We start from the raw sequence: 57,671 nt of genomic DNA, 5'->3' as shown, positions 1-57,671 counted from the left end.
CGTGAACTGGTCGACGCTCTACACGCGCCACGGCTCGACCGACTACTTCTACGGCCGCGCGGTGTACGACCTGCGGCCGTCGGGCGATAGCTGGAAGATCACGCGCAAGCACGTGCTGCTGCTGAACGACCACATCAACGCGGTGCTGGACTTCTACCATCTGTAAGCGGGAGCACGACGATGAAACATAAAGTCGCATTGAGCTTTGCCGATGGCAAAACCGCGTTCTTCGACGTGAGCCCGAACGAGCTGCTGCTCGATGCGGCACTGCGCCACGGCGTGAACATTCCGCTCGATTGCCGCGAAGGCGTGTGCGGCACCTGCCAGGGCCGCTGCGAATCGGGCGACTACACGCTCGATTACGTCGACGAGGAAACGCTCAGCGAGGCCGACCTCGACGAGCGCAAGATCCTCTCGTGCCAGACGCGCGTAAAGTCGGACGCGTCGTTCTATTTCGACTTCGATTCGACGCTGTGCAAAGGCGCGAGCACGAGCACCGTGTCGGCGCGCGTAGTCGGCGTCGAACTCGTGTCGGCGACGACCGCGGTTCTGCGTCTCGATGCGGGCGCGCATGCCCGTCAGCTCGATTTTCTGCCGGGGCAATACGCGCGCGTGAAGGTGCCCGGCACCGAGGACTGGCGTTCGTACTCGTTCGCGAATCATCCGAATACGCGCAACGATTTGCAGTTCCTGATTCGCCTGCTGCCCGACGGCGTGATGAGCAACTACCTGCGCGAGCGCTGCAAGGTCGGCGACACGGTCGAATTCGAGGCACCGCTCGGCGCGTTCTATCTGCGTCAGATCGAGCGTCCGCTCGTGATGGTCGCGGGCGGCACGGGACTCTCCGCGTTCCTCGGCATGCTCGACGAGATTGCGGCGAAGCGCAATTGCGTGCATCCGGTGCATCTGTACTACGGCGTCACCAATGCGGCCGACCTGTGCGAAACCGGGCGCATCGACGGCTACAAGGCGAGCATCGAGGGCTTCGCGGTCGAAACGGTCGTGATGAATGCCGTGCCGGAATGGTCGGGCAAGACGGGGCTGATCCCCGAACATTTCGACCGTTCGTTCCTCGAAGCAAATGGCTTCGACATGTACGTGTGCGGCCCGCCGCCGATGGTCGAAGCGATCAAGACCTGGCTCGCCGAGCAAGGCATTCAGGACTACCGGCTGTACTACGAGAAGTTTGGCGAGAGCAACGCGCGGTAAAGTGCGTGATGTGACGCGGGTTCTTCCGTCGCGCTCCCGCTGCGGCTCTGTTTGCAGTTGTGTTTGAGTGTGTGTTTCTTTTGCGTCCCGTTCCGTCGTCGTGAGGCGATCGGACGGGACGATTCCATTTGGCAAAACGCTGACGGCGAATGCGCGAGTGTCAGGCGAACTCGCGGCCGGCGAATCAGCCCCGCTTCACTGGCACGCGCGCCGCGCGCTTGAGCGTATCGGACGGCGACTCGCCGAACATCACCTTGTACTCGGTCGAAAAGCGGCCGAGATGCGACATCCCCCAACTCAGCGCAACCGATGAAATATTGCGCACCGAACGGTCTTCGAGAATATCGCGCCGCACCGATTCGAGCCGGTAGCGCTTCAGATAGGCAATCGGCGCACAGCCGAAATACTGCCGGAATCCGTCGAACAGCTTGAAGCGCGACACCCCCGAGGCGCGCTCGATCTCTTCGAGCGTGATCGGCTCGCGCGCGTTGTCGTGAATGAACTGGCGCGCCTTGATCAGGTAATGCGGCGGCGTCACGGCCGACGCATTGGCGAGTTGCGCCGAGTAGTTGTGCGGCTGCGACAGCAGCAGCCCCTTGAGCAGCGTCAGTTCGAATTCGCTCGACATATAGAGCTGCCCGAGCGCCCCCGCGCGTTCCATCTCGCCGGCGAGAAACTTGACCATGCGCCACCACGTGCCCTGCTCGCCGGCCGCCGCGTCCATGTCGGGCTGGAACACGAGCGGCGCGTCGAGCGGACGTTGCAGCATCGTCTGCAGCACCTGCTGAAGCGCGGCGCGCGGAATCGCGACATGCAGCTTGCGGCAATTGCCGGTGATGGCCAGGTCCTGCGACTCCTGCGGACTGACGATCAACCCGCAGTCCTGATCCGACAGCCATGTCTTGCCGTGCGCGGCCAGTTCCTGCTGCCCGACCATCGGCAGGCTCACGCTATAGCAGTTCAGCGGACTGTTCTCGCGCACCGCGACCGTGACGTCGGTGCCGTACTCGACAAAGCCGAGCGTCGTCGCCATCGACCGCAACACGGTGCCCGACTGGTGAAACCGCAGCCGCTCCGGCCGGCTGACCTGCAGACCGTGCGGACCGCAGATCGAAGCCATCCATTCGCGCGCGCCGTCCAGGTCGCTTAGCGCGGCGCGAATATCTCGACTGACGGAATCCGGTATTGATCGCATGGGTGGAAACGAACTAGCCGGCATTCGCGCAGCGACGGGTTCGTTCGTCGGGAGGCAACCACAAGCGCGCGAAACCGGGGAACGAAGGGTTTCAGCAAGACTACCTCAACCTCGGCCGATCGGCGTAAACGAACACAAACATTGTTCCTGGGCAAAAGAACACAAACAAACGCTGCACGGCGATGGAACCGGACGAAGCCCCCGCGCTCCTCGACTTCAACGCCCGCCCCGCTGCAATCAGATCGAAAGGTCGGGTTTTCATCATGCGCCTAAATAGAAGCAAGGCCGCACAATTTTCCACCTCCTTCAGCCATCGCGGGCAAGCGTGTGCAAAAAATTCCGATCTCTATCAAGTCCGGCGGCATCCGATCCGATAACCGGTAAATGGGATGCCCTCGCCGGTCAGCGCTCACGCGCAATGCCTGCCGGGGTATGACGTCAAGCCGTCGGGAAGTACGGCGTCCTCGTAGAAACGTTCCCATGTCCGGACCTGAGAGTCCATACGAATCGCTCGATGTTTCGTTATTGGAGAGAATAAAAGTGATCCTCAATCGCCTCACCATCAGAAGCAAGCTCATTGCCGGCTTCGGCATGCTTTCCTTGATCGTCGTCGCCGTCTCCGGGCTTTCGCTGAAAGCGCTAAGCGACTCGACCGATGGTTTCACCAACTACGTGCACGGCATCAATGCGCGCGCGGACATGGTCGTGCAGGTGCGAACGGCGATCGACCGGCGCGCGATCGCCGCGCGCAATCTCGTGCTCGTGACCAAACCCCAGGACGTCGAAATAGAAAAGGCCGACGTGATGCGCGCGCACGAAGACGTGCAGGCGCACCTGAAACAGTTGAACGAGATGATTGCGAACGCGACCGATACGTCGGAGAAGGCGCGCAGTCTCGTCGCCGAGATCAATCGCATCGAGGCGGCGTATGGTCCGGTCGCCACGCGCATCGTCAATCTCGCGCTCGCCGGCAAGCGCGACGACGCGGTCACCGACATCGACGACAACTGCCGCCCGCTGCTCGCCCAGTTGATCCGTGCGACCGATACCTATGCCGACTACACGCGGACCCGCCAGGAGCAGTTGATCAACGACTACGCCGAGCACTATCAGAATCAGCGCAATCTGCTGATCGCGATCTGCCTCGCCGCCATCGCGCTCGCGATCGTTTCGTGCTGGCTGATCTCGCGCGCGGTGACCGGACCGCTCGGCTTTGCGATCGACGTCGCACGCACGGTGTCGCAAGGCGATCTGCGCACGCGCATCAGCGCCGACGGCCACGACGAAACCAGCAAACTGCTCGGCGCGCTACGCGAGATGAACGAGCGGCTCACCATCATCGTCACGCGCGTGCGCGACAGCAGCACGAGCATTGCCGGCGCGGCACGCCAGATCGCGGCGGGCAACATGGACCTGAGCCAGCGCACCGAACAGCAGGCCGCCTCGCTGCAGGAAACGGCGTCGAGCATGGAGGAACTGACGTCGACGGTCAGACAGAACGCCGATAACGCGCAGCAGGGCAGCACGCTGGCGGCGAACGCGTCGTCGGTCGCGCAGAAAGGCAGCGTGGTGGTCGGCCAGGTCGTCGACACGATGCAGCAGATCAGCGATAGCTCGACGAAGATTGCGGACATCACCGGCATGATCGAAGGCATCGCGTTCCAGACCAATATCCTCGCGCTGAACGCGGCCGTCGAAGCGGCTCGCGCGGGCGAACAGGGACGCGGCTTCGCGGTGGTCGCGAGCGAAGTGCGCAGCCTCGCGCAACGCTCGTCGAGCGCGGCCAAGGAGATCAAGGATCTGATCGCGAACTCGGTGGACCGCATCCGCGACGGCTCGGCGCTCGCCAGCGAAGCGGGCAAGACGATGAGCGAAGTCACGCAGGCCGTCGCGCGCGTAACCGACATCATGGCGGAGATCGCGGCAGCATCGAGCGAACAGAGCCGCGGCATCGAGCAGGTGAATCTCGCGATCACGCAGATGGACAACGTCACGCAGCAGAACGCCGCGCTCGTGGAAGAAGCCGCGGCCGCATCGCGCTCGATGGAAGATCAGGGGCAGCAGTTGAGCGAAGCGGTGGCGTTTTTTCAGGTGGTGAATAGCGGCGGGATGGGGGCGGGTGCTGCGGCTCCGGTTTATGGGTCTGCGCATGCGTCCGGTCATGTGTCGGCTCATGCTCCGGCGTTGGCTCAGCGTAGCGCGATGCCGAGGCGGGAAGCGTTGGCGACAACGCAACGGGCCACGCGAGCGACGGGCGTGGCGCCGGTCGCGGCATTGGTGGGGGCGAATGGTGTGGGGAGTTCGGTTGGGGTGTCGGCGGTGTCTGTTGCGAGCGCTGATGACGGGTGGGATAGGTTCTGAGTGAGGTTTGCCGCGCGGTCTGCCTGAGGAGTTAGGGATCGGTGCGGCTCCGCGGCAACGCGTTGATAGGCGGTTGCCGATTTCCGTGTGTAGAAGTGCAAAAACCGGCGCGAGGCCGGTTTTTGCACTTAAGGAGGCGATGGAGAAAATGCCCCCGGCAGTCGACGGAACTCATGATTCCGGAATGGAAACAAAAACCCCGCGAGCCTTACGCTACGCGGGGTTTCGGGATTTCTACGGACCTGCCTGGAATATCGAGTGGTGGAGAGGAGGAGGATCGAACTCCCGACCTTCGCATTGCGAACGCGACGCTCTCCCAGCTGAGCTACCCCCCCAACATTCAAACAATTCTAGCACAGCCATTTTCCCTTTTGCCAAGCCTCACCGCTCGGGAAAACCTCATCTGGACGGCGCGCCCGCCAGCACCCAGTCGACCACCGCGCGGATGTCCGCATCGCTCATCGATTGATGCGCCGGCATCGGAATCATGCCCCACACGCCGGAACCGCCGTCCTTCACCTTGCGCGCGAGTTTGGCCGGCGCTTGCTCATCGCCCTTGTATTTCGCGGCGATCTGCTGGAACGACGGGCCGACGAGCTTGCGATCCACCGCGTGGCAACCCATGCACGCATTCGCATTGGCGACCAGCTGGCCGCTCGGCGCGTCAGCCGCATACACGGCCGGGGCCGACACGCTCGCCAGCGTTGCCGCCGCGCCCAGCATCAGCGCGATGCGGGCGCGAGCCATCGCGCGCATCACGGCGTCGCCTTCGGATTACCCGGATGCACCGACGTCGAGTTGCTCACCGGCGCCGGCGCCTGCTGGTCGAGCGGCCGTGCGCTCACCGACGAATCGGGAATCGCGCCGACCGTCGGTTCGCTCGCGTCGGGCTGCGACGCGACCGCCGGCGTCGCCGCGGCGGTGGCCGCCGCCGCGGCTTCCTGCGGCTGGATGTACTGGAACACCTTCACGACCTGCACGACGCCCGGCACGCGGCTCGCGACGTCCGCACCGCGATTGCCCTCGTCCATCGTGACGAGGCCCATCAGATACACGTTGCCGCGCTCGGCCACCACCTTGAAATTGTTCGCCGAAATGTTCTTCTCGGCGATCAACGCGGTCTTCACGCGCGTCTCGAGGTAGGTGTCGTTGGTGCGCGACGAGAACGAACTCGCCGGCATGATCGCCAGTTCGTTGACGATCGTATTGACGTTGTTCAGACCACGCACGATGTCCTCGGCGCGCTGCTTCGACGCATCGCCCGCGACCTCGCCGGTCAGCAGCACGCGGCGGTTGAACACCGCGACGTTCACATGCGCGCTGTCCGGCAGATTCTGGCTGATCTGCGCCAGCGCCTTCACCTGCAACTCGCGATCCTCGGTCTGCGCGCCGAGCGTGCGGCGATCGGTCGCCATCAGCGCGCCGCCGCCCGCGGCAGCCCCGACGGCGAGAAAACAGCCTTGCAGCGTCGCGGACAAACCCGCCGCGAACCCAACCACCAGCACGGTTCTCACCAGTGTCTTCTTGACGCGGAATGCGCTCATCAACTAGCTCTCCTTCGGAATCGGTCTCAGTCTTCGCCGAGCAACATGGCATCGATGCCGTCGCACAGGCAATGGATGGTCAACAGGTGTACTTCCTGGATACGCGCGGTGCGCTCTGACGGCACGCACACGTGGATGTCGGTGTCGCTCAACACGTCCTGCACGCGTCCGCCGCCCTTGCCGGTCAGCGTGACGACGATCATCTCGCGCTCATGCGCGGCTTCGATCGCGGCGAGCACGTTCGCCGAATTGCCGGACGTGCTGATCGCGAGCAGCACGTCGCCGGGCTGGCCGAGCGCCCGGACCTGCTTCGAATAAATCTGCTCGAACGAGTAGTCGTTGGCGATGGCGGTGAGCACCGAGGTATCGGTGCTGAGCGCGACAGCCGGCAGACCCGGCCGTTCGCGCTCGAAGCGGCCGATCAGCTCGGCCGCGAAATGCTGCGCGTCGGCGGCCGAACCGCCGTTGCCGCACGCGAGGATGCGATTGCCGTTGGCCAGCGCGGCGAACATCGTGTCGATCGCCGCGGCGATCGGCATCGACAGGGTTTCGAGGGCTTCGAGTTTGACTGCCGCGCTGTCGCGGAAGTGTTGTTGAATGCGTTCGACTGACATCGAGTCTCTATCTTCTACCGCGAATGGACCGCACGATGCGGCCGTGTTGTGAAGTCGTATTGCCGGGCTGCGCGCCGCTCGCGTGCCGACGCGATGCCGGCAGTGCGCCACGGGTGTGCGTCCGGCGACATACCGCGCGGGCGCGGAAAACATCATGAAACACGCTGCTTCCCACATCGCACCCTAGGTTGCTCCGGCTGCCCGTCTCGCGGACGGCGCCTCGTGCGCGCAACCGCGAGCGCAAGTTTATCGCACTCACGCGCGTTGCCCGCGCGAGCCGTCAGACGTCGTCGGCGCGAAACGCATCGCGCAACCAGACGAGCCGGCCGCCGTCGAACGCGATCACATCGAAACGGCACGCGGGCTGCTCGCGCGAACCGTGGCTTCTCGCGGCCTTCGCGGCGCTCGTCGCGAGATAATGCCGCGCCGCGCGCACGATGCGCTGCCTCTTGTGCCAGCCGATGCTGGCTGCCGCGCCGCCGTAATGACGCTGCGCTCTCGCGCGAACTTCGACGAACACGAGCGTGCCGTCGCGATCGCTCATCACGAGATCGATCTCGCCGCCCCGGCACGCGACGTTGCGCGCGACGAACCGCAGGCGCTGACGCTGCAGAAACTCTTGCGCACGCGCTTCGAAAGCCGCGCCGACCGTTTTGGACCCGCGAGGTGCGGAAAAGTTGTGCGGGGTGGCGGCCGCGCTTTTTGGCGCCGAGGGCTCCGCAGCGATTCGTGGGGCGTTTGTGGTCGTGCTGATTGCGGCGGTTGCCGTGGTTGCCGTGGTTGCCGTGGTTGCCGTGGTCGCCGTGGTCGCCGTGGTCGCCGTGGTCGCCGTGGTCGCCGTGGTCGCCGTGGTCGCCGTGGTCGCCGTGGTCGCCGTGGTCGCCGTGGTCGCAGTGGTCGCAGTGGTCGCAGCGATTCGCGGCGCAACTGTCCACAGCCGGTCTCGCGCCTCGCCGTGCACCGCATCCTGCGTCTTCGCCGCCGCGCACACCCGCCCCGCTCCACCGGGCCCACGCGCCCCCACATGGCACAATGGCGGCCTCGTTCCGTCTGTTTGCGTCTTCTGTCTCATGACTCCTCTCTCCGAACTTGCGCAAGGGCAGCAATACCCTGCCGCCGCGCTGTATGTGGTGGCCACGCCGATCGGCAACGTCGCCGACATCACGCTGCGCGCGCTGCACGTGCTCGGACTCGCGGACCGCATCGCCGCCGAGGACACGCGCAACACCGGTCAACTGCTCGCGCGCTACGGCATCTCGAAGCCGCTCGTCGCCGTGCATCAGCACAACGAGCGCGCGGCGGCGCAGCGCGTGATCGAGCATCTGCAAGCGGGCGAGCGTGTGGCCTACGTGTCCGACGCAGGCACGCCCGGCATCTCGGACCCGGGCGCGAAACTCGTCGACGCCGTGCGCGAAGCCGGCTTCGCGGTCGTCCCGCTGCCCGGCGCCAGCGCGCTCGCGACTGCGCTAAGCGCGGCCGGCGACTGGGTCGCGACGTTCTCGTTCCTCGGCTTCCTGCCGCCGAAGCCGAAAGCGCGCGCCGCAGCGCTGCAATCCCTCGCGAAGCATTCTCATGCGATGGTGTTCTACGAAGCGCCGCACCGGATCGTCGAAACCGTGCAGGCACTCGCCGATGCGTTCGGCGGCGCGCGCGGGCTGCTGATCGCACGCGAATTGACGAAGTTACATGAAGCGCTGCACCGTGGCACCCTGGCCGAAGGGCCAACGTGGCTCGCCGCCGATCCGAACCGGCAGCGCGGCGAATTCGTGCTGGTGGTCGAAGGCGCGGCGCCGGAAGCGGCGGGCGAGCACGATCACGACGCCCTGCTCGGCATCCTGCTGGAAGAGTTGACGGTGAGCAGCGCGGCCAAGGTCGCGGCCGCGCTCACGGGCGCGTCGCGCAACGCGCTGTACACGCGGGCGCTGGCGCTGAAGGAAGAGAAACCCGAGGCCTGATGCCCAGAGAAGTTCGAGGGGCCTGATAAAAGAACAAGGCCGCACCCTGAGCTATACCCCGCAAAGTTGGACATCGTCGATCCAAGCGTTTGCGAGAGCGCGGTTCATGGTGCGGCCCTGCGTTTTTCTACAGCCCTTCTTGAGGCGGGTGTGCCGGCTCCTTAAAGCAACCTCGAGCAACCTCGAGCAACCTCGACAACCGCCCCATCGCGCGGCGGCACGCGCCGCGCTCACCTGCATTCACCCGCGTATTACTTGCTCGCGTCCGAATCCGAGTCCGACGCCAGCGTCTCGTTCATCTCGGCGCGCGCTTCCTGCTGCGTGAGCCCGACGATCTGCACACGGGCCGTACCGCTGTGGCGCATGTCGAGCGCGGAAGCGGCCGCCATCGACAGATCGATCACCCGACCACGCGCATACGGACCGCGGTCGTTGATCCGCACGACGACGGAGCGCGAATTGGCCGGATTGGTCACGCGCACGTAGGAGCCGAGCGGCAGCGTGCGATGCGCGGCCGTCAGCGCATGCATGTCGTAACGTTCGCCGTTGGCGGTGCGGCGGCCGTGGAAGAAGCGGCCATACCACGACGCGCGTCCGGTCTGACGAAAGCTGGAAGCGTCGACGCCATCGTCGCCCAGCGGCTTGGCGTCGGCGAGCGGCGTGCTGGCCGCGCTTGGGCTCGAAGCCGGCGCGCTGCCGAACGATTGTGGTCCGAGCGTGGTCAAGCGTGCGGTTTGGGTACTGATCGGCGTGTCGCTTGCGGACGTGTCGCCCGCGCCCGGAGGCGTGGCACAGCCGGCCAGTACAAAAAAGGCAAAAAGAGTCCCCAGACCACGGGATAACCGAGTTTTCATAAGACGTGCAAACACAATGTCGAGTCGCATCACGCGATAAGCGAGGCGTGTGTTGCCTGCGACTCCGGCGGTAGGGACGACGACGCGCCGCGCGAATCGGCGCAGTACGTCAAAGCCCGGATGCGGCTCACTGAGCCGCTACCGCACGGTTAATTTTCACGTCTGGCGCAACCTGTCCCCGGCAGCCTGACCAGACCCCACATGCCGCCAACTGAACGTGGCAAACACGTTCTTGCGCGCGCAACTCAGCGCGCAGGAACGGCGGCGTAGGCCCCACCCAGCGTCACGGAAGTTAGGTCCGTAGCAGGCGCGCGGCGCCTGGCTGGGCAAGACGTGTGCATCGAACGCATCGATACTGGATGGCCGTCGACAAACCGACAGCCCTTACTTGAACGGCGAGCGGCGTACCCTTTTTCGCCAGGAACGCATCGCCTTGTGGCAGCACAAACTTCTGTGCATGGGCGGCATTATACCGAAAACCCGGCGAGCGGGCCAAAAGTCACGCAAATCATTGATTAATCGTCACATTTAATGCAGGAATGGGTAGACGAAAGCACGCCCCGAGCCCTTGCTGGCGGCGCTTTCCGGCGGCACCGGCGAGAGCCGGGAGACCGGTACAATCAACGTTTTCCCGCGCGCCGCCGAGCCCGTCCAGCCATGAAAGTCACCCTGATCCCCGTCACGCCGTTCCAGCAGAACTGCTCGCTGCTCGTTTGCGAAGCCACCGGGAGGGCGGCCGTCGTCGATCCGGGCGGCGATCTGGAAATCATCCGGGGGGAGATCGCGCGTCAGAACGCGACGGTCGAAAAAGTTTTCCTGACGCACGGACACATCGATCACTGCGCGGGCGCGAAGACGCTCGCCACGCATTACCGCGTGCCGATCGAGGGCCCGCATCCCGACGAGCGCTTCTGGCTCGACCAGTTGCCCGCCCAGAGCACGCGTTTCGGTTTTCCGGCCGCCGGCGCGTTCGAGCCCGACCGCTGGCTGCACAACGGCGAGACCGTGGCGTTCGGCGACGAAACCCTCGAGGTCTACCACTGCCCGGGGCACACGCCGGGTCATGTGGTGTTCTTCAGCCGGGCGCACCGGCTCGCGCTCGTCGGCGACGTGCTGTTCGCCGGCTCGATCGGCCGGACGGATTTTCCGCGCGGCAACCATGCGGACCTGATCCGCTCGATCCGCGAACGGCTCTGGCCGCTCGGCGACGACGTCACGTTCGTGCCGGGCCACGGTCCGACCTCGACGTTCGGCGCCGAACGCCGCACCAATCCCTATGTTGCCGATGGGGTCAGCGCCGAGGTGAACCCATGAGCCGGGAAATCTACGTCAGCACCGATGTCGAGGCGGACGGCCCGATCCCCGGTCCGCATTCGATGCTGAGCTTCGCGTCCGCCGCGTACACCGAAGACAAGCAACTGATCGGCACCTTCTCGGCGAATCTCGAATTGCTGGAAGGCGCGGCGCCGCATCCGGTGCAGGAAGCATGGTGGAAAACGCAGCCGGACGCGTGGGCCGCCTGTCGCCGGGACCTGCAAACGCCCGCCGCAGCGCTCGCCGCCTACGTCGACTGGGTCGAGGCGCTGCCGGGCAAGCCGGTGTTCGTCGCGATGCCGGCCGGCTTCGACTTCACCTACATGTTCTGGTACATGATGCGCTTCGTCGGCCGCTGCCCGTTTTCGTGGTCCGCGCTCGACATCAAGACGCTCGCGTTCGCGATGACCGGCCTGCCGTACCGCAAGAACATCAAACCGCGCTTTCCGAAACACTGGTTCGACGATCATCCGCATACGCACGTCGCGCTCGACGACGCGATCGAACAGGGCGCGCTGTTCTGCAATATGCTCAGGGAATTGCGCGCGAGCCAGCTGGCACTGGCGGCGGGCATGAGGAATGACGGGGACGACTCAGGGCAAAATGCCGCCGTGCAACCGGCAAATTAGGTAATCTGCCTCGCGGGAACCGTTTTACATTGCGTTTCGTTTTCGCGCCCTCTACCATGCGTTGATACGGCGACGCTAACGGAGGCGCAGTTGACACTCGATACGTTCTCACAAAAGATCCTGCGCCTGCTCCAGCTCGACGCACGCCGTTCCGTGCAGGAAATCTCCGACCAGGTCGGCCTGTCGAGCACGCCCTGCTGGCGGCGGATCAAGGACATGGAGCAGTCGGGCGTGATCCAGCGCTATACGGCGCTGCTCGATCGCGAGAAGCTCGGCCTGCACGTCTGCGCGCTCGCGCATATTCATCTGACCCGTCACACCGAGGGCGGCGTCGAGCAGTTCGAGCGCGAAATCGCGACTTGCCCCGAAGTGACCGAGTGCTACAGCACGACCGGCGAATCCGACTACATCCTCAAGATCGTCGCGCCCGACATCAAGGCGTACGACAGCTTTCTGCACGAGCGCATTTTCAAGATTCCCGCCGTCGCGCAGGTGCGCACGAGCGTTGTGCTGCGCGAGATCAAATTCGATACGCAGTTGCCGTTGTGAGAGGCTAATGCGGCGGAAACGCCGCGAAGGGCTCGGGGCTCGGGGCTCGGCAGGAACCGAAATCAGTCGGCGTGGTGAGGTTCCGAGGCTTTGGCCTGATCGACTGCTGCACTGACCGGCTTCTGCGCCCGCACATCATCCGGCGCCGCCGCCACATCCCGCTGCAGCAGCACATCCAGCTTGCGCGCGCCCAGACGGCGCTTGAGCGCGTCGAGATCGACCCGATCGAGCGCGTGCGCATCGCGATCCAGCGCACCGGACGCAACCGCCGCACTAGCACCACCCACACTGCCGGACGCCGCCGGCAAGATCATCTCGACATCGAGCCCCGTGCTCAGGTAGTGAAGGTTGATCGTCGCGGCCTGTAAGCCGCCGGCCGCGAGCGCCGCGTTGACCTCGGCGGCCACGCGCTCGCGCGGCGGCAAACCGACAGGCGGATGCGCAACGGCATCGTTTTCCGGATCGACGTGGATCAGCGCGTCGAGCACGCGGTTGTCGCTGAGCACGCGCAAGCGCGCCGACTCCGCGATGTAATGCCCTTCCGATACCGAAATCAGCGGATCGACCAGAATGTGCGCGTCGACGAGCGCAAAGTCGCCCATCTTGCGCGTGCGCATTTCGTGGACGTCGCGCACGCCGGGCGTCGAGAGCAGCAACGCGCGCATGTCGGCGGTGGCGGTTTCGTCGAGCGCGCGATCGGACAGGTCTTGCAGCGCGTCCCAACCGAAGGTCCAGCCCATGCGCGCCACCATGAAGCCGACGATCGCCGCCGCGATCGGATCGAGCAGCCGCACGCCGGCGAGACTGCCGACCACGCCGATCCCCACCACCAGCGACGACGCCGCATCCGAGCGCGCATGCCACGCGTTCGCGATCAGCATCGCCGAGCGCACGCGATTCGCCTCGCGCAGCATGTAGCGAAACAGCGCCTCTTTCGAAACGAGCACGAGCACCGCGACCGCGAGTGCGCTCACCTGCACGGCGGGAATGTTTTCAAGATTGGCCAGGCGCGTACCGGCACGCCATAACATGCCGACGCCGACCGAGATAAGCAGCGCGCCTAAAAATAATGAAGCCACCGTTTCATAACGGCTATGTCCGTAATTGTGATCCGCATCGGGCTTTGCGCCGCTATGCCGATTGGCAATCAGCACGACAAAATCGGAAATCAGATCAGCAAGGGAATGGACGCCGTCGGCAACGAGCGCCTGCGAGTGCGCCAGCGTTCCGATCGCGACTTGCAGCGCCATCAATACCGTATTGACGGCAATACTCGCAAAAGTACTTTTACGCGCAACGCGCTGTTTCTCAGTCGATTGGGCGATGTCAGCGGACGGCATCTTGAAAAAGGAGAGGTTCAATCTCTTTATTGTACCCGCCAACCATCGAAGCACGTCGGGAATAGCGAAAAAAGTCCTTTTGAATCAGCCGCTTATCTAAACGAAAAGCATTCGTGTTCCAGTTATCTGCGACACCTGCGACAAAAAGCAGCAGGTCTGAATAGCAGAAAGCCGCGCCCTGAATTGGTGCGCGGCTTTCCGAGATTATGGCAACGCGCAATAAGCGCTGCTCATTACCGATATTCCTATTACTTATGGACCGGAAGGATTTACTTTCCGGCCTATCGCATTATTTCTCGATGAGGAATTTTTCTCGATCGAGACCTGCGATCCAACGCGGCGGCTTGCCGCGGCCCGACCACGTGTTGCCGCTTTCCGGGTCGCGGTATTTCGGCGCAACGCCCGCGCGGGGACGGGCGGCCTTGACGCTTTTCGCCGCACGGCCACCGCCGAGTTCGCTCAGCGAAATACCGTAATCGACCATTTTCTGCTTGATCTCATTCAAGACTTCAGCGTATTCGCGTGACTTCGCTTCTTCGATCTGCTTTTCGAGCTTCTCGCGCTGTGCGAGGAGTTCCTTGTAGGAAGACATAGGTTCCCTTGTCGTATGGATAAATGACCGCCGATCTTATGTCGGCTCGTTCTTTGAGGTTTCAGACCTCGGAATTTTGGCGAGATTAACACAAAATAGAAAAACTGCAAAAGCACTCGCCGCAAATATTTTAAATTCGTTTCAAAAAGTTTCGGCACCGTAGCGGTATCCACACGATTAGCTTTCAATTAGCTGATTTCGCATGTTGCTGAAAAACTCTCGGCGAAGCGCATATTTATGCGATTAACTAGCAGCAAATGCTATTTTGAGATCGCGAATTCGCATCAACATTTCACGCTATGAGAACTTTCATCGCAATAAGCGCTTCTATTGAGATAGAGCCGAAGACAAAAGCAGTGGCCGATGTCCGGGGTTTTCCCAAAAACAATAATGCTTAATGCGCATATCGCTCGATGCAAACTTCGAGCGCCGCATGCAATGTTTCAGCGTCCAATCGCGCGCCGTCGAATGTGCAGCGGCGACGCATACCCGCCTGTTTCAGATCGACGCCATAGCGGTCGATGCCTAGAAATTCCACGCCTTCCGTGCCGCTCAACCGGCGGCCGAATTCGTCGAGCAGCGCGTTCTCCTCATCGGCGCCGAGCGGCGGCAGCGCATCGAGTTCCGCCCCGTCGAGCCAGCCCATCGCGCCAAATCCGCCGATATACCGCAGGCGTTCGATCTGCATCGTCCAGAACGAGAAATCGCCGAGCATCAGATAGCGCTCCGCTTCCGGGTGATATCGCAGGTAGCGCCGCACGAACTCCGGGGCCGGCTCGAAGGTGCCGAGCAGCGTGGCGCGCTGGCCGCCGAGGACGTCGCCGTCGGGTGCGTCCACCGCCAGAAAGCCGGCGCGCGGGTCCGCGAGCAGGTTATGCGTGTGCTCGGCGAGCCGGCTAATGAGAATAGTCGGACGATGCCGCGCGTCCGGCGCGAACGGCAACACCGACGGATACGGAAAGCCCCCGGGCCCGCGCGCATGCGTGGCGAGCGTGCCGACGGCGGCCGTGTGCAACAGGTGCAGCGGAGCATGAGCGGGAATGTTCAAGTCGACGTACCTCGATGAATGGGCGACAGGCGGAGCGGCGCACGAAGACGGCAGCAAGCTCGCGGAACGCCGTGGCAACCCGCATGGACGGCACGCCTGCCACGACATTGCGGCAAACGGCATGACACGGGCAAACGGCCGGCACATCGCCCATAAAAAACCTGGCGACGCACTCCGCCGCCCTGCCACACGGAGCTCGCGCCATCGTACGTGCCCGGCTCCGGCCTTCCAAGCATAGGACAGCATGCTTCGATAAAATCTCAAGTCCGCTTTCAATGCGCCTTCATACGCGCCCCCCGTTTCGAGACCTTCGTGCCCGACCAACCCGCCTCCGAATTCGCCGTCCTGCCCGTTGCCCATCGCGACCTGCCCGTCACCGCGCGGCAACGGGCCCGCGTCGCCACGATGGCGCTGTTTTTTATCGCCGGCATGATGTACGCGTCGTGGGGCGTGCACGTGCCGACCGTGCGCGACCGCTTCCATCTGAATGCGGCCATGCTGTCGTTCGCGCTGCTGGCCGTCGCAGGCGGCTCGATCGGCGCGATGGTGACCAACGGATCGTGGATCGCGCGCGTCGGCACGCGCCGCGCCTGCCTTGCGGGCGGCCTCGCGATGGCCGCCTGCGCGGCGCTGATTCTGGTCGTGCCGTCGTACGGGCTCCTGCTGGCCGTGCTGGCGATCTTCGGCGCCGGCATGGCCACGCTCGACGTCGCGATGAACGCCGAGGCGAGCGCCGTCGAAAAAGCGCTCGGCAAGCCGATCATGTCGTCGCTGCACGGCATGTTCAGTCTCGGCGGGATGTTCGGCGCGGCCGTCGGCGGGGCGCTGCTCGCGCGCGGCATGGCGCCCGCCCTGCACCTGCTGCTCGCGGCGGCGGTGAGCGCGCTCGTGCTTCTGCTGGCGTGTCCGTCGGTCCTGCCGCACGTGCCGCACGCCGAGCATCCCGACTCGGCGACGCCGCGCACGAGCCGCTGGCGCTCGCCAGCGCTGTGGGCACTCGGCGCGATGGCGCTCGTCGCGCTGATCGCCGAAGGTGCGATGTACGACTGGGCCACGGTCTATATGCGCGACGTCGTGCTCGCGACACCCGCACTCGCGAGCGCCGCCTACGCAGCGTTTTCGGGCGGCATGGCGGCGGCGCGTTTTGCCGGCGATGCGGTGCGCGCCCGCTTCGGCGCGCCGCAGCTCGTGATGATGAGCGCCGCGCTCGCCTGCGCGGGCATGGTCGACGCGCTGCTGCTGCCGAATCCGGTTGCCGCGCTGGTCGGCTTCGCGCTGCTCGGCCTTGGCCTCGCGAACATGATGCCGGTGCTGTTCGCGGCGGCCGCGAGCGTGAAGGGCATCCACGCGGCCGAAGGGCTCGCGCACGTCGCGGGGCTCGCGTATTTCGGCTTGCTGCTCGGGCCGGTCATCATCGGCGCGGTCACGCAGATGACCAATCTGACGATCGGTCTGTCGGTCGTCGCCGTGTGCGCCGCGTCGATCGCGCTCGTCGGCCCGAAGGTGCTGCGGCGTTTGAAGATCTGAGCCCAGGGCACGCCTGCCGTGTGTCGACGTTCTTCATGTCATATGAAACCCGCCGGCTTACGTTACGTTACGCGCGGCCCCGCGCGCCGCTGTGTTCCCCGACACATCGCTGCCCGGAACTGTCTCGCCCGCCCGCGCAAAAACCATCAACCTGTTGATTTATATATATTTTCATCTCTCACCAGGTCGCTTAAAAAAATGGCATAGTCTTTGCAGTTAGCTCCCTCAGCAATTTCCATATTACGAGGGGAGCGGAACATGCAATGCAAACTCAAACTAACGGCCGTCGCGCTATGCGTGACGTCAATGATCGTCCTCACCGGATGCGGTAGCACGCTGACAACCGGCACAGGTAGCCTCGGCGGCGGAGGCGCGGGTGGTTCGAGCAGCGGTTCGTCCAGTGGTTCCAGTAGCGGTTCGAGCAGTGGCTCATCCAGCGGCTCCAGCAGTGGCTCGAGCAGTGGCTCGTCCAGCGGTTCGAGCAGCGGTTCGTCCAGTGGTTCCAGTAGCGGCTCGAGCAGTGGCTCATCCAGCGGCTCCAGCAGTGGCTCGTCCAGCGGCTCCAGTAGCGGTTCGAGCAGTGGCTCGTCCAGCGGTTCGAGCAGCGGTTCGAGCAGCGGCACAGCCAGCGCCAACCCCGTTGGCGTCGTCGTGCAGAACACCGGCAACGTCGTCACCGCAGCCGGCCAAACCGTCTCCGCGGTCGGCAGCCAGATCGGCTCGACGTCGCTTCCCGGCACCAATGCAGCGACCACCACCGCGCTCGGCAACGTCGTGTCGAATCTCGGCAGCGGCGTGACCGCGCTCGGCACCGGCGTCGCGAACGGCCTCGGCCAGCTCGGCAATTCGACCGATCCGCTCGGCACCACGCTCGCCAGCAGCGGCAACCTCGTCTACAACGCGGGCCAGGCCGTCAACAGCGCCGGCCAGCTCGTCACGAGCCTCGGCAGCGGCCCGACCACGGCGCTGAGCCCGCTGACGACGCCGCTCGGCACGGTCGTATCGACGGTCGGCAATACGGTCAGCAGCGTCGGCACGCAGCTCGGCACGACGCTATCGAACGGCCCGATCCAGCAGGTCACGCAGACGCTCAGCACCGCGATCACGCCGATCACCTCGACGCTCGCGCAGACGACCCAAACCGTCGGCGACACGACCGGCCTCGGCGCGCCGCTGAACGGCCTGCTGTCGACGCTCGGCCACGGACTCGATAGCGCCGGCAGCAAGATCGGCAGTGCAACCGGCAACCCCATCGGCCAGAACCTCGGCAACGTCGTGACGAAGCTCGGCGACACGGTCACCTCGGCGGGCGGCCTGCTCACCGCGGGCAGCGCGAGCAGCGGCAATCCGCTTGGCGGCCTCACGGGTCTGCTCGGTCTGGGTGGCAGCAGCGGTACCTCGGGCAACCCGCTCGGCGGTCTCACGGGCCTGCTGAGTCTCGGCGGCAGCAGCGGGACTTCGGGCAATCCGCTCGGCGGTCTCACAGGCCTGCTGAGTCTCGGCGGCAGCAGCGGGACCTCGGGCAATCCGCTCGCACCAGTCACCGGTCTGCTGACGACGGTCACCGGCACGCTGACGGGCGGCCTGAGCGGCGGCAGCGGCGGCAACAGCCCGCTCGCACCGCTGACCAGCGTCGTCTCGACGCTGACGGGTGGTCTCGGCGGCCTTGGCGGCACCGGCGGCTCGGGTAGCCCGCTTGCGCCGCTGACCAATGTCGTGAGTTCGGTAACGGGCACGGTCACCGGCGTTCTGGGCGGCGCGACGTCGAGCGGCGGCAGCAACCCGCTCGCGCCGGTGACGACGCTGGTGTCGTCGCTGACGGGCACGCTCAGCGGCGCGACGACGGGCGGCACGTCATCGGGTAGCGGCAGCGGCAATCTGCTCGCGCCGGTCACCGGCCTGCTGACGACGGTCACCGGTACGCTGACGACCACGGTAGGCGGCGTCACGGGTGCCGCGGGCGGCAGCTCGGGTGGCGGCCTGCTCGGCGGCCTCGGCAACCTCGCGGCGAAGAAGTGATAACCAAGAACAACGACAGCAGATAAAGGCGCGATAACCAGAAGCGCCGCAGGGAGGGTGGCGAGCCGGGCAACCGGCTCGCCATTTTTTTATCTGCGTACGCTTGATGAAGGTTCGATGAACACCCTGCGCTCCCGCGGTCGACAGGCACTCGAACCGCGGCGAACGCATGCCGGCTTGCAAGTCCAGCAGCGTGCGCAAGCCGGTTCGGTGTCCGTAGCATGGCGATGCGCGAAAGAAGCCATCGCGTGGAAATACGGAAAGCGAGCATAAAAGAAAAGGCACGCGAGCCTCACAGCGCGCGTGCCTTTTTAACAGCGAACCGAAGACGGCGCAATGCCGTCCCCGCTCACATGGAATTTACATCTTCACGACGTCGAGCAGCGTCTTCTTGCCCTGCTTGTAGTTGTACAGCGAGATCACGCCGTGCTGCAGGTCGCCCTTCGAATCGAAGGTCGTTTCGCCGATCACGCCCTTGTAGTCGGTCGTCGGCATCGCGGCCAGGATCTTCGCCGGATCGGTCGAGTTCGCGCGCTTCATCGCGTCGACGATGATGTACACCGCGTCATACGTGAACGGCGCGTAGATCTGGATCGGCTGGCCGAAGCGCTTCTCGTACTTCGTTTCGAACGCCTTGCCGCCCGCCATCTTCTCGAGCGCCATGCCGGCTTCCGAGCAGACGATGTTGTCGGTTGCGTCGCCGGCCAGGTCGGACAGCTTGTCGGTACACACGCCGTCGCCTGCCAGCACCTTCGCGCGCAGGCCGAGCTGCTTGGCCTGCTTCGCGAACGGGCCGCCGGTGGCATCCATGCCGCCGTACATGATCGCGTCCGGGTTTTCGCCCTTGATCTTCGTCAGAATCGCGCGGAAGTCGACGGCCTTGTCGTTGGTCGCGTCATGCGACACCACGTTCAGGCCGAGCGCCTTGGCGGTCTTTTCGAATTCGTTCGCGAGACCCTGGCCGTACGCGGTCGAGTCGTCGACGATCGCGACGGACTTGATCTTCATGTCCTTCGCGGCGTAGTTGGCGAGTGCCGGACCCTGCTGCGCATCAGTCGCCACGACGCGGTACGTCGTCTTGAAGCCCTGTTGCGTGTAGGCCGGGTTCGTTGCCGACGGCGAAATCTGCACGATGCCCGCATCGCTGTAGATTTTCGAAGCAGGGATCGAGGTGCCCGAGTTCAGGTGGCCGACCACGGCGACGACCTTGTCGTCGACGAGCTTCTGGGCGACCTGCGTGGCGGTGCGGGGGTCGGCCGCGTCGTCCTGGGCATCGAGTTGCAGCGTGATCTTCTGGCCGCCGATCGTGAGGCCCTTCGCGTTGATTTCCTCGACGGCGAGACGCGCGCCGTTTTCGTTGTCCTTACCCAGGTGAGCGATACCGCCAGTCAACGGCGCAACGTGACCGATCTTGACGACCGTGTCGGCCGCGGCCGATGTTGCCAACGTCGCGAACAGCATCGCCGCAGCGCTGATCGGCAACAACTTTTGAATTGTGATGTTCATGTATGTCTCCATTTTCGGTCAAAACAACGTAATCGCCCTGTGCCCCGCTTCCCCAACTCGTGTCGCTCAGTCCCGTGGACGATCACGCCGGTTGCATCGTTCATGCACTTGGCCAGTACGCTTGCCTGACTGTTTGTGACAGTTGGCAAACCGTACTTGCGCGCAAGTGTAGGTCATCAAATTAATTTGGGGGAATTTTTTGAGAAAGTGGGAAGAACACTAATAGCGCGTGTCCCGCAAGCGTCGCTCGCGGCCTCGGCGAATGGGCCGGAAAGCGCCAGCCCATGCGGGTTTCCGCCAATTGAGGGGGTTCGCCGCGCGGGAGGTTTTAGCGTTTTTTCTGGTTCGAATCGGGAATAATTCGAAGGATTTTTCAACTCGATAATGAGGCGCGCCGCACATGCTTATTAACGGATTCAGTTCGCATTGCAGGCGCGCCAGCGCATCTCTGAATCAGTCGCCGGAGCGACTGCGGAAGTGGGCGCGGAATCGGTCACGGATGTGGTCACCAAGCGGTCATGAATGCGGTCAAAACCGCAGCCACGCATGCAGTCACTGAATGCGGTCGCCGGCGCGGTCACAAACCCGTCAACAAAACCGGCCACGAAGCCAATCGCAAAGCCGGTCGCACAATCAGCGCTTCACGAGCGGCGCTCGAACGCGGCGATACGCGCGGTCGCCGCGCGCCATTCCTGCTCGAGTTGCGCCATCAGTTCGGCGGCGCCGAGACCTTCAGGACGCGCGCGGCCGAGCGGCGCGCCCTGCCCCGCCCACAGCGACAGGTAATCGCCGTTCTGCGCGCGGCCCGCGTTTTGCCGCAGCTCCTGCGTCAAGGCGTTTTGCACGGGATACGGCGCGATCCGCTGCGCCTCTTCGCTCAAACGTTGCATCAACGGATTGCGGATGCCGCGCGCATGACGGCCGGTGATCGCGCGCGTCACCGTAGTCGAGGTGTCGGACATGCCGCGCACGCGGGTTTTCCATACGGCGGGAATCGCGCTTTCGCGGCTCGTGAGAAACGCGGTGCCCAGCACCGCCGCCTGCGCGCCGAGCGCAAGCGCCGCGACGATGCCGCGGCCGTCCATGATGCCGCCGGCGGCCAGCACCGGCAGCCCGCTCGCGTCGACGAGTTGCGGCACGAGCGCCATCGTGCCGATGAGCGCATCCTCGGCCGCACCGATGAAGGTGCCGCGATGCGCGCCCGCCTCGGCGCCTTGCGCGGCGATCGCATCGGCGCCCGCGTCGCGCCACGCGACACCCTCGGCGACATGCGTCGCAGTCCCGATCACATACTGGCCGTTTGCATGCAAACGATCGACATCGGTGGCGGCCAACAGTCCGAACGTCAAGCCCACCACCGGCACGCGCAATTCGATCAGCGTTTCGAACTGCGCGCGGAAGTCCGGCGCATAGCGTTCGAGCGCCCGGCCGGGCGGCAGGCCGAGATCGGCGCGCAGCGGATCGATCGCGTCGAGCGCGCGGCGCACGGTGGCTTCGTCCGGCGAGGCGGGATCGAGCACGAACAGGTTCACACCAAAGGGCCGCGTGGTCAGTTCGCGAATCGCCGCGACTTCGCTCGCGATCTTCTCCGGCTCGAGCGCCGCACCCGCGAGAAAACCGAGCCCGCCCGCATTCGACACCGCCGCGACCATCGCCGGCGTGGTCGCGCCGCCCGCCATCGGCGCCTGCACGACCGGCACGCGCATCTGAAAACGCGCCGCAAACGGCGTCACAAAATTGCCCTCATTCATGATCGGTTTCCTTTCCGGCGCGAGGCCGGCCATATCTGTGCAACAGGCTCACAACACGTTCGCGTGATGCGCCTGCCGGCGCGAGCCGATACGGCCGACTCTACCCATATGCGCGCCGCCGGAGAAATGAATTATCGAGAATGTTTCAATCGCCTGACGAGAATCGTGGCGTGCGAAGCAAGCCGCAAGGCCCCGCCCAGCCCTGCTGCAAGGCGGTTCTTTTGATGGCACACTAAGCGCCCGCCCGAGGCCGGCCGGCCTTTGGCGTTCCGACTACCCCGACGTCGCGCGGCGCCCGCGCGAGTCAATGGAGAACAGCATGAGCACGACTTCCCGATGGATCGACATCCCCGCCGGCAACGACAGTTTCGGCGGCTACCTGGCGCTGCCGAAAGGCGGCAAGGGACCGGCCGTCATCATCATTCAGGAAATCTTCGGCGTGAACAGCCATATCCGCTCGGTCGCGGATCAGTACGCGCAGGACGGCTATGTCGCGCTCGCCCCGGACGTGTTCTGGCGCGTGCAGCCGCGCGCCGAATTGACGTATGAAGGCAAGGACCGCGAAAAGGGCATCGAGCTGATGCAGAAGACCAGGCTCGACGACGCGGTCGCCGACATCGGCTCGGCCGCCGCCGCTTTGCGCGCGCTGCCGGAAGTGACCGGCAAGGTCGCGGCGATCGGCTATTGCTTCGGCGGCCGCCTCGCGTACCTGGCCGCCGCGGCCGGTTCGCTCGACGCCGCGATAGCCTACTATGGCGGCGGCATTCACACCCATCTGGACAAAGCCGCCAGCGTCAAGGTGCCGATGCAATTCCACTACGGCGAGCTCGACGCGCACATTCCGCTGTCCGATATCGGCCAGATTCAGGAGCGCTTCGCGGGCCGCGCCGACGTGCAGTTCAACATCTACCCGAACGCCGATCACGGCTTCAACTGCTCGGACCGCGCCTCGTACAACCAGCACGCCTCGGCCTTGGCGCACGGCCGCACGCTGACGTTCCTCGGCGAGCGCATGTAGGGAGTGCGGCGGGTCACGCCGGGCGCGTCACTCGGGTACGCTCGGCAAGACGGCGGGTCGGCGACACGCCGTCTTTTTCATGGGCAACCCTCAGCGAGACAACGCGCAACCCGGCGCAGCGCTTCATCGCCCGCGCGGACAGCCGGCCCGACTCGACGCGGCCGCCGCCTGCAGTCGACACCCGCAGTCGACGCGCAACCCAAACCGACAACGAGGCTTCCTACGCCGTGCACTCAGACTATCTCGCTCATGACGCCATCGGCCTCGCCGAACTCGTACGCACACGTCAGATCAGCGCGCGCGAACTGGTCGACGTCGCGATCTCGCGCACCGAAGCCGTCAATCCCGCGATCAACGCGGTCGTCCTGAAGGACTACGACGCGGCACGCCAGCGCGCCTCGCGCGACGACGCCCGCCGCGACGACAATGCGCATGGCGCCGGGCGCCTCGACGGCGCGGACAACGCACACGCGGCGCTCGCCGGCGTGCCGTTTCTGATCAAGGACCTCGGCGCGCCGATCGCCGGGTTGCGCATGGCGATGGGCAGCCGTCACTATCGCCACTTCGTTCCCACCCAGGATGCGCCCGTCGTCACGCTCGCGAAAGCGGCGGGCCTGAACATCTTCGGCAAGACCAGCACGTCCGAACTCGGACAGATGCCTTATACGGAACCCGAACTATTCGGCGCGTGCCGCAATCCGTGGAATCTCGATCACACGCCGGGCGGTTCGAGCGGCGGCGCGGCGGCCGCGGTCGCCGCGGGCATCGTGCCGCTCGCGCATGCCTCGGACGGCGGCGGCTCGATCCGCATTCCGGCTTCGTGCTGCGGACTGTTCGGCCTCAAGCCGTCGCGCGGACGCGTGCCGCGCGCGAGCCCGCCGACCGCGGGCGAACTCGGCATCGATCACGCGATATCGCGCAGCGTGCGCGACAGCGCGCTGCTGCTCGATCTGCTGTCGGGCCACGCGGAGCGGCCGAGCGGCGCGCCCGGCACGTTTCTCGGCGCGACGCTCGACGCAACGCGCGAGCCCTTCAAACCGCTCAACATTGCTTACGTGACAGAGCCGATGCTCGCGCCGTCGCTGTCCGCCGATGCGCGCGCCGCGCTCGACGACGCCGCGCAACTTGCCAGCTCGCTCGGCCATCGTCTCGAACCGGTGTCGCTCGGCATCGATTTCGCGGCGGTCCGTCAGGCGTTTCTCACGCTGTGGTCGGTCGTCGCCGACGACATCGTGCTGAACGCGGAGCGCATCAGCGGCCATAAGCCCGTGCGCGGCGAGTTCGAAATTTCGACGTGGGCGATGGCGCACATCGGCCGCAAGCTTGGCGAACAAGGCTTGCCGGCAGCGCTCGAAGAACAGCGCCGCATCACCGAACGCCTTACCGATCTGCTGAACCGTTACGACGTGCTGCTGTGCGCGACGCTCGCGGCCGCGCCGATCAAGATCGGCGAGATGCAGCCCACGCAGTTCGAGCGCGTGCAGATGCGCGCGGTCACCGCGGTGCCGTTCGAAGGGCTGATGAAGAAGCTGCTGCTCGAAGCGTCGAACAAGGCGTTCGCGTGGGCGGGCTGCACGGAGCTATTCAACCTGAGCGGGCAACCGGCGATGTCGGTGCCGCTCTACTGGAATGCGCGCGGGCTACCGATCGGCGTGCAGTTCGCCGCGCGCAACGGCGCCGAAGCGACGCTGCTGCGGCTCGCCGCGCAACTCGAAGCGGCGCGGCCGTGGTTCGACCGGCGGCCGCCGCTGCTGAACGCGCGGCGATAGGCCGCCATCGAGAGTGCGCCGCGATGCTGCGGCGCACTCTCGCGCAAACCGGCCAATAACGTTGGCCCCGGCTTGCGTCAGGCCTTCTTGTTATACGCGCTGCACCACCCCTTCGCCGACACCTGCTTGCCCGCGAACATCGGACAGGCGCCGTAGGCATCGCCCGCCTTGCCCTGGAAGAAACTGCAGTTGCCGCAGTCCTGGCCTGCCGCGTATTTCGCGAACTTCGCCTTGTCGACTTTGCTTGCATCTTCCTTGTAGCCGAGCGCCTGCGCGGTCGGATCGGCTTCGGTGACCTTCGGCGCATCGGCAAACGCCTGGCGCGACAGCGCGAGCGTCGATGCCACACCAATACTGGTAATCAGAAACGTACGACGGGACGATCTCATGGGGACTCACTCCATTTATATTGAACTAACGCCGTTCTGATGACGACGGTCCCCAAGCATAGCAACGAAGCCCGCGCGCGTGATGACTCAAATGGTGGAGATAAGCGGTTCGGTACGGGGAAGCGGTGCGAGCGGACCGGTGGAATGGGCCGCGACGCGAGGCAAGGCGCGACACTACGCCGCGCGCATTCGAGGTGCATCCGGAGCACACCCGCGCGCCGCGCGAAACATCAGCCGCGCCCGGCCAGCTCGCAAACGCGCTGCGCAATCGCGAGCGATGCCGTCAAACCCGGCGACTCGATGCCGAACAGATTGACGAGCCCGCGCACGCCATGCGCGGCCGGCCCCTGGATCACGAAATCGGCGGCGGGCTCGCCGGGACCGGACAGCTTCGGACGAATGCCCGCATACGCGGGCTGCAATGCGTCGTCGGGCAGCGCCGGCCAGTACGTGCGAATCGCCGAGTAGAAGGAGTCCGCGCGCCGCGGGTCGACGTTGTAATCGATCGTGTCGACCCATTCGACGTCGGGACCGAAGCGCGCCTGGCCGCCGAGATCGAGCGTCAGATGCACGCCGAGGCCGGCCTCGTTCGGCATCGGATAGATCAGGCGGCTGAACGGCGCGCGCCCCGAGATGCTGAAGTAGCTGCCGCGCGCGAAATAGAGCGGCGGCACATGCCGCGCATCGAGTCCGCGAATCCTGCGCGCGAGCGCGTTCGCGTGAAGGCCCGCGCTATTGATGACGCACGCGGCGCTGACCGTGGTCGACGCATTGCCGCCGACCGTGACGACGAAGCGCCCGTTGCGCGCCTCGATCGCCTGAACCGGCGCGTGAAACGCGCACACTGCGCCGTCGCGCTCGGCGTCGCCCTGCAACGCGAGCATGAACTGGTGACTGTCGACGATGCCCGTCTGCGGCGAAAACACCGCCTCCACGCATTCGAGCGCCGGTTCGAGCGCCTGCGCCTGATCGCCGCTGATGCGCATCAGGTCGAGCACACCGTTGTCGCGCCCCTTGGCCATGATGCTTTCGAGCTGCGGAATCTGGCTGCGCGACGTGGCGACGAGCAGCTTGCCGCAGCGCGAATGCGGCACGTTGCGCTCGACGCAGTAGTCGTACAGCATTTCGCGGCCGTGCACGCACAGCGCGGCCTTCAGCGAACCGCGCGGGTAGTAGATGCCCGCGTGAATCACTTCGCTATTGCGCGAGCTGGTGCCCACGCCGATCGCCTCGGCCGCTTCCAGCACGATCACCTCGCGCCCGCGCGCCGCCAGCGCGCGCGCCGTCGCGAGGCCGATCACGCCGGCGCCGATCACTACGCATTCGATCTGATCCATATCCGTTGACGCGGCCTGCTGCGCCGCGCGCTGCCTCGTTCAGCCGATGGAGAGGAAGACAGGATGCCGCGCCTGCGTGCCGCGGTCCGCTCGCTGCCGAACGCCGCCGTCGAGCCCATGGCGCCACCTCTGTCCGCTCGTATCCTGCTACCCCTGTCACGCAAAATTGTACGACGCGGTACAGACAGAAATGCCCGCAGTTCGCTCAACTGCGGGCATTTCTGTCTCGGGCGCGCACACGATGCGGCGGTCGCAAAGTTTCAGTGTATGTCGCCTGACGGCTCGGTGCCGATTTACCTGCCCAAGATGTATCTCAAAAACAGCAATAATTGCTGCGACATTGATGTCGCACGACGTATGAATTGCCGCCTGTCGCCCGTCAAAGTGAGAAAAAGGCCGTTTTTTATCCAAAAAATGGCCCGAAAACTCAAAAACCAATCGGTTTTCGCCGGTTTCCGTAATCGAGGCGAATATCGGCGGGCTCGATCTCGTCGCGGCCCGCGATCCGCGCCGCCCCGAAGCCGTTCAGGATCGCGCGGCGCATTTCCCGCGGCGAGGCGCGCTCGAGCGCGTCGAGCGTCGCGTCGCCGAGCAGCGCCGGGAAGCGCAGCCCCCAGGTGTGCGCCGAGCGGATCTCGTCGTAGATCGATTGCGCGATACGCCGCGCGCCGTCGTGGTCTGGCGGCGCAATCTCGTACACGTTCATGCGGTTCAGGATCGGCTCGGGAATCGCGCGCTCGTCGTTGGCGGTCGCGATCCAGATCACGTTGCCGGCATCGATCGGAATCTCGGCGAATTCATCGATGAAGCTTTGCGCAGTGTCGTGTTCGAGCAGCGCGTAGAGCGCGCCGAGCGGGTCGTATTGCGAGTCGCCGGTGGCCTTGTCGATCTCGTCGACCGTCATCACCGGATTTGCATAGCTGCCGTTCACGAGCGCATCGAACACCTTGCCCGGCTTCGCGTTCTTCCATTGCGACGACGCGCCCGACAGAATCCAGCCCGCCGTCAGCGAACTCATCGCGACGTACTGGTAGGCGGTGCCGAGCAGGCGCGCGAGCTGCTTCGCGAAATGCGTCTTGCCGATGCCGGGGTCGCCGAGCAGCAGCATCGGCATCAGTTCGAGCCGGTCTTCGGTTTCGAGGCACAGCGCGACCTGCCTGCGGATGTCGTCGAGCGGTGCGGAAAAATTGGGCAGCGCGTCGAGCAGATCGTCGATCGACGGCATGCGGTTCGGCTTCACGCAGAAACGCAGATTGCCGGTCTTCAGCATCTTCTCGTAGGTCGCGCGCAGCGCCTCGCTCGCGCCCTCGCCGAGACCGTTCAGCGCGGCTTCGACCTGATCGAGGTCGTACACCCGGCTGAACGAGGCCACGGCGATTTCCTGTTTGACCATTGCTGTCGTCATCGCTCACCCCGTCTTGCTGGTCCTGCTGCGGCGGCGCCTTGTGAGCGCCGGCTCAGGACCAGTGTAACGGCGGCGTGATTGCGTGCAAGCCAGCAGTCATGCGGCTCTGCTGCTAACAGCGCGGGCGTTTCAGGTGCGCCGCCGCGGCGCTTTCCAGCGGCCTCGAACGATTGTTTCGAAGATTCCCGTCCTTATCTGAAATGCATTGTTGCTGAACCGCTTTCCCGTTCGACGGGTCAGAAAACGTTGCGGCCATCAGGGGTAAGATGGCTCTCTGACCAACCGGCCACCGGCCTCGCAACTTACCTGCCCACTATACGGGCCGACGCCGTGAGCGGAGATTCCTTCCATGTGGAAAACCAGTATCGTGGCCATGCTGCTTGGCGCTTCGTTGCTCGCACACGCGCAACAACGGCCGGCGCAGCAGGTCGTGCAATGGCAGTTGCAGGTGATGCAGGACGATCAGCAGGTCGACTCGTTCGAGGGCACCACCACCGTCGGCCAGGCGCACACGGATACGCATCATCGGGTCGTGCAGCATCACGTCGGCTGCAAGGACCAGCCGGCCGGCAGCATCGATCTGTCGCGCACGCTGACCGTCTCGCCGCTGCGCGTGGACCCGGAGGGCGTGACGATGTCGATCGAGACGCAGGAAACGCTCGAAGACGCCGCCCCCCAGCGCACCGACATCGGCTGCAAGCTGCCGCCGCAACCGCGTCTGGTGAGCGGAAGCCATCCGGGCCTCGTCGTGCCGCCGGATCAATGGGCGAGCTGGACGATCGTTGCAAGCAATCCGAAGCTGGTTTACCGCTTGCATGCGAGCGTGGTCGCGAACGGCAATGACGGTACGAACGGCAGTGCGAATGACGGTGCGAACGGCAGCGCGGCCGGTGCGCCGAACGGCGATGCGAACGGTAGTCCGAACAGCCACGCCGCCAGTACGCCGAACGGCGCATCGAACTGACCTGGCCGACATGCACGGCGCCCCCGAACAACGCATCCTATCGAAGCCTTCAAACAGAACACGTGGATAACGCGGCATGCGAAACCCAGAAGAATTGATCCGCGAGAATCTCGCGCCGAACGATTTCGTCGCGGTGAGCTGGAACCTGCACAAGGGCCGCACGCCGCTCGGCTTTCAGGCCTGGCAGGCGATGCAGCGCTGGGTCCAATCGACCCACGCGGACGCCTATTTCCTGCAGGAAGCGATGGCGCGGCGCATGCCGTCGCCGGTATTGGCGAGCAGCTTCGGCGCGCCGATGGACGATCCGCTGACCGACGTCTGGCACTGCCAGGCGACCGAGATCGCCCGCTCGCTCGAACTCGAAGTCGCGCTCGGGCCGAACGTGTTCAAGCCATCGTGGCGGCATGGCAATGCGATTCTGTCGCCGCATCCGCTCGATCTCGGCGGCCGCTGGGACATCTCCGCGCATCGCTTCGAAAAGCGCGGCCTGCTGGTCGCGCGCGCGACCTTCGGCGGGCGCCTCGTCACGCTGCTGTGCGCGCATCTCGCGCTGACACGCCCGGCGCGCCTGCGGCAGATGAACTGGATCGCGCACTGGATCGCCAAGGAAGCGCCCGACGGTCCGCTCGTGCTGGCCGGCGATTTCAACGACTGGCGCAACGACTCGGTGCCGCTCTTTCGCGAACACGGCCTGCAGGAAGTCGCGACGCTGCTCGGCGAACCGGCACGCACGTTTCCGGCGTTCTCGCCGGCGCTGTCGCTCGACAAGATGTTCGTGCGCGGCATGCAGCCGGTCGAATGGATCCAGCCGACGCAGGAGACCGCGTGGCTGTCGGACCATTTGCCGTATATGGCGCGCTTGCGGCTCGAATGAGAATGAGCCGGACGGTTATTTTGCGCGTCTGGCGTCATCAAAGCATAGACGTCAAAAATCCTTTTCTTATAAAGCCCTAGCTCGCCATGTGGCACTTCACAACGGTAACTGTGTACCTAAAAAAATCACTAAGCGGACAGCGTAAACACCTGCAAGCCCCCGCACGCACCCCGCCGCCGGCGCTGCCTTGCCCGCCCCGTTTGCCAGTTTTATCAGCAGGGTCAATGCTGCAGCGCAAGCCGCCTTTCGGTATGATCTCGAAATTGTCGTCCGCGCGGCGCGCTGCTTTCGCGCAAGCCGGACAGCCGATGGCAGCCGCCCTGCGCGGCACTCGCCGAATCGCCGTACCCCGCTGAAGCACGGCCGCACTCACGCCAACGTACTTTGCGACGCCGGACAGCCGGTGGCGCCGCTTGCCTGGCGGCAACCCGCTTCGCCACGCTCAACCGCCGCGGCCCGCCCAGTAGGCGCGGTAAAATAGCGGATTGCGCGTGATTCCCGACCACGGGTTAGCGCAGCATCGCCCTTGCCGTGCCGGCCGGCTCAGACGACTGGCCGCCTTTGTTTTCGCACTATCCAAGAAGCCATGAGCAACCTCAATTCACAAACCGTCCTGAGCGTCCATCACTGGACCGATACGCTTTTCAGCTTCACCTGCACGCGCGACCCGTCGTTCCGCTTCGAAAACGGCCAGTTCACGATGGTGGGCCTGCCGGTCGACGGCAAGCCGCTGATCCGCGCTTACAGCCTCGCCAGTGCGAACTACGAAGAACATCTCGAATTCCTGAGCATCAAGGTGCAGGACGGCCCGCTCACCTCGCGTCTGCAGCACCTGAAGGTCGGCGACGAAGTGCTGATCGGCAAGAAACCGGTCGGCACGCTGGTCGCCAACAACCTGCTGCCCGGCAAGACGCTGTGGCTGCTCTCCACCGGCACGGGCCTCGCGCCGTTCATGTCGATCATCAAGGACCCGGACATTTACGACCGCTACGAGCGCGTGGTGCTCACGCACACCTGCCGTTTCGTCGACGAACTCGCGTACAAGGAATACATCACCGAGCACTTGCCGGCACACGAGCACCTCGGCGAGCTGGTGCAGGAAAAGCTGCTGTATTACCCGACCGTCACGCGCGAGGCGTTCCAGAACCGCGGCCGCATCACCGAGCTGATCGAAACCGAAAAGCTGTTCGCCGACCTCGGCGTGCCGGGCTTCTCGCTCGAAAACGACCGCATCATGCTGTGCGGCAGCCCGCACATGCTGCGCGACACGCGCAAGCTGCTCGACGACGCGGGCTTCAAGGAAGGCAGCAACAACGACCCGGGTCACTACGTGGTCGAAAAGGCCTTCGTCGGCTAGGCAGGCAACACTATCCGCGGCCTTTCGGCGCCGCGAATCCCGCAAAAAGGAGCCTCCGGGCTCCTTTTTTGTTGCCGTTACAAATCGCCGTGAATCATTTCACTTTCCCTGTCGGCATTATTCCTACAGACGGCGATGCGAAATACATCAAGCAAAGTATGAAAAATCGTCGCTAACCGTTGGTGTGACTGCATTTTTTCTTTTTTTGAGATATTATCGCGCCGCCAGTTACGACGAATCGGCTAGCCTCTCATGGTCCGACCTAGTTGTTACCGAATGTAAATTTCGTTACGTTCCGGCATAGTGATCTGTCTGTTTCACGCTCGCGCGACGGACGCACCCGAAGGCCTGAGAATCGCATGCGTTCTTCCTTCGCGCTGCCTGTCCGCGCCCGCTTCGCTGTCCGCATCGCGTCCTGAGAGGGAAAATCATGGATTCGTCGACTGCCGTCCCGTTCAACGCGCCGCCGGCATCGCCCGCAGCGCGTGATGGCGTCGACGCGCCGTCGCGCGCCGCGGTGCGCGAGCTGGAACAACTGCGCGCGCGGGTGCGCGAACTGTCGGCCGAACTCGTGCAGGCACAGGAAAGCGCGCGCCGTCACGTCGCTCGCGAACTGCACGACGGCGTCGGCGCCGAGTTGACCGCGACACGCTTCGCGCTCGCCGGCATCGAAACCTGGCTGCCCGCCGACGCGCCACCGCAGTGCTCGGCCGCACTCGCGGTCGCGAACCGCTCGCTCGACGCGGTCTGCGCGGCAAGCCGCGAGGCCGTCGCGCAACTGCACGCGCCATCGTTCGAGGCCGGCGTCGCCGGCGCGCTCGCGCGCTGGGTCGGCGCATTCGCCACCCGTACGCACTTGCGCGCCACCTTCACCTGCGCCGACGATGCGCGGCTCGCGCGCCTGTCCGCCGACGCGGCGCTCGCCGTATTCCGCGTCGTCCAGGAAGCGCTGAACAATATTGCGAAACACGCGCGCGCGAGTTGCGCCGACGTGCGCCTCGAAACCAGCACGCGCCACCTGACGCTGCTCATCGGCGACGACGGCATCGGCCTGCCGCGCGGCGCGCGCCAGCGCAGCGGACAAAGCGGGAAAGACAGCCCAAGCGGCCACTTCGGCCTTGCCGGAATGCAGGCGCGCTGCGCCGCATTCGACGGCACGCTGCGGGTGAGCGCCCGGCGCGCCAGCGCCGGCCACGCCGACGTCAGCCCCCTCAGCCCCGGCAAGGCTGGCAGCAAAGCCCCGCGCGGCACTCTCGTGCAGGCGAGCTTCGCCTGGGACGCGCTGCTCGCCCCCGCATCCCGCGCCGGCCGGCGCGCGCTGCAATCGTGAGCGCGCCATCATGAGCCTGCGCATCCTGCTCGCCGACGATCACGCCGTGGTCCGCCAGGGTGTTCGCCAGTTGCTGCTCGACCGAGGCGTCGCGCGCGAAGTCGCCGAGGCGAAAACGGGCGCGGAAGCGCTCGACGCGCTCGGCCAGCAGAGCTTCGACGTCGTGCTGCTCGACATTTCGCTGCCCGACATGAACGGCGTCGAAGTACTCAAGCGCCTGAAGCGCAAGGCGCCGCGCGTGGCGGTCCTGATGTTCTCGATGTACCGCGAGGACCAGTACGCGGTGCGCGCGCTGAAGGCCGGCGCGTCCGGCTATCTGTCGAAAACGGTCGACGTCGAGCAGATGATCGGCGCGATCCAGCAGGTCGCCGCGGGCCGCAAATACGTGAGCCCGGCAATGGCCGAGGCGCTCGCCGATTACGTGTCGTTCGACGGCGAGCAGCTGCCGCACGAAAAACTGTCCGACCGCGAATACCAGACGCTGTGCATGCTCGCATCGGGCAAACGGCTCACCGACATCGCGGCGGCGCTGTCGCTGTCGGTGAAGACGGTCAGCGTGTACCGCACGCGGCTGCTCGAGAAAATGAAGCTGCGCAACAATGCCGAACTGACGTTCTACGTCATGAGCAACCGTCTGGTCGACCTGAATCCGGCGATGGCGGGCTGAACGCTCGCCTCGCGCGTGCAACGATCCGCCCTGAAAACGCGCCGCGCCGCGTAGCCGGCATGGGGAGAAACTCCCACCCGATTCGTCGTCGATTCGGTAAAAGCTTTATCCCCGCTTGCGCTCCGCGCGCAAACCTCTCCTCGAAGTCCTGCCCTCGCGGGAGTTTCCGCCCGCCCCCGCCCCACGTCACGGCGCATCCGAACAGGGATCTGGCACCGATCCGCTAGAATGCCGGGTTTTTCCCGACATTCGGCGCGCAACACGCGTGCACTACTGGAGACCCACGCCAATGTCCCTGTTTCGCAAAAAGAGCGTCGAGCACATGCTCACGGCGAGCGCTCAAAACGCCGGCCTGAAGAAGGCGCTCGGCGCGCTCGACCTCACGTTCCTCGGTGTCGGCGCCATCATCGGCACCGGCATCTTCGTGCTGACCGGCACAGGCGCCGTGCAGGCCGGCCCTGCACTGATGCTCTCGTTCGTGATCGCGGCGATCGCCTGCGGCTTCGCCGCGCTCGCCTACGCCGAATTCGCCTCGACGATTCCGGTCGCCGGCTCGATCTACACCTACTCGTACGCGACGCTCGGCGAACTCGCCGCGTGGATCATCGGCTGGGACCTGATGCTCGAATACGGGCTCGCGACCTCGGCGGTCTCGGTCGGCTGGTCGGGTTATCTGCAGTCGCTGCTGTCGGGTTTCGGCGTGTCGCTGCCGATGGCGCTGACCGCGGCTCCCGGCGCCGTCCCCGGACACGACACGCTGTTCAACCTGCCCGCGTTCCTCGTGATGATGGCGATCACCACGCTGCTGTCGCTCGGCGTGCGCGAATCCGCGCGGATCAACAACATCATGGTCGCGATCAAGGTAGTCGTCGTGCTGCTCGTGATCGGCGTCGGCGTGTTTCACGTCACGCCGGCCAACTGGCATCCGTTCATGCCGAACGGCTGGAGCGGCGTGTTCGGTGCGGCCGCGGTGATGTTCTTCGCATTCATCGGCTTCGACTCGGTATCGTCGGCGGCCGAGGAAGTGAAGAATCCTAAGCGCGATCTGCCGATCGGCATCATTGCGTCGCTCGGCGTCTGCGCGGTGCTGTATGTCGCGGTCGCGGCGGTCGTCACCGGCATCGTGCCGTCGGCGAAATTCATGGGCATCACGCACCCGGTCTCGTATGCGCTGCAACTGGCGGGGCAGAACTGGGTTGCCGGCTTCATCGATCTCGGCGCCGTGCTCGGCATGCTGACCGTGATCCTCGTGATGGGCTACGGACAGACGCGCGTGATCTTCGCGATGTCGCGCGACGGCCTGCTGCCCGCGAAGCTCTCGAAGTTGCATCCGCGTTTTGCGACGCCGTTCTTCACGACGTGGCTCGTCGGCCTCTTCTTCGGCCTGATCGGCGCGCTCGTGCCGCTCAACGTGCTCGCCGAACTCATCAATATCGGCACGCTGGCCGCCTTCTCGATGGTGTCGATCGCGGTGCTCGTGCTGCGCAAGACCCACCCCGAGCTGCCGCGCGCGTTCCGTTGCCCGGGCGTGCCGGTCGTGCCGGTGCTCGCGGTCGCCTCGTGCCTGTTTCTGATGATCAATCTGCAAGGCGTCACGTGGATCGCGTTCGTGATCTGGCTGCTGATCGGCATGGCGATTTACTTCGGCTACTCGCGCCGTCATTCGAAACTGGCGAAGTAACGCTCCGCTTTGGCCAAGCCGCGCGAGTGGGCTGAATGCTTGCGGCGGCGGCCGGGTTGGGTTGTTCGCGACGCCTTCCGCTTGCCCCTATTCATGCGCCCCGCCATGCCCTGCATGCGGGGCGCTTCTTTTTCGGCCGCCGATTGCGCAAGCGCCTCGCTCTTCCCCGCGCGCCCAGATGCGCCGCCGCGCCGAACACACTTCCCCTCATAGCGCGCTCGCGCGATTTGTGTTTTACTTTTCGGCAGACCTATAAAAACCCGCAGCACCCTCATCGGACCTCGCGCATCGCAGCCAGCACGCAGTCGAAGGAAAGCAGGGCAAGAAAAATCACAGGTCCGGTCTCATCCCCACGAGATCGGGGCAAGCGCCGAAGTGCTCACGCCGATCGAGTGCGGTGAACGCATGAGATCGGGGCAGGTGCTAAAGCGCCAACTCCGATCGACCGCGGTAAACGCATGGGATCGGAGCAGGTGCTAAAGCACTAACTCCGATCAACCGCGGTTAAACGCATGGGATCGGAGTAAGCGCTCAAGCGCCAACTCCGATCGACCGCGGTAAACGCATGGGATCGGAGTAAGCGCTAAAGCGCTAACTCCGATCGACATAGGAGACAGCTTCATGGCGATCAGCATCAGTCTGACGGTTAACGGCGCACCCGTTAGCGCCTCAATCGACCCCGGCACTCTGCTTGTCCAGTTCCTGCGCGAGCAACTACGCCTGACCGGCACGCACATCGGCTGCGATACGGCCCAGTGCGGCGCCTGCACCGTGCACCTGAACGGCCGCGCGATCAAGTCCTGCAACATCCTCGCCGTGCAGGCCGACGGCGCGCAAATCACCACCATCGAAGGGCTCGCGCAAAACGGCGCCATGCATCCGATGCAGGCCGCCTTCAAGCATTGCCACGGTCTGCAATGCGGCTTCTGCACACCGGGCATGGTGATGAGCGCGGTGTCGCTGGTCGAGCGCCAACCCGACCTCACCGGCGACGACGTGCGCGCGCAGCTCGACGGCAATCTGTGCCGCTGTACGGGCTATCACAACATCGTCAAGGCCGTGCTCGAAGGCGCCGCGGGCATGAAGTCCGCCGCAGCGGCCACCGCCACGAACACCGGCGCGAGCGCGGGCACCGCCGCCGCGACCCCAGCCTGAGGAGCCGACGATGAACGCACCCGATACTCACAGCCTGATCGGCGCAGCCGTCGAGCGCAAGGAAGACTATCGCTTCCTGACCGGCAAAGGCCAGTACACCGACGACATCGTGCTGCCGCAGCAGACCTACGCGGTATTCCTGCGCTCGCCGCATGCGCACGCGAAGATCACCCGCGTCGACACGAGCGCCGCGAAGCAGTCGCCGGGCGTGGTCGCGATCTTCACCGGCGCGGACCTCGCCGCTGAAAACGTTGGCGGCCTGCCGTGCGGCTGGCTGATCCACAGCATCGACGGCAAGCCGATGAATGAGCCGCCGCATCCGGTGATCGCGCATACGAAGGCGCGGCACGTCGGCGACCAGGTCGCGCTCGTGATCGCCGAATCGATCAAGGCCGCGAAAGATGCGGCCGAACTGATCGACGTCGATTACGACGTGCTGCCGGCCGTCGTCGATACCGCGCATGCGGCCGACCCAGGTCAGGCGGCAGTGCACGACGAAGTGCCCGACAACGTCTGCTACAACTGGGGCCACGGCGACCAGGCCGCGACCGACGCCGCGTTCGCGAAAGCCGCGCACGTGACCACGCTCGACATCGTCAACAACCGGCTCGTGCCGAATGCGATCGAACCGCGCGCGGTCAACGCGAACTATTCGGCGCAGGACGACAGCTACACGCTCTATGTCGCGAATCAGAATCCGCACGTCGAGCGGCTCCTGATGGCCGCGTTCGTGCTGTCGCTGCCGGAATCGAAGCTACGCGTGATCGCACCGGACGTCGGCGGCGGCTTCGGCTCGAAGATATTCCTCTACGCCGAAGACGTCGCGCTCACCTGGGCGTCGAAGAAAATTCACCGGCCGATCAAATGGACCGCCGAGCGCTCCGAGGCCTTCCTCTCCGACGCGCACGGCCGCGACCACGTGACTCACGCCGAACTCGCGATGGACGCCGACGGCAAATTCCTCGCGATGCGCGTGCATACGATCGCGAACATGGGCGCGTATCTGTCGACGTTCGCCTCGAGCGTGCCGACGATCCTCTACGCGACACTGCTCGCCGGGCAATACGCGACACCGGCGATCTACGCCGAAGTGAAGGCGGTCTTCACCAACACGGTCCCCGTCGATGCCTATCGCGGCGCGGGCCGCCCGGAAGCGACGTTCGTCGTCGAGCGTCTGGTCGAAGCCGCCGCGCGCGAGATGAAGCTCGACCCCGCCGAAATCCGCCGCCGCAATTTCATCACCGCGTTCCCGTACGCGACGCCGGTCGGCCTCACCTACGACACCGGCGACTACGACACGCTGCTCTCGCGCGCGCTCGAACTCGCAGACGTGAAAGGCTTCGCCGCGCGCCTCCAGGCCTCGGAAAAGAACGGCAAGCGGCGCGGCCTCGGCTACTCGTGCTACATCGAGGCATGCGGGCTCGCGCCGTCGAACATCGCGGGCGCGCTCGGCGCACGCGCGGGTCTGTTCGAAGTCGGGCAGATTCGCGTGCATCCGACCGGTTCGGTCACCGTGTTCACGGGCTCGCATAGTCACGGCCAGGGGCATGAGACGACCTTCGCGCAGGTGGTCGCGGACCGCCTCGGCATCCCGCTCGAAAGCGTCGAGATCGTGCACGGCGACACCGGCCGCATCGCGTTCGGCATGGGCACGTACGGCTCGCGCTCGCTCGCGGTCGGCGGCTCGGCAATCTCGAAGGCACTCGATAAGATCGAGGCCAAGGCGAAGAAAATCGCCGCGCATCTGCTCGAAGCGTCGGCCGAAGACATCGAGTTCAAAAACGGCGTGTTCAGCGTCGCCGGCACCGACCGCACCAAGGCGTTCGCGGAAATCTCGCTCGCCGCCTACGTGCCGCACAACTATCCGCTCGACGTGCTCGAACCGGGCCTCGAAGAAAGCGCGTTCTACGATCCGACCAACTTCACGTATCCGTCGGGCGCGTATATCTGCGAGATCGAAGTCGATCCGGATACGGGTGTGAGCCGCATCGAGCAGTTCACCGCCGTCGACGATTTCGGCAACGTGGTCAACCCGATGATCGTCGAAGGCCAGGTGCATGGCGGGCTCGCGCAAGGCATCGGCCAGGCGATGCTCGAACGCTGCGTGTACGACAACGAGAGCGGCCAGTTGCTGTCGGGCTCGTACATGGACTACGCGATGCCGCATGCGTCCGATCTGCCCGACTTCACGGTCGAAACCGCGAAGGGCACGCCGTGCACGCACAATCCGCTCGGCGTCAAAGGCTGCGGCGAAGCGGGGGCGATCGGCTCGCCGCCGGCGGTGATCAACGCAATCATCGATGCGCTGGCGCCGCTCGGCGTGACCGACATACAGATGCCGGCCACGCCGCATCGCGTGTGGTCCGCGATTCAAGCGGCCAAGCAACCCTGACCTTCGATCCTGAGCGGAGCATTCGACATGTATTCATTCGAGTATCAACGCGCGACGGATTCGCAAGCGGCCGCCGCAGCCCTCGCCGCCGACGGCGACGCGAAATTCCTCGCCGGCGGCCAGAGCCTGTTGCCGACCATGCGCCTGCGGCTCGCGCAGCCGTCGCAACTGATCGACGTAACGCGCATTCCCGCGCTCAAGACGATTGCGGTCAACGCGCAAACGGTGACGATCGGCGCGGCCGTCTGCCACTCGGACGTGGCCGATCACGCGGACGTGCGGCGCGTGTTGCCCGCGCTCGCCGATCTCGCGGGACACATCGGCGACCGGCAGGTGCGCGCGCTCGGCACGATCGGCGGTTCGCTCGCCAACAACGACCCGGCCGCATGCTATCCGTCGGCGGCGCTCGCGCTCGACGCGACCCTCGTCACCGACCGGCGGCGCATTGCGTCGGGGGACTTTTTCGTCGGCATGTACGAGACCGCGCTCGCGCCCGACGAGCTGATCGTCGCGGTCGAGTTTCCGGTGCCCGAGCGCGCGGCCTACGAGAAATTCAACAACCCCGCGTCGCACTTCGCGCTCGTCGGCGTGTTCGTCGCGAAGTTCGCGAGCGGCGTGCGCGTTGCGGTGACGGGCGCGGCGTCGTCGGTGTTTCGGGTGCCGGCGCTCGAAAGCGCGCTGTCGGCGAACTTCGCGCCCGATGCCGCGCGCGCGGTCAGCGTGTCGCCCGACGCGCTGAACGAGGACATGCACGCGAGCGCGGCCTATCGCGCGCATCTGATTCCGGTGCTCGCCGCGCGCGCGGTCACGAAGGCGAATAGTTAGCGATCTTGACCAATCGTGGCCGGCTTGCCGCGCGCTAGTTGACTTCAACCGCGCAGGCAAGCCGGCTTCGCTCACGTTGCACGTGAGGCAAGTTCGCACAGATTCAGGACCACCATGCAGCCGGCTTCAATCGACGACACCCTCGCCCAACTCGCCGCCCAACGCTATTTCGCGAGCCGCGAACTCGCGACCGCGCTGTATCTCTCGCTGCGCATGGAGCGGCCGCTGTTCGTCGAAGGCGAGCCCGGCGTCGGCAAGACCGAACTCGCCAAGGCCGCCGCGGGCCTGCTCGGCACCACGCTCTTGCGACTGCAATGCTATGAAGGGCTCGACACCGCGAGCGCGCTCTACGAATGGGACTACCCGCGCCAGATCATGGCGCTGCGGCTCGCCGAGGCCACCGGCGAGCGCCTTGGCAACGACACGCTGTATCGCGGCGAATTCCTGCTCAAGCGGCCGCTCCTGCAGGCGCTGATGCCCGACGAACATCACCCCGACGCGCGGCGCGTGCTGCTGATCGATGAAATCGACCGCGCCGACGAGCCGTTCGAGGCGTTTCTGCTCGAACTGCTGTCGGACTTCCAGGTATCGATTCCCGAATACGGCACCGTGCGCGCGGCGCAGCCGCCGCTCGTCATCATGACGTCGAATCGCACGCGCGAGGTTCACGACGCCTTGAAGCGCCGCTGCCTCTATCAATGGATCGGCTATCCCGATCGCGAGCGCGAACTCGAGATCGTCGCCGCGCGCGCGCCGCAAACGTCGGCGGAATTGCAGCGGCGCGCGGTCGATTTCGTGCACCGGCTGCGCGGCATGGACCTGTTCAAGGCGCCTGGTATCGCCGAAACGATCGACTGGTGCCGCGCGCTCGAAGCGCTCTCGGTGACGGAACTCGATCCGCAATCGGTACAGAACACGCTCGGCGTGCTGCTCAAGTACCAGGACGATCTCGCGCGCGTGGACGCCGCGCAGATCGCGCAGTGTCTGTCGGCTTGAGGATCGTCGGCATGGCGCATCAAACCGGCCCCGACTCACGCGACGACCCACGCGACGATATGCAGCCGCGCTTTGCACCGGCCGACAGCGCGCCGACGCTCGCGCGCAACGTCGTCCATTTCGTGCGCGTGCTGCGCGGCGCGGGCTTGCCGATGTCGCCGGCACAAGCGGTCGATGCGCTCGCGGCCTTGCACTGGATCGACCTCGGCCGCCGCGACGACGTGCGCGCCGCGCTTGCCGCCGTGCTCGTCACCGCACCCGACGAACGCGAACTCTTCAACGCCGCCTTCGATCTGTTCTGGCGCGATCCCGATTGGGAAGGCAAGCTGCGCGCGCTGCTGCTGCCGACAGTTCGCGACGGACTGCCGCCGCCGACACGCAACAACCGTCTTGCCGATGCGCTCGCGGTACGCATGCCGCCATCTCCGAACGTCAACGCGCCACAGGAAACCGGGCAGCACGAGTTGCGCGCGCATCTCACGTTCAGCGCCGAGGAACGCCTGCGTCATCGCGATTTCGACACGCTCACCGCTGACGAATGGCGCAGCCTCCGCCATCTGATTCGCGCTCAGCGCCTGCCGCTCGCGACCGAGCCGACGCGCCGTCTGAAGGCCGCCTCGCACGGCACGCATGCGGACCTGCGCGCGAGCGCGCGGCAGGCGGTGCGCGCGGGCGGCGACTGGACCGTGTGGAAATATCGCGCGATCGTCGAACGCAAGCCGCCGCTCGTACTGCTGCTCGACATCTCCGGTTCGATGAGCAGCTATTCGCGCGCGGTGCTGTACTTCTGCCATGCGCTGCTGCAATCGCGCGAACGCTTGCAGGTGTTTCTGTTCGGCACGCGGCTCACCAACGCGACGCGCGCCTTGCGCGAACGCGACCCCGACGTGGCCATCGCGACGCTCAGCGATCAGGTGCTCGACTGGTCGGGCGGCACGCGCATCGGCGCGGCGCTCGCCGAATTCAACCGGCGCTGGGCGCGCCGCGTGCTGACAGGCCGCGCGACCGTGCTGCTCGTCACCGATGGCCTCGATCACGAAGCGATCGACGTGCTCGACACCGAAATGGCGCGCCTTGCGCGTTTCGCGCATCGCATCGTCTGGCTCAATCCGCTGCTGCGTTTCAGCGGCTTCACGCCGAAAGCGCGCGGCGTACAGGCGATCCTGCCGTATGTCGACGCGCATCGCCCGGTTCATAATCTGGACAGCCTCGCCGCGTTCGGCCACGATCTCGCGCAACTCACGCGCGCGCCTCGCCGCACGTTCGCCGCGACGACATTCGCAGGAGCAAGCTCATGGAATTGACCGAAACTCACACGCTGCCGGTCGGACAGCAGCAAACCTGGGACGCGCTGAACGACACCGAGATTCTGCGCGCCTGCATCCCGGGCTGCGAAAGCATCGACCCCGACGGCGAAAACGCGTACCTGGTGGCGCTGAGCGCGTCGGTCGGTCCGGTCAGGGCGCGTTTCAAGGGGCGCATGCAACTGACCGAGATCGACGCGCCGACCAGCTACACGATCGTCTTCGAAGGCCAGGGCGGCGCAGCCGGTTTCGCCAAAGGCAACGCGCACGTCTCGCTCGAAGCCGAGAGCGACACCGCGACGAAGCTCTCGTACACCGCGAACGCACAGGTCGGCGGCAAGCTCGCGCAGATCGGCTCGCGGCTCGTCGACGGCGCGGCGCGCAAGATCGCCGGGGAATTCTTCAAGCGCTTCAGTGCCCAGCTCTCGGGCGAAAATAGCGAAGCCGCGGCGGACGACGGCGCATCGGCTGCAACTGATGCCGACGCCAACGCATCGACGCAAGCGCCTGAAGCCGCGGACGGCGAGTCCAGCGGCGAAACAACGAAAGGAAAGAAATCATGGACAGCGTGGATCTCGAAGTTCTGAAGTCCAGCGCCCGCTGGCTGGACGAAGGACATCGCGCGCTACTGGTGACGGTGGTGAAGACGTGGGGCTCGTCGCCGCGTCCCGAGGGCGCGATGCTCGCGGTGCGCGATGACGGACTCGTGGTGGGCTCGGTATCGGGTGGTTGCATCGAAGACGATCTGATCGATCGTGTGCGGCAACGAGGCATCGAGCAGACGCATCCGGAAGCGGTCAAGTACGGTATCACGGCCGAGGAAGCGCATCGTTTCGGGCTGCCGTGCGGCGGCACGATCCAGCTCGTGCTAGAACCGTTGACGCGGCAAAGCGGCATCGCCGAACTTTGTCATGCGGTGGAAAGCGGGCGGCTCGTCGCGCGCGAGGTCGACATGGCGAGCGGACACGCGCGGCTCGACGACGCCCTCGCCACCGACGGCGTGCATTTCGACGGCGAGCGTCTGCTGACGATTCACGGCCCGCGCTACCGCATGCTCGTGATCGGCGCGGGACAGTTGTCGCGCTATCTGTGCAATATCGCGGTGGGGCTCGATTATCAGGTGACCGTGTGCGATCCGCGCGAGGAGTACACCGAGGAATGGGACCTGCCCGGCACGAAGATCGTGCGCACGATGCCCGACGATACCGTGATCGACATGAAGCTCGACGAGCGCTGCGCGGTGATCGCGCTCACGCACGATCCGAAGCTCGACGATCTCGCGCTGATGGAAGCGTTGAAAACGCCGGCGTTTTACGTCGGCGCATTGGGCTCGCGCAGGAACAACCAGGCGCGGCGCGAGCGCTTGAAGGAGTTCGATCTGAACGAGACCGAACTGGCCCGTCTGCATGGGCCGGTGGGCATTTATATCGGCAGCAGGACGCCGCCCGAGATCGCGGTCTCGATTCTTGCCGAAGTGACGGCGGCGAAAAACGGCGTCTCGCTGCCGACACTGCTGCAAGTGGAAGGCGCGAAAGCCGCGCGCGAAATCTCAGCCTCGGACGGGGCCGCGTGCAGCGTGTAGCACGCGGCGGATAGCCAACGCCCTGCGCGTGCGCGAAAGCGAAAACGTCAGACCGGCCAGAGCGGCCCTTCCTGCATCGCGCCGATCTGCTCGCGCATCTCGAGAATGCGATCTTCCCAGTAGCGCTGCGTGTTGAACCACGGAAACGCCGCCGGGAACGCGGGGTCGTTCCAGCGACGCGCGAGCCATGCCTGATAGTGAATTAGCCGCAGCGTGCGCAACGCTTCGATCAGATAGAGCTCGCGCGGCTCGAATTCGCAGAAATCCTCGTAACCGGCGAGCAGATCGGCCAGCGCGCGTGATGCCTCGACGCGCTCGCCCGGCAGCAGCAGCCACAGGTCCTGAATCGCGGGACCCATGCGGCTGTCGTCGAAATCGACGAAATGCGGGCCCGCGTCGGTCCACAACACGTTGCTCGGATGACAGTCGCCGTGCAGACGCAGCGTACGAATCTCGCCGGCACGCTCGAACGCGCGCGCGACGCCTTCGAGCGCGAGGTTGACGACGGTTTCCCACGCGGTGCGCACGTCGTCGGGCACGAAACGATGCGCGAGCAGGAAATCGCGCGGCTCGTAGCCGAAGGTTTCGATGTCGAGCGCGGGACGCTCGGCGTAGTTGCGCGTCTGCCCGATCGCATGAATGCGGCCGATGAAACGGCCTAGCCATTCGAGCGTATCGCGCCGGTCGAGATCGGGCGCGCGGCCGCCGCGCCGCTCGAAGACCGAGAAGCGGAAGCCGTCGAACGCATGCAGCGTACGGCCGTCGAGCACGCGCGCGGTCACGGCCGGAATCTCGCGCGCGGCGAGTTCGGCAACGAACGCGTGTTCTTCGAGAATCGCGGCATCGCTCCAGCGCTCGGGACGATAAAACTTCGCGACCACGGGCGGCCCGTCTTCGACGCCCACCTGGTACACGCGGTTTTCGTAGCTGTTGAGCGGCAGCAGGCGGCCGTCGGTACGCACGCCTGCCGTGACGAGCACGCCGTCGAGCGCGTCGAGCACGGTCTCGGGCGTGAGACGGGCGAACGGCACGGCGCCATCGGCGCCGGCCTCGGGAATGTCGGGAATGATGTCGTTCATGCCCGCATTGTGCGCCGCGCCGCGCGTAAAGACGAGGGCACGGCCTCACAATGTAGCGCGCGCATCAATTGCGCCTTACAGCATCACGACGGCTGACACACGCATGTCACTCGAAACTGCGACCCACTCGCGAGCGACCGCGCACGGCCGCGAGCCGCTGCGTTCAATGCATCTGCGCGCCGGCGGGGCGCACGAGTTCTCCGGTGTCGATGAGGTCTTCGAGAAAAAAGGGTTCGGTATTCAGTTGCCGCGATGCGCCGGGTTCGCCGGCATACCACGCGACCATCGCCATGTCGCCAAGAATGCGCATGACGATTCCGCGCGCGCCTTGCGGCACGGCGATATGTACCGATCGGACGATGGAACCGACTTGCATGATATTTCCCCGCTTCCCGATGCCGGCTTGATGGCTGCACGCCGGTCGAGGTGATGATAAAAAGCGCCGCTTCGCCGCTGACGTTGCGAGCGCACCTGATCTGCCGCGCGCTTTACGCGTGAAAGGTTCGGGTCATTGTTCCCGTTTTGCGGGGCTTTGGGAAGCGCGATCAGACGGCTTTTCACCCGTCGTTTCGCCCTATTCCAATTACACTGCGCACAGCCGATGATCTCGGCGTAAGACCTCGTAACGTAGATCATCATAAACCCTGCGGGGCGGAGACCACAAAAACGTGCATTGCCTTCATGATCCGGCCGACACGAGCGCGGCACCGGCGAACGCTCGCTTTCACGGCACACGCGGCACGTTCCGCGCGCGCGGCGGTGCGCCGCTGCGCCGCGTGTGCGCCGTCGCGGCCCATCCCGCCATGTCCTACGTCATTCGTCTGCACTAGTCATGTGGATCGTTCGTCTCGCGCTGCGGCGCCCCTATACGTTCGTCGTGCTAGCGCTGCTGTTGCTGATCGTCGGACCGCTGACGATCCTGCGCACGCCCACCGACATCTTCCCGAACATCGACATTCCGGTGCTCTCGGTGATCTGGTCGTACAACGGCCTGCCCGCCGACGAGATGGAGCGGCGCATCGCGCTGAACTACGAGCGCGGCCTGTCGGTCGCGGTCAACGATATCGAGCACACGGAATCGACCTCGCTGAACGGCATCACGGTCGTGAAGATTTTTTTCCAGCCGGGCGCGAACATCGACGAAGCGCTCGCCCAGGTCACCGCGCTCTCGCAAACGCAACTGCGCTCGCTGCCGCCCGGCATCACGCCGCCGAACATCCTGCGCTATAACGCGTCGACGGTGCCGATCCTGCGGCTCGCGTTGTCGTCGGCGTCGCTGACCGAGCAGGAGCTATACGACTTCGGCAACAACTTCCTGAAGACGCAGCTCGCCACCGTGCCCGGCGCATCCGCGCCGCTGCCGTATGGCGGCAAGCAGCGGCAGATCATGGTCGATATCGATTCGCGCAAGCTGCAGGAGCGCAATCTTTCGCCGATGGACGTCGTCAACGCCGTCACCGCGCAGAATCTGATCCTGCCGTCGGGCACCGCGAAGATCGGCTCGACCGAGTACTCGGTGGAAATGAACGGCAGTCCCGATTCGCTCGCGGGCCTGAACAACATTCCGATTCGCAGCACCGCGAACGGCACCGTATATATCCGCGACGTCGCGCACGTGCGCGACGGGTTCCAGCCGCAAACCAACATCGTGCGCGTGAACGGCCAGCGCGCCGCGCTGCTCACGATCAACAAGAGCGGCAACACGTCCACGCTCGACATCGTCGATCGCATCAAGACGATGATGCCGACGCTGCGCAACCTCGTGCCGCCGTCGCTCAATATCGACCCCGTCGCCGACCAGTCGCTGTTCGTGCGCGCCTCGGTGCAGGGCGTGCTGCGCGAGGCGCTGATCGCCGCGTGCCTGACGGGTCTGATGATCCTGCTGTTCCTCGGCAACTGGCGCGCGACGCTGATTATCGCCGTATCGATTCCGCTCTCGATGATCACCTCGATCATCGCGCTCTCCGCGCTCGGGCAGACGATCAACATCATGACGCTCGGCGGGCTCGCGCTCGCGGTCGGGATTCTCGTCGACGATGCGACCGTGGCGATCGAGAACATCAGCCATCAGCTCGAACAGGGCAAGACGCTCGAACAGGCGATTCTCGACGGCGCGCATCAGATCGCGATTCCGACGCTCGTCTCGACGCTGTCGATCTGCATCGTGTTCGTGCCGATGTTTCTGCTCACGGGCGTCGCTCACTATCTGTTCATTCCGCTCGCCGAAGCCGTCGTGTTCGCGATGCTCGCCTCGTATTTCTTCTCGCGCACGCTCGTGCCGACGCTCGCGAAATATCTGCTGCGCTATCACCACAAGCCGGCGGATCTGCATCACGCGCCGAAGCCCACGCGCAATCCGTTCATGCGCGTGCACTATGCGTTCGAGCGCGGCTTCGCGCATTTGCGCGAGCGTTATCGCGTGTTTCTCGTCGCGCGCGTGGCACGGCCGGGCGGGTTCGTGACGCTGTTTCTCGTCTGCTGTGGCGCGTCGATGTTGTTGCTGCCGTTTATCGGCCGCGACTTTTTCCCCGCCGTCGATGCCGGCACGATCGCGCTGCACCTGCGCGCGAAAACCGGCATGCGCGTCGAGGAAACCGCGGTGCTGACCGACCGCGTCGACACGCGCATCCGCCAACTGATTCCGGCCGGCGAACTGCATTCGATCATCGACAACATCGGCCTGCCGGTGTCGGGCATCAACCTCTCGTACAGCAACACGGGCACCATCGGCACCTCGGATGCGGACGTGCTCATCACGCTGAATCCCGAGCATCATCCGAGCGCCGGCTACGTGCGCACGCTGCGGCGCACGCTCACCGACGAATTCCCCGGCGTGCAGTTCGCGTTCCTGCCGGCCGACATCGTCAGTCAGACGCTGAACTTCGGCATGCCGTCGCCGATCGACATCCAGATCGTCGGCCGTGAGGTGGCCGCGAATCGCGTATTCGCCGCGACGCTGCTGAACCGTCTGCGCACGGTGCCGGGCCTTGCCGACGCCCGCATCCAGCAGCCCGCCGATCTGCCGCGTATCTTCATCGACGTCGATCGCACGCGCGCGCAGCAGGCAGGCTTCTCGCAGCGCGATATCGCGAGCGATCTGCTCATCACGCTGTCGGGCAGCCAGCAGACCACGCCGACCTTCTGGCTCAATCCGCGCAACGGCGTGAGCTACAACGTCATCACGGAAGCGCCGCAATACACGATCGATTCGCTGCAAGCGCTCGCGAACATTCCGTTGAACGCGAACGGCCGCAGCAACATTCTCGGCTCGCTCGCGACGATGCGGCGCGAAGCCGGCAACGCGGTGCTCACGCACTACAACGCGCAGACCACGATCGATATCTACGGCACCGCCGACGGCCGCGATCTCGGCGGCGTGTCCGACGACATCCGCAAGATCATCGACGCATCGAAAGCCGAGCTGCCGAAAACCTCGACCATCGAACTGCGCGGCCAGGTGCAGACGATGAACGATTCGTTCTCGGGTCTGCTCGCCGGTCTGCTGTTCGCGGTGCTGCTCGTGTATCTGCTGATCGTCGTCAATTTCCAGTCGTGGCTCGATCCGTTCATCATCATCACCGCCCTGCCGGGCGCGCTCGCGGGCATCGTGTGGATGCTGTTCCTCACGCACACCACGCTGTCGATTCCGGCGCTCACGGGCGCGATCATGTGTATCGGCATCGCGACCGCCAACTCGATTCTCGTCATCAGCTTCGCGCGCGAGCAGTTGCTGCTGCACGGCGACGCGACGCGCGCCGCCATCGAAGCGGGCTTCACGCGCTTCCGTCCGGTGCTGATGACCGCGCTCGCGATGGTGATCGGCATGGTGCCGATGGCGATCGGTCTCGGCGAGGGCGGCGAGCAGAATGCGCCGCTCGGGCGCGCGGTGATCGGCGGCCTCACGGTCGGCACGATCGCGACGCTGATCTTCGTGCCGGTCGTGTTCTCGATGATCTATCGGCGGCTCGAGGCGCGGCATCAGCGCGCGGCCGAACACGTGGTGCAGAAGCCATGAAGACGAAGCGCGCGACGCCCGCGGCAAACGCCGGCCGCGACCTGCGCCGCCTGCGCTTTACAGGCATAGATGCAGGCACCGATGCAAGCGCAGGCCGCGGCCATACGAAAGGCAGCGTCGACTGTCCATGCATTTCCAGAGGGGAAGTTTGATGGAAGCACAACGTCCGAACGGCTCGGGATCGGGCTCGGGTGCAGAGCACGGCGCGGCGCACGATCCCGCCAAAGCGCGGCGCACGCGCTGGCTCGCGATCGTGGCGGCGGTCGCGGTACTCGCGCTCGCCGCGCAAGGCATCTGGTCGCGCCGCGATGCGCACGCGGCGCTCGAACGCGATGCCGAGCACGCGAGCCAGACGAGCGTCGAAGTCGTGCTGCCGCAGAAGTCGTCGGCGGAGCTCGATCTCGTGCTGCCCGGCAACGTGCAGGCCTTTCTCGATACGCCGATCTACGCGCGCACCAACGGCTATCTGAAGAAGTGGTACGCCGATATCGGCGCGCATGTGAAAAGCGGCCAGTTGCTCGCGGAAATCGACACCCCCGAAGTCGACGACCAGTTGCGCGCCGCCCGTGCCGATCTCGCGAACGCCCAGGCGAACTACGCGCTCGCGAAAAGCACCGCCGACCGCTGGAGCGACATGCTGAAGAACAAGTCGGTCTCGAAGCAGGAGACCGACGAGAAAGTCGGCGACATGCTCGCGAAAAAAGCCACGCTCGATGCCGCGCACTTCAACGTCGCGCGGCTCGAAAAAACGCAGTCGTTCCAGAAGGTCTATGCGCCGTTCGACGGCACCGTGACCGCGCGCAACGTCGACGTCGGCGCGTTGATCGACGCGGGCAGCGCGGGCGGTCCCGCGAAGGAGCTGTTTCATGTCGCGCAGGCGGACCGTCTGCGTGTCTACGTGAACGTGCCGCAGGCCTACGCGCAGCAGGTACGCGCACAGCAAAGCGCCTATCTGACGCTGACCGAAACGCCGTCGCGGCATTATCCGGGCACGGTCGCGCGCACGGCGGGCGCGGTCGATGCACAGCAGCGCACGATGCTCGTCGAGGTCGACGTCGACAATCGCGGTGGCGAACTGTTGCCGGGTGCGTATGCGCAGGTGCATTTCGCGCTCGGCGCGGGCGCGGCGCCGTTCACGCTGCCGGGCAATGCGCTGCTGTTCCGGCCCGACGGCGTGAAGGTCGCGACCGTCGACGCGCAGCACAAGGTAAAGCTGCTGCCGGTGTCGCTCGGCACGGACTTCGGCACGCGCGTCGCGATCGCCTCGGGTTTGCAGGGCAACGAACTGGTGATTCTGAATCCGCAGGATTCGATCGTCGATGGCGCGCCGGTGCGGATCGTGTCGCGCAAGCCGGCGGCGAATGCGGCGGAAGGGGCGAACGGTGCAAGCGATACGGCAGGGACGGCCGGCACAACCGGCGCGGCGGCCAGCGCGCTAGCCGTGCAGGGCCGCGCGAAGCGGGCCGCGAGGACGCAATCATGAAGAGGCCGGTTCCGCGCCGTGCCCCGGTACTTGCGCTGACATTCACACTGACATCGGCACTGACACTCGTCTGTGCACTGAGCGCCTGCACCGTCGGCCCCGACTACGTGAAGCCGGCCGCCGTCACGCCCGCGACCTGGCGCGAACTCGAAGGCACGGGCTGGAAGCCCGCGCAACCGGCCGACACGCTCACGCGCGGCGCGTGGTGGCACATCTACGCGGACCCGTCGCTCGATGCGCTCGAACAGCGGGTCGCGAGCGAGAACCAGGACGTGCAGGCCGCCGAAGCGCGTTTTCGCGCGGCCCGCGCGACCGTCGCGCAATATCGCTCGAATTTTTTCCCGGTAGTCACGGCGGGCGGCGGCTTTTCGCGCACGCGAACCTCGGAGAACGTGCTGCATAAATCGACCGCCGGCCTCACGCTGAACGACTACATCGTGCAGGCCGACGCCTCGTGGGAGCCGGACCTGTGGGGCCGCATCTCGCGCAGCGTCGAAGGCGCGAGGGCCGCCGCGCAGGCGAGTGCCGCCGACGTCGACGCCGCGCTGCTGTCGATGCAGGCCGAACTCGCCACCGACTACTTCGAGCTGCGCGGACTCGATCAGGAACGCCGGCTACTCGACGACACGATCAAGGCCTACGAGGAAGCGCTGGAGTTGACGCAGCATCGCTACGCGGGCGGCATCGCCACCGACGCCGACGTCGCGCAGGCGCAAGCGCAGTTGAAGACCACGCAGACGCAGGCGCTCGACCTCGGTGTGCAGCGCGCGCAACTCGAACACGCGATCGCGATCCTGATCGGCCAACCGCCCTCGACCTTCACGCTGTCCGTTGCGCCGCTCGTGGCCGCGCCGGTCGTCGCGGCGAGCGGCGTACCGTCGGATCTGCTCGAACGGCGGCCCGACATCGCGGCGGCGGAGCGGCACGTCGCCGCCATGAACGCGCAGATCGGCGTCGCGACGGCGGCGTTTTTCCCGAACCTGATCCTCTCCGTGACGGGCGGCCTCGAAGCGACCAACTACAGCCAGTGGCTGCTCGCGCCGAGCCGGCTCTGGTCGCTCGGGCCGACGCTCGCGGGCACGCTGCTCGACTTCGGCGGACGCGCGGCCGTCAAGGAACAGGCGCGCGCGCATTACGACGAAAGCGTCGCGCAATACCGGCAGACGGTGCTCGACGCGTTCGGCCAGGTCGAGGACAACCTCGCCGCGCTGCGCGTGCTCGAACAGGAGGCCGCGGCGCAGGACGACGCGGTGGCCGCCGCGCAGCGCTCGCTCGCGGTCGTGTCGGACCGCTACAGGAACGGCGCGATCACCTATCTCGACGTGGTCGTCGCGCAGACGACCGCGCTCACCAACGAACGCAACGCGGTAGCAATCGCGCGCCGGCGGATGGCCGCGAGCGTCGCGCTCGTGAAGGCGCTCGGCGGTGGCTGGGATGTGTCGGCGCTGCCGGGCGAGGACGAGATCGTGCATCCGCCGGCCTCGACGCCAACGCCGGCCGGCGCGGTGGCAAAAAGCGGTTAGCGCGGCTAGCGGTATTGGCGACAAGGGCCGCGCAGTCGGGTCGCGGCAGTCGCTTTCGCGGCACCGCCAACCGCCCATCCTGCTGGCTGCGCGCGGCGCCGCTTTGCCCGCGCCAACGTCCCGAATCCGCTTTTCCGCGTATTCTTAACGCTTTTGTGCTTTTTTGCGTGCCCCAAGGAGTCTTGTCGTGACCCTCCCGCCGGAATCCCAGCGGACTGCTTCTGCCGTTCCCTCCCCGGCCGCCGCCCCGGCGGCGGCGGACATCCCCTATCTCGAACGGGGCACGCGCGCCTACTGGCGCGCCGCTATCGCACTGCTGTTCGCCGGTTACGCGACGTTCTCGCTGCTCTACTGCGTGCAGCCGCTGCTGCCGTCGTTTTCCGATGCGTTCGGCGTGACGCCCGCGCAGAGCAGCCTGTCGCTGTCGCTCTCCACCGCCGCGCTCGCGCTCTCGATCTTCGTCGCGGGCTTCGTCTCCGAAGGCTGGAGCCGCCACAAGCTGATGACGACATCGCTCACGGTATCGGCGGTGCTGACCATCGGCGTGTCGATCGCGCCGCACTGGCATCAGCTGCTCGCGCTGCGCTTTCTCGAAGGGCTCGCGCTCGGCGGCGTACCGGCCGTCGCGATGGCCTATCTCGCCGAGGAAGTGCATCCCGACGGCCTCGGCCTCGCGATGGGGCTTTACGTCGGCGGCACGGCGATCGGCGGCATGGCCGGGCGCGTGATTACCGGCGTGGTCGCCGATCTGTTCTCGTGGCGCGTCGCGATCGGCACGATCGGCGTGCTCGGCCTGCTGTCGATGCTCGCGTTCCGCGCGCTGCTGCCGCCGTCGCGCCACTTCGTGCCGCGTCGCGGACTCGGCTTCGCCCATCACCGCACCGCGCTGCTCAAGCAGTTCACGCGGCCCGGACTGCCGTTGTTGTTCCTGCTCGGCTTCGTGCTGATGGGCAGCTTCGTCACGCTGTACAACTACATCGGTTACCGGCTGCTCGCGCCGCCGTATCGCCTGAACCAGACGGAGATCGGCGCGATTTTCGTCGTGTATCTGACCGGCGTGGTCGCCTCGCCGTGGTCGGGGCGCATGGCCGATACGTTCGGCCGCGCGCGCGTGCTGATGGCGAGCCTGCTGCTGATGGCGTTCGGTCTCGCGCTGACGATGCTGCATCCGCTCGCGGCGATCGCCACCGGCATCGCCTGCCTGACGTTCGGCTTCTTCGCCGGCCACGCGGTGGCGAGCGGCTGGGTCGGCCGGCTCGCGAAAGAGGCAAAAGGCCAGGCCGCCGCGCTGTACCTGCTCGCGTACTACATCGGTTCGAGCGTGGTCGGCTCGTACGGCGGCCGCGTGTGGGCCAGTCATGGCTGGAATGGGGTGGCCGGGCTGGTGGGAACGCTGCTCGTCATCGGACTGCTTGCCGCGATGCGGCTGCGCCGCCGCGAGTAGCCGGCGAACGATGCCGTATCGAACCAGCGCGCATCGAATCGCGCCTGAACGTAAGGCGTACGTAAACGAACACTTCATAGTTTTCGACCATGCTTGCTGCGCCGCATCAATCGCCGCAAGCCCTGTTGGACGGGGTTCAGCGGTTTGCGAATAAGCACCGTTGAGCCCCCTGGACGCCATCTCGCGCCGTGATGGCCGTCCAACGGTCTCCTATACTCGAAACGAGTTCGGACGCGGCAGAGTTTCAGCCCGCAGTCCGCGCCGGAAATGCATAGCCACTCTTGCATGCGAGGAGACGAATATGACGACGTACTTTACGATCAGCGATTTCATTCTGGTCATTCCGATGGCGCTGGCGGGCGCGTTGTTCGTCGGCGCGCTGCCCTGCAAGACCGAAGTGCGGCACAACGCGCTGCGCGTGCTGGGCGCGCTGATCGGCGTCGTGTGCGCGGTGGCGCTGGTCGAAGGGCTGCCCGCGCTCGTCTAGCGCAAGCCATATAAAAAACCGCCTTCGCGTGAAGCGTCGGCGGTTTTTTTCGTCTCTGCTAACACGGTGGACGGCCGGCTGACTCACTTGTCGCCGGCGCGTCCGTCGCGTGCCCGTTACGCGATCAGATTGCCTGATCCGTCGACGGCTTTTCCCACAGGTTGATCCCGCCTTCGGTCGCGTAGCGGTCGATCTCGGCGAGTTCGTCGGCGGAGAACGCGAGGTTCTTCAGCGCGCCGACGTTCTCGCGCACCTGCTCCGCCCGGCTCGCGCCGATCAGCACCGAGGTCACGCGCTGATCGCGCAAGGCCCACGCGAGCGCCATCTGCGCGAGGCTCTGGCCGCGACGTTGCGCGATGTCGTTGAGCTTGCGCACGTGCCCGATGTTCTGCTCGCTCAGATGCTCCTGCTTCAGCGAACCGCCGCCCGCCTTGTTGACGCGCGCGTCGGACGGCACGCCGTTCAGGTACTTGCTGGTCAGCAAACCTTGCGCGAGCGGCGTGAACACGATCGTGCCCGCGCCGACCGCTTCGAGCGTATCGAGCAGGTCGCGCTCGATCCAGCGGTTCAGCATGTTGTACGACGGCTGATGGATCAGCAGCGGCACCTTGTATTCGGCGAGCAGCTTCGTCATTTCGCGCGTCTTCGCGGACGAATACGACGAGATGCCGATATACAGCGCCTTGCCCTGCTGCACCGCGCTCGCCAATGCGCCCGCGGTTTCCTCGAGCGGCGTATTCGCATCGAAGCGGTGCGAATAGAAGATGTCGACGTAATCGAGGCCCATGCGCTTGAGGCTCTGATCGAGACTCGCGAGCACGTACTTGCGCGAGCCGCCGCCCTGGCCGTACGGACCCGGCCACATGTCCCAACCGGCCTTCGACGAAATCAGCAGCTCGTCGCGATACGGTTTGAAATCGTCCTTGAAGAGGCGGCCGAAGTTGGTTTCCGCGCTGCCGTACGGCGGGCCGTAGTTGTTCGCGAGGTCGAAGTGGGTGATGCCGAGATCGAAGGCCGTGCGCAGGATGTCGCGCTGCGTGGAGATCGGCGTGGTGTCGCCGAAGTTGTGCCACAGGCCGAGCGACAGTGCCGGCAGTTTGAGACCCGATTTGCCGCAGACGCGGTATTGCATGTCCGAATAGCGTTCTGAAGCTGCTTCGTAAGCCATTGCTAGTGTCCTTGTCGATGAGATCGCCCGGCGATTGCGGGCTTGAGGATTCGCGCGATGCGAGAGGCGTACTGCTCGAAGGATTGTTGTGGTGGTGTCGTCGTGGTACGGCGAGACCGCTATGGTAGCCAATCGACTTCATCCTTGCAGGGACCCAGTATGCGGGATGGACGATCGCGAACGGCTCACCTACACTCTGGCCGGATCAAGCTGATGGGAGAAGCAGATGACGAAAGCGATTTCGATCGCGCTGATTGTCGGCGGCATCGTGTTGCTGTATTTCGGCGGGCAAGCGTTCAACTCGGTGAGCAGCGACGTATCGCGCTTCTTTACCGGTTCGCCGACCGACAAGGCGATCGTGCTGATCGTCGCGGGCGTGGTGGCGACGCTGGCGGGACTGACGGGCGTGGCGTTGTCGGGGCGCAAGCGTTGAGGGCACGCGTGGAGAGCATGCGCGAGGCCGTCACGAAGGTGTGAGGCAAAGGTTGACGGTAAGAGCTAGCGGTAAAGCGCGCAATCAAGGCATCGATGAACATGCGGCGCCTGTCGCTCGCGTTCGCATGATGATCGAATGCGAACGCGAGCGACAGGCGCCGTCGTCGTTCACGAGCCTAGAACGCGATCTCGGGCTTGGCGGCCGAACGCGTGCCGGGCAGCGGCACGTTGCTCGCGCCGTGATAGGTGTACACCAGCGAAAACTTCACCTGATCGCTGAGATTCTTGCCGGCCGAATGCAGCGTATTGCAGTGGAAGAACACCACGTCGCCGGCCTTCAGCTCGGGCGACACGGCGGTGCGAATCGCGGCCTGATTCTCTTCGAGATCGGCGCGAAAAAATCTGGCTTCGTCGAAACGGTCCGACGTCAACGCCGCGCCGTGCGATTTCGGCACGAACCACAGTGCGCCGTTGTCGACGGTCTCGGGGCCGACCGCGAGCCATACCGACACCAGATCGTCGCGCTCGAACGACCAGTAGCGCACGTCGCGATGCCAGCCGGTCAGGCTGCCGTATGCGGGATGCTTGGTCATCATGCAATTGTGATGCGCGCGCGACAGCCGCGGCTCCTCGCCGAAGTACAGCTCCATCCAGCCGCGAATTTCCGGCGCGGTGGCCCATTGCGCGAAAGCCGGATGACGCCCGTACGCGTCGAGCAGACGTCGCACCGTATGTCCGCCCAGGGCATCTTTCGACGACGGCGCGCCCGGATACTGCAGATCCGCCTCGAACTCGATCGGCGCCGCGGCTTCGTGCAACTGCTGCTGCGCGATCCGCTTCAGTTCCGCACAACGCTCGGGCGCCACCAGGCCCGGCACCACGACAAAACCCTGCTCCCGCAACGTGTGAATCTGCTCTTTTTTCGAATGGAGTGACATGGTGTTCCATGACTGTCGGCTAACTGATCTTCGATTGTAAAACGGGCGCGATCGGCCTGCGTTCTTTCGAGGGGACGTTTTTGCCGAACGTGTCGAGCAGGCTTTTTTCGCGGACAACGGCACGCCTCGCGCAACGATTCGGGCGACGCGTCGATCCAGGGCAAACCCGCAACCGCAGGGTAAAAACGGACTTTCTGACGTCACGAATCGCGTGTAGCCTACTGTGTCATGTTGATCGCTGCTTACGCACTTCTGCGCCGCGCGCGGGCCATTGCGACCCATGCCGCCGGTTTCTTCGCGTTTTCCCACCAAATTTCCGGCTTTCACGCCGTTCACCGCAACCCCGTCATCGGCACGTTGGGGGCTGCGTCGCGTGCACATCCCGGTGCGCGTCTCGGCGGGCGGTACTTTGCCTACTTGTGAAGCCATGCATACTCTTCTGAGCACCCGTCTCACTCGCGCCGCGCTGAAAGCGGCGCGTCCTGCGCGCCGCCATCTGATGCGGGCGCTGCGTCACCATGCCGCCCGCACGCGCGCGCTCGGCGAACAATGGCGCGACGCCAGGGCCGTCGATGGCATCCGCACCTGGTTCCATACGTTCTTCTCGGCGCTGCGCCAGCAAAGCGGCGCGCGCCGTTTCTCGCTGCGCACGCTGCTGCGCAAGCCGACGCCGCAGCGTCTCACCGCCGCGAAACGCGCGCCGGCTGCCGTGCAGGTTCATACGAGCCGCCGGCCGCGGCGGCTGTCGACGAGCAGCAGCGGGTGGTTTGCGTTTGCGAGCCGGTAACACGGAAAACGCGGCGGCAAACGCAGCAGCAAGCGCATCCGGTACATCACCTACGTCCGATAAAGAAAAACCCCGCCCGGCTCGCGCCGGCGGGTTTTTTTAGCTTGATGCGGTCGACTCGCGCTTATTCGGCGAGTGCGGCAACCGGCTCGGTGCCGGCAGCTTCGGCGAGTGCCAGCGCCTTGTCGGTCGCTTCCCACGTGAATTCCGGCTCTTCGCGGCCGAAGTGACCGTAGGCCGCGCTCTTCTCGTAGATCGGGCGCAGCAGATCGAGCATCTGGATGATGCCCTTCGGACGCAGATCGAAATGCTGACGCACGAGTTCGGTGATCGTGGCATCCGACACGCGGCCCGTGCCGAACGTGTTGACCATCACCGAAGTGGGCTGAGCCACGCCGATCGCGTACGACACCTGGATCAGGCAGCGCGACGCGAGACCCGCGGCCACGATGTTCTTCGCGACATAACGGCCGGCGTAAGCCGCCGAGCGGTCGACCTTCGACGGGTCCTTGCCCGAGAACGCGCCGCCGCCGTGGGGCGCTGCGCCGCCGTACGTATCGACGATGATCTTGCGGCCCGTCAGACCGCAATCGCCCTGCGGACCGCCGATCACGAAGCGACCGGTCGGGTTCACGAGGAACTTGATGTCGCCCTTGATGAGTTCGGCCGGCAGCGTCGGCTTGATGACTTCCTCGATCACCGCTTCGCGCAGCGTGTCGAGACTGATGTCCGGCGAATGCTGGGTGGACAGCACGACCGTGTCGATCGAATGCGGCTTGCCGTCGACGTAGCGCACCGTGACCTGCGACTTCGCATCGGGGCGCAGCCAGGGCAGACGGCCGTCGCGGCGCAGATTCGCCTGACGCTCGACGAGACGGTGCGACAGGTGGATCGGCAGCGGCATCAGTTCCGGCGTTTCCTCGCACGCGTAACCGAACATCAGGCCCTGGTCGCCCGCGCCCTGATCGAGGTTGTTGTCGTGCGCGCGGTCCACGCCCTGGGCGATGTCCGGCGATTGCTTGTCGTACGCGACGAGCACCGCGCAACCGCGGTAGTCGATGCCGTAGTCGGTGTTGTCGTAGCCGATGCGCTTGATCGTGTTGCGCGCGACCTGGATGTAGTCGACGTTCGCGGTCGTGGTGATTTCACCGGCCAGCACGACGAGACCCGTATTGCAGAGCGTTTCGGCTGCGACGCGCGAGTATTTGTCTTGCGTGAGGATGGCGTCGAGGATGGCATCCGAGATCTGGTCCGCGACTT

At 65.4% G+C, this 57,671-nt stretch carries 50 protein-coding genes and 1 tRNA gene (2 of these 51 cut by a window edge); 31 read left to right on the top strand and 20 right to left on the bottom strand.

What is annotated here, in order from left to right:
• Together antB and antC are read left to right on the top strand one after the other, a co-directional pair.
• Positions 1–166, top strand: the 3' portion of a protein-coding gene (gene antB, locus F3J19_RS14090; RefSeq protein WP_167042270.1) for an anthranilate 1,2-dioxygenase small subunit. It extends 323 nt beyond the left edge of the window; the window shows 166 of its 489 coding nt (coding positions 324–489); its start codon lies off the left edge, out of view; its stop codon occupies positions 164–166.
• A 14-nt stretch (positions 167–180) separates the two neighbouring features.
• The gene (gene antC, locus F3J19_RS14085; RefSeq protein WP_167042268.1) at positions 181–1,209 is read left to right on the top strand and encodes an anthranilate 1,2-dioxygenase electron transfer component AntC; all 1,029 of its coding nucleotides are present in this window, start codon (positions 181–183) and stop codon (positions 1,207–1,209) included.
• Between the two features lie 184 nt (positions 1,210–1,393).
• Here antC and F3J19_RS14080 read toward each other — a convergent pair whose 3' ends face one another.
• Entirely contained in the window at positions 1,394–2,329 is a 936-nt protein-coding gene (locus tag F3J19_RS14080) for an AraC family transcriptional regulator (protein WP_240158937.1), read from the bottom strand.
• Between the two features lie 615 nt (positions 2,330–2,944).
• Here F3J19_RS14080 and F3J19_RS14075 point away from each other — a divergent pair.
• Positions 2,945–4,765 carry a methyl-accepting chemotaxis protein gene (locus F3J19_RS14075; RefSeq protein ID WP_167042264.1) on the top strand — a complete coding sequence of 607 codons (1,821 nt, stop codon included), beginning with the start codon at positions 2,945–2,947 and terminating at the stop codon, positions 4,763–4,765.
• A gap of 259 nt (positions 4,766–5,024) precedes the next feature.
• Here F3J19_RS14075 and F3J19_RS14070 read toward each other — a convergent pair.
• The 5 genes from F3J19_RS14070 to F3J19_RS14050 all read right to left on the bottom strand — a co-directional run bounded on the left by F3J19_RS14070 (position 5,025) and on the right by F3J19_RS14050 (position 7,650).
• Positions 5,025–5,100 (bottom strand) — tRNA-Ala (locus F3J19_RS14070).
• A 64-nt stretch (positions 5,101–5,164) separates the two neighbouring features.
• Positions 5,165–5,521 carry a c-type cytochrome gene (locus F3J19_RS14065; protein ID WP_167042262.1) on the bottom strand — a complete coding sequence of 119 codons (357 nt, stop codon included), beginning with the start codon at positions 5,519–5,521 and terminating at the stop codon, positions 5,165–5,167.
• A complete protein-coding gene (locus F3J19_RS14060) occupies positions 5,521–6,309 on the bottom strand; it encodes a BON domain-containing protein (RefSeq protein WP_167042259.1) in 789 nt (262 codons plus the stop codon). The genes F3J19_RS14065 and F3J19_RS14060 overlap by 1 nt, the downstream gene beginning before the upstream one ends.
• A 26-nt stretch (positions 6,310–6,335) precedes the next feature.
• Positions 6,336–6,923, bottom strand: a complete 588-nt coding sequence (locus F3J19_RS14055; protein ID WP_167042257.1) for a phosphoheptose isomerase — start codon at positions 6,921–6,923, stop codon at positions 6,336–6,338.
• Positions 6,924–7,203: 280 nt separating this feature from the next.
• Positions 7,204–7,650, bottom strand: coding sequence for a YraN family protein (locus F3J19_RS14050; RefSeq protein ID WP_345891033.1), 447 nt, complete (start codon positions 7,648–7,650; stop codon positions 7,204–7,206).
• Positions 7,651–7,993: 343 nt separating this feature from the next.
• Between F3J19_RS14050 and rsmI the strand changes: the two genes are divergently transcribed.
• A complete protein-coding gene (gene rsmI / locus F3J19_RS14040) occupies positions 7,994–8,878 on the top strand; it encodes a 16S rRNA (cytidine(1402)-2'-O)-methyltransferase (protein ID WP_167042255.1) in 885 nt (294 codons plus the stop codon).
• 251 nt (positions 8,879–9,129) lie between these two features.
• Here the strand turns inward: rsmI and F3J19_RS14035 are convergent, their stop codons facing one another.
• The gene (locus F3J19_RS14035; RefSeq protein WP_167042253.1) at positions 9,130–9,762 is read right to left on the bottom strand and encodes a septal ring lytic transglycosylase RlpA family protein; all 633 of its coding nucleotides are present in this window, start codon (positions 9,760–9,762) and stop codon (positions 9,130–9,132) included.
• A gap of 627 nt (positions 9,763–10,389) precedes the next feature.
• Between F3J19_RS14035 and F3J19_RS14030 the strand changes: the two genes are divergently transcribed.
• The 3 genes from F3J19_RS14030 (at position 10,390) to F3J19_RS14020 (ending at position 12,224) form a co-directional block, all read left to right on the top strand.
• On the top strand, positions 10,390–11,046 hold the full coding sequence (locus F3J19_RS14030; RefSeq protein ID WP_167042251.1) for an MBL fold metallo-hydrolase: 657 nt from the start codon (positions 10,390–10,392) through the stop codon (positions 11,044–11,046).
• Positions 11,043–11,675 carry an exonuclease gene (locus F3J19_RS14025; protein ID WP_167042249.1) on the top strand — a complete coding sequence of 211 codons (633 nt, stop codon included), beginning with the start codon at positions 11,043–11,045 and terminating at the stop codon, positions 11,673–11,675. Before F3J19_RS14030 ends, F3J19_RS14025 begins: the two co-directional genes overlap by 4 nt.
• Positions 11,676–11,765: 90 nt before the next feature.
• Positions 11,766–12,224, top strand: a complete 459-nt coding sequence (locus tag F3J19_RS14020) for an Lrp/AsnC family transcriptional regulator (protein WP_012431468.1) — start codon at positions 11,766–11,768, stop codon at positions 12,222–12,224.
• Between the two features lie 62 nt (positions 12,225–12,286).
• Here the strand turns inward: F3J19_RS14020 and F3J19_RS14015 are convergent, their stop codons facing one another.
• The 3 genes from F3J19_RS14015 to F3J19_RS14005 form a co-directional block, all read right to left on the bottom strand.
• Positions 12,287–13,564, bottom strand: coding sequence for a cation diffusion facilitator family transporter (locus F3J19_RS14015; protein WP_167042511.1), 1,278 nt, complete (start codon positions 13,562–13,564; stop codon positions 12,287–12,289).
• Positions 13,565–13,853: 289 nt separating this feature from the next.
• Entirely contained in the window at positions 13,854–14,156 is a 303-nt protein-coding gene (locus F3J19_RS14010; RefSeq protein ID WP_167042246.1) for an H-NS histone family protein, read from the bottom strand.
• Between the two features lie 394 nt (positions 14,157–14,550).
• On the bottom strand, positions 14,551–15,204 hold the full coding sequence (locus F3J19_RS14005; protein ID WP_167042244.1) for a pyridoxamine 5'-phosphate oxidase family protein: 654 nt from the start codon (positions 15,202–15,204) through the stop codon (positions 14,551–14,553).
• A gap of 405 nt (positions 15,205–15,609) precedes the next feature.
• Here F3J19_RS14005 and F3J19_RS14000 point away from each other — a divergent pair, with 405 nt between their 5' ends.
• Positions 15,610–16,731 carry an MFS transporter gene (locus F3J19_RS14000; protein WP_240158949.1) on the top strand — a complete coding sequence of 374 codons (1,122 nt, stop codon included), beginning with the start codon at positions 15,610–15,612 and terminating at the stop codon, positions 16,729–16,731.
• Positions 16,732–16,989: 258 nt separating this feature from the next.
• Entirely contained in the window at positions 16,990–18,750 is a 1,761-nt protein-coding gene (locus F3J19_RS13995; RefSeq protein WP_167042240.1) for a collagen-like triple helix repeat-containing protein, read from the top strand.
• A 360-nt stretch (positions 18,751–19,110) separates the two neighbouring features.
• Here the strand turns inward: F3J19_RS13995 and F3J19_RS13990 are convergent, their stop codons facing one another.
• Positions 19,111–20,256, bottom strand: a complete 1,146-nt coding sequence (locus F3J19_RS13990; protein ID WP_167042238.1) for a branched-chain amino acid ABC transporter substrate-binding protein — start codon at positions 20,254–20,256, stop codon at positions 19,111–19,113.
• Between the two features lie 641 nt (positions 20,257–20,897).
• On the bottom strand, positions 20,898–22,007 hold the full coding sequence (locus F3J19_RS13985) for a nitronate monooxygenase (protein WP_167042236.1): 1,110 nt from the start codon (positions 22,005–22,007) through the stop codon (positions 20,898–20,900).
• A 319-nt stretch (positions 22,008–22,326) separates the two neighbouring features.
• Here F3J19_RS13985 and F3J19_RS13980 point away from each other — a divergent pair, with 319 nt between their 5' ends.
• Both F3J19_RS13980 and F3J19_RS13975 read left to right on the top strand, forming a co-directional pair.
• Positions 22,327–23,025: a dienelactone hydrolase family protein gene (locus F3J19_RS13980; protein ID WP_167042234.1), complete on the top strand. Its 699-nt coding sequence runs from the start codon at positions 22,327–22,329 to the stop codon at positions 23,023–23,025.
• Positions 23,026–23,252: 227 nt separating this feature from the next.
• Complete coding sequence (locus F3J19_RS13975) at positions 23,253–24,794, top strand: amidase (RefSeq protein ID WP_167042232.1); 1,542 nt, start codon at positions 23,253–23,255, stop codon at positions 24,792–24,794.
• 77 nt (positions 24,795–24,871) lie between these two features.
• Here the strand turns inward: F3J19_RS13975 and F3J19_RS13970 are convergent, their stop codons facing one another.
• The 3 genes from F3J19_RS13970 to F3J19_RS13960 all read right to left on the bottom strand — a co-directional run bounded on the left by F3J19_RS13970 (position 24,872) and on the right by F3J19_RS13960 (position 27,925).
• Positions 24,872–25,183 carry a high-potential iron-sulfur protein gene (locus F3J19_RS13970; protein ID WP_167042230.1) on the bottom strand — a complete coding sequence of 104 codons (312 nt, stop codon included), beginning with the start codon at positions 25,181–25,183 and terminating at the stop codon, positions 24,872–24,874.
• Between the two features lie 230 nt (positions 25,184–25,413).
• A complete protein-coding gene (locus F3J19_RS13965) occupies positions 25,414–26,520 on the bottom strand; it encodes an NAD(P)/FAD-dependent oxidoreductase (RefSeq protein WP_167042228.1) in 1,107 nt (368 codons plus the stop codon).
• 427 nt (positions 26,521–26,947) lie between these two features.
• Entirely contained in the window at positions 26,948–27,925 is a 978-nt protein-coding gene (locus F3J19_RS13960) for an AAA family ATPase (protein ID WP_167042226.1), read from the bottom strand.
• A gap of 349 nt (positions 27,926–28,274) precedes the next feature.
• Here F3J19_RS13960 and F3J19_RS13955 point away from each other — a divergent pair, with 349 nt between their 5' ends.
• From F3J19_RS13955 to F3J19_RS13895, 13 genes are all read left to right on the top strand, one after another.
• On the top strand, positions 28,275–28,889 hold the full coding sequence (locus F3J19_RS13955) for a hypothetical protein (RefSeq protein ID WP_167042224.1): 615 nt from the start codon (positions 28,275–28,277) through the stop codon (positions 28,887–28,889).
• 76 nt (positions 28,890–28,965) lie between these two features.
• A complete protein-coding gene (locus F3J19_RS13950) occupies positions 28,966–29,763 on the top strand; it encodes an endonuclease/exonuclease/phosphatase family protein (protein ID WP_167042222.1) in 798 nt (265 codons plus the stop codon).
• A 586-nt stretch (positions 29,764–30,349) separates the two neighbouring features.
• A complete protein-coding gene (locus F3J19_RS13945; RefSeq protein WP_167042220.1) occupies positions 30,350–31,120 on the top strand; it encodes a ferredoxin--NADP reductase in 771 nt (256 codons plus the stop codon).
• A gap of 430 nt (positions 31,121–31,550) precedes the next feature.
• The gene (locus F3J19_RS13940; protein WP_167042218.1) at positions 31,551–32,450 is read left to right on the top strand and encodes an ATP-binding protein; all 900 of its coding nucleotides are present in this window, start codon (positions 31,551–31,553) and stop codon (positions 32,448–32,450) included.
• A 10-nt stretch (positions 32,451–32,460) separates the two neighbouring features.
• Positions 32,461–33,117, top strand: a complete 657-nt coding sequence (gene rqpR / locus F3J19_RS13935) for a response regulator transcription factor RqpR (RefSeq protein WP_167042216.1) — start codon at positions 32,461–32,463, stop codon at positions 33,115–33,117.
• Between the two features lie 289 nt (positions 33,118–33,406).
• Positions 33,407–34,798: an amino acid permease gene (locus F3J19_RS13930; RefSeq protein ID WP_167042214.1), complete on the top strand. Its 1,392-nt coding sequence runs from the start codon at positions 33,407–33,409 to the stop codon at positions 34,796–34,798.
• 621 nt (positions 34,799–35,419) lie between these two features.
• On the top strand, positions 35,420–35,953 hold the full coding sequence (locus F3J19_RS13925; RefSeq protein WP_167042212.1) for a (2Fe-2S)-binding protein: 534 nt from the start codon (positions 35,420–35,422) through the stop codon (positions 35,951–35,953).
• Positions 35,954–35,963: 10 nt separating this feature from the next.
• Positions 35,964–38,345: a xanthine dehydrogenase family protein molybdopterin-binding subunit gene (locus tag F3J19_RS13920; protein ID WP_167042210.1), complete on the top strand. Its 2,382-nt coding sequence runs from the start codon at positions 35,964–35,966 to the stop codon at positions 38,343–38,345.
• A 27-nt stretch (positions 38,346–38,372) separates the two neighbouring features.
• Entirely contained in the window at positions 38,373–39,170 is a 798-nt protein-coding gene (locus F3J19_RS13915; RefSeq protein WP_167042208.1) for a xanthine dehydrogenase family protein subunit M, read from the top strand.
• A 114-nt stretch (positions 39,171–39,284) separates the two neighbouring features.
• On the top strand, positions 39,285–40,166 hold the full coding sequence (locus F3J19_RS13910) for a MoxR family ATPase (protein WP_167042206.1): 882 nt from the start codon (positions 39,285–39,287) through the stop codon (positions 40,164–40,166).
• Positions 40,167–40,225: 59 nt separating this feature from the next.
• Positions 40,226–41,470: a VWA domain-containing protein gene (locus F3J19_RS13905; protein ID WP_167042509.1), complete on the top strand. Its 1,245-nt coding sequence runs from the start codon at positions 40,226–40,228 to the stop codon at positions 41,468–41,470.
• On the top strand, positions 41,461–42,057 hold the full coding sequence (locus tag F3J19_RS13900) for a carbon monoxide dehydrogenase subunit G (protein ID WP_167042204.1): 597 nt from the start codon (positions 41,461–41,463) through the stop codon (positions 42,055–42,057). Before F3J19_RS13905 ends, F3J19_RS13900 begins: the two co-directional genes overlap by 10 nt.
• Positions 42,030–43,052: an XdhC family protein gene (locus F3J19_RS13895; protein ID WP_167042202.1), complete on the top strand. Its 1,023-nt coding sequence runs from the start codon at positions 42,030–42,032 to the stop codon at positions 43,050–43,052. The genes F3J19_RS13900 and F3J19_RS13895 overlap by 28 nt, the downstream gene beginning before the upstream one ends.
• 47 nt (positions 43,053–43,099) lie before the next feature.
• On the opposite strand, the gene F3J19_RS13890 is transcribed toward F3J19_RS13895, so the two are convergent.
• Positions 43,100–44,131, bottom strand: coding sequence for a serine/threonine protein kinase (locus F3J19_RS13890; RefSeq protein ID WP_167042199.1), 1,032 nt, complete (start codon positions 44,129–44,131; stop codon positions 43,100–43,102).
• 163 nt (positions 44,132–44,294) lie between these two features.
• The gene (locus F3J19_RS13885) at positions 44,295–44,507 is read right to left on the bottom strand and encodes a hypothetical protein (RefSeq protein ID WP_167042197.1); all 213 of its coding nucleotides are present in this window, start codon (positions 44,505–44,507) and stop codon (positions 44,295–44,297) included.
• Between the two features lie 456 nt (positions 44,508–44,963).
• Here F3J19_RS13885 and F3J19_RS13880 point away from each other — a divergent pair, with 456 nt between their 5' ends.
• From F3J19_RS13880 to F3J19_RS13860, 5 genes are all read left to right on the top strand, one after another.
• Positions 44,964–48,146: an efflux RND transporter permease subunit gene (locus F3J19_RS13880; RefSeq protein WP_167042195.1), complete on the top strand. Its 3,183-nt coding sequence runs from the start codon at positions 44,964–44,966 to the stop codon at positions 48,144–48,146.
• Between the two features lie 151 nt (positions 48,147–48,297).
• Complete coding sequence (locus F3J19_RS13875; RefSeq protein WP_167042193.1) at positions 48,298–49,629, top strand: efflux RND transporter periplasmic adaptor subunit; 1,332 nt, start codon at positions 48,298–48,300, stop codon at positions 49,627–49,629.
• On the top strand, positions 49,626–51,152 hold the full coding sequence (locus F3J19_RS13870; protein ID WP_240158936.1) for an efflux transporter outer membrane subunit: 1,527 nt from the start codon (positions 49,626–49,628) through the stop codon (positions 51,150–51,152). Before F3J19_RS13875 ends, F3J19_RS13870 begins: the two co-directional genes overlap by 4 nt.
• Positions 51,153–51,339: 187 nt before the next feature.
• Positions 51,340–52,596, top strand: coding sequence for an MFS transporter (locus tag F3J19_RS13865; RefSeq protein ID WP_167042190.1), 1,257 nt, complete (start codon positions 51,340–51,342; stop codon positions 52,594–52,596).
• A gap of 301 nt (positions 52,597–52,897) precedes the next feature.
• Positions 52,898–53,083, top strand: a complete 186-nt coding sequence (locus tag F3J19_RS13860; protein WP_167042188.1) for a hypothetical protein — start codon at positions 52,898–52,900, stop codon at positions 53,081–53,083.
• Between the two features lie 124 nt (positions 53,084–53,207).
• Here the strand turns inward: F3J19_RS13860 and mgrA are convergent, their stop codons facing one another.
• On the bottom strand, positions 53,208–54,251 hold the full coding sequence (gene mgrA, locus F3J19_RS13855; RefSeq protein ID WP_167042186.1) for an L-glyceraldehyde 3-phosphate reductase: 1,044 nt from the start codon (positions 54,249–54,251) through the stop codon (positions 53,208–53,210).
• Positions 54,252–54,477: 226 nt separating this feature from the next.
• Here mgrA and F3J19_RS13850 point away from each other — a divergent pair, with 226 nt between their 5' ends.
• Positions 54,478–54,684: a DUF3185 family protein gene (locus F3J19_RS13850; protein WP_167042184.1), complete on the top strand. Its 207-nt coding sequence runs from the start codon at positions 54,478–54,480 to the stop codon at positions 54,682–54,684.
• Between the two features lie 178 nt (positions 54,685–54,862).
• Here F3J19_RS13850 and F3J19_RS13845 read toward each other — a convergent pair whose 3' ends face one another.
• On the bottom strand, positions 54,863–55,624 hold the full coding sequence (locus F3J19_RS13845) for a phytanoyl-CoA dioxygenase family protein (protein WP_167042182.1): 762 nt from the start codon (positions 55,622–55,624) through the stop codon (positions 54,863–54,865).
• A gap of 427 nt (positions 55,625–56,051) precedes the next feature.
• Between F3J19_RS13845 and F3J19_RS13840 the strand changes: the two genes are divergently transcribed.
• Positions 56,052–56,411: a hypothetical protein gene (locus tag F3J19_RS13840; protein WP_167042180.1), complete on the top strand. Its 360-nt coding sequence runs from the start codon at positions 56,052–56,054 to the stop codon at positions 56,409–56,411.
• Positions 56,412–56,535: 124 nt separating this feature from the next.
• Here F3J19_RS13840 and metK read toward each other — a convergent pair whose 3' ends face one another.
• Positions 56,536–57,671, bottom strand: the 3' portion of a protein-coding gene (metK, locus tag F3J19_RS13835) for a methionine adenosyltransferase (protein ID WP_167042178.1). 55 nt of this gene lie beyond the right edge of the window; only the last 1,136 of its 1,191 coding nucleotides appear in the window; its start codon lies beyond the right edge, outside the window; its stop codon occupies positions 56,536–56,538.

The organism is Burkholderia sp. Ax-1724 (genome assembly GCF_011752995.1).
In the GTDB taxonomy this organism is placed as follows: Bacteria; Pseudomonadota; Gammaproteobacteria; order Burkholderiales; family Burkholderiaceae; genus Paraburkholderia.
This window is presented reverse-complemented; position numbering and strand designations above follow the sequence as displayed.

Bases quoted from the DNA above. Each gene is read 5' to 3' on its own strand.
- F3J19_RS13960 (WP_167042226.1), bottom strand. From the start codon at position 27,925: ATGACGACAGCAATGGTCAAACAGGAAATCGCCGTGGCCTCGTTCAGC.
- F3J19_RS13850 (WP_167042184.1), top strand. From the start codon at position 54,478: ATGACGAAAGCGATTTCGATCGCGCTGATTGTCGGCGGCATCGTGTTG.
- F3J19_RS13870 (WP_240158936.1), top strand. From the start codon at position 49,626: ATGAAGAGGCCGGTTCCGCGCCGTGCCCCGGTACTTGCGCTGACATTC.
- rsmI (WP_167042255.1), top strand. From the start codon at position 7,994: ATGACTCCTCTCTCCGAACTTGCGCAAGGGCAGCAATACCCTGCCGCC.
- F3J19_RS14030 (WP_167042251.1), top strand. From the start codon at position 10,390: ATGAAAGTCACCCTGATCCCCGTCACGCCGTTCCAGCAGAACTGCTCG.
- F3J19_RS13995 (WP_167042240.1), top strand. From the start codon at position 16,990: ATGCAATGCAAACTCAAACTAACGGCCGTCGCGCTATGCGTGACGTCA.
- F3J19_RS14060 (WP_167042259.1), bottom strand. From the start codon at position 6,309: ATGAGCGCATTCCGCGTCAAGAAGACACTGGTGAGAACCGTGCTGGTG.
- F3J19_RS13965 (WP_167042228.1), bottom strand. From the start codon at position 26,520: ATGGATCAGATCGAATGCGTAGTGATCGGCGCCGGCGTGATCGGCCTC.
- F3J19_RS13930 (WP_167042214.1), top strand. From the start codon at position 33,407: ATGTCCCTGTTTCGCAAAAAGAGCGTCGAGCACATGCTCACGGCGAGC.
- F3J19_RS14065 (WP_167042262.1), bottom strand. From the start codon at position 5,521: ATGCGCGCGATGGCTCGCGCCCGCATCGCGCTGATGCTGGGCGCGGCG.
- F3J19_RS13860 (WP_167042188.1), top strand. From the start codon at position 52,898: ATGACGACGTACTTTACGATCAGCGATTTCATTCTGGTCATTCCGATG.
- F3J19_RS13840 (WP_167042180.1), top strand. From the start codon at position 56,052: ATGCATACTCTTCTGAGCACCCGTCTCACTCGCGCCGCGCTGAAAGCG.
- F3J19_RS14025 (WP_167042249.1), top strand. From the start codon at position 11,043: ATGAGCCGGGAAATCTACGTCAGCACCGATGTCGAGGCGGACGGCCCG.
- F3J19_RS13845 (WP_167042182.1), bottom strand. From the start codon at position 55,624: ATGTCACTCCATTCGAAAAAAGAGCAGATTCACACGTTGCGGGAGCAG.
- F3J19_RS13885 (WP_167042197.1), bottom strand. From the start codon at position 44,507: ATGCAAGTCGGTTCCATCGTCCGATCGGTACATATCGCCGTGCCGCAA.
- rqpR (WP_167042216.1), top strand. From the start codon at position 32,461: ATGAGCCTGCGCATCCTGCTCGCCGACGATCACGCCGTGGTCCGCCAG.
- F3J19_RS13915 (WP_167042208.1), top strand. From the start codon at position 38,373: ATGTATTCATTCGAGTATCAACGCGCGACGGATTCGCAAGCGGCCGCC.
- F3J19_RS14010 (WP_167042246.1), bottom strand. From the start codon at position 14,156: ATGTCTTCCTACAAGGAACTCCTCGCACAGCGCGAGAAGCTCGAAAAG.
- F3J19_RS14080 (WP_240158937.1), bottom strand. From the start codon at position 2,329: ATGGCTTCGATCTGCGGTCCGCACGGTCTGCAGGTCAGCCGGCCGGAG.
- F3J19_RS14035 (WP_167042253.1), bottom strand. From the start codon at position 9,762: ATGCGACTCGACATTGTGTTTGCACGTCTTATGAAAACTCGGTTATCC.
- F3J19_RS13890 (WP_167042199.1), bottom strand. From the start codon at position 44,131: ATGAACGACATCATTCCCGACATTCCCGAGGCCGGCGCCGATGGCGCC.
- F3J19_RS13880 (WP_167042195.1), top strand. From the start codon at position 44,964: ATGTGGATCGTTCGTCTCGCGCTGCGGCGCCCCTATACGTTCGTCGTG.
- antC (WP_167042268.1), top strand. From the start codon at position 181: ATGAAACATAAAGTCGCATTGAGCTTTGCCGATGGCAAAACCGCGTTC.
- F3J19_RS13910 (WP_167042206.1), top strand. From the start codon at position 39,285: ATGCAGCCGGCTTCAATCGACGACACCCTCGCCCAACTCGCCGCCCAA.
- F3J19_RS13875 (WP_167042193.1), top strand. From the start codon at position 48,298: ATGGAAGCACAACGTCCGAACGGCTCGGGATCGGGCTCGGGTGCAGAG.
- F3J19_RS13970 (WP_167042230.1), bottom strand. From the start codon at position 25,183: ATGAGATCGTCCCGTCGTACGTTTCTGATTACCAGTATTGGTGTGGCA.
- F3J19_RS13955 (WP_167042224.1), top strand. From the start codon at position 28,275: ATGTGGAAAACCAGTATCGTGGCCATGCTGCTTGGCGCTTCGTTGCTC.
- F3J19_RS13920 (WP_167042210.1), top strand. From the start codon at position 35,964: ATGAACGCACCCGATACTCACAGCCTGATCGGCGCAGCCGTCGAGCGC.
- F3J19_RS13945 (WP_167042220.1), top strand. From the start codon at position 30,350: ATGAGCAACCTCAATTCACAAACCGTCCTGAGCGTCCATCACTGGACC.
- F3J19_RS13900 (WP_167042204.1), top strand. From the start codon at position 41,461: ATGGAATTGACCGAAACTCACACGCTGCCGGTCGGACAGCAGCAAACC.
- F3J19_RS13925 (WP_167042212.1), top strand. From the start codon at position 35,420: ATGGCGATCAGCATCAGTCTGACGGTTAACGGCGCACCCGTTAGCGCC.
- F3J19_RS14015 (WP_167042511.1), bottom strand. From the start codon at position 13,564: ATGCCGTCCGCTGACATCGCCCAATCGACTGAGAAACAGCGCGTTGCG.
- F3J19_RS13950 (WP_167042222.1), top strand. From the start codon at position 28,966: ATGCGAAACCCAGAAGAATTGATCCGCGAGAATCTCGCGCCGAACGAT.
- F3J19_RS13985 (WP_167042236.1), bottom strand. From the start codon at position 22,007: ATGAATGAGGGCAATTTTGTGACGCCGTTTGCGGCGCGTTTTCAGATG.
- F3J19_RS13895 (WP_167042202.1), top strand. From the start codon at position 42,030: ATGGACAGCGTGGATCTCGAAGTTCTGAAGTCCAGCGCCCGCTGGCTG.
- F3J19_RS13990 (WP_167042238.1), bottom strand. From the start codon at position 20,256: ATGAACATCACAATTCAAAAGTTGTTGCCGATCAGCGCTGCGGCGATG.
- mgrA (WP_167042186.1), bottom strand. From the start codon at position 54,251: ATGGCTTACGAAGCAGCTTCAGAACGCTATTCGGACATGCAATACCGC.
- F3J19_RS13980 (WP_167042234.1), top strand. From the start codon at position 22,327: ATGAGCACGACTTCCCGATGGATCGACATCCCCGCCGGCAACGACAGT.
- F3J19_RS13940 (WP_167042218.1), top strand. From the start codon at position 31,551: ATGGATTCGTCGACTGCCGTCCCGTTCAACGCGCCGCCGGCATCGCCC.
- F3J19_RS13905 (WP_167042509.1), top strand. From the start codon at position 40,226: ATGCAGCCGCGCTTTGCACCGGCCGACAGCGCGCCGACGCTCGCGCGC.
- F3J19_RS14000 (WP_240158949.1), top strand. From the start codon at position 15,610: ATGGCGCTGTTTTTTATCGCCGGCATGATGTACGCGTCGTGGGGCGTG.
- F3J19_RS14055 (WP_167042257.1), bottom strand. From the start codon at position 6,923: ATGTCAGTCGAACGCATTCAACAACACTTCCGCGACAGCGCGGCAGTC.